This is a genomic window from Streptomyces sp. NPDC037288 (genome assembly GCF_055603265.1).
Window position 1 is genome coordinate 1 of record NZ_JBVJVY010000007.1, and the last position, 55,524, is coordinate 55,524.

Annotated in this window: 55 protein-coding genes and 2 riboswitches; of the genes, 37 read left to right on the forward strand and 18 right to left on the reverse strand. The window is 71.4% G+C overall.

Annotated elements, in window-relative coordinates; genetic code table 11:
• The 3 genes from ACZ7GZ_RS10380 to ACZ7GZ_RS10390 all read left to right on the forward strand — a co-directional run.
• The coding region (locus ACZ7GZ_RS10380; protein ID WP_471022653.1) for a cytochrome c oxidase subunit I at window positions 1-733 on the forward strand (733 nt) is incomplete at its 5' end.
• Complete coding sequence (locus ACZ7GZ_RS10385; RefSeq protein ID WP_031166647.1) at window positions 730-1,128, forward strand: cytochrome c oxidase subunit 4; 399 nt, start codon at window positions 730-732, stop codon at window positions 1,126-1,128. The genes ACZ7GZ_RS10380 and ACZ7GZ_RS10385, both read left to right, overlap by 4 nt.
• Before the next feature lie 133 nt (window positions 1,129-1,261).
• On the forward strand, window positions 1,262-2,521 hold the full coding sequence (locus tag ACZ7GZ_RS10390; RefSeq protein ID WP_471022654.1) for a L,D-transpeptidase: 1,260 nt from the start codon (window positions 1,262-1,264) through the stop codon (window positions 2,519-2,521).
• A gap of 107 nt (window positions 2,522-2,628) precedes the next feature.
• On the opposite strand, the gene ACZ7GZ_RS10395 is transcribed toward ACZ7GZ_RS10390, so the two are convergent.
• On the reverse strand, window positions 2,629-3,030 hold the full coding sequence (locus ACZ7GZ_RS10395) for a response regulator (RefSeq protein WP_471022655.1): 402 nt from the start codon (window positions 3,028-3,030) through the stop codon (window positions 2,629-2,631).
• 166 nt (window positions 3,031-3,196) lie between these two features.
• On the opposite strand from ACZ7GZ_RS10395, the gene ctaE reads away from it, so the two are divergent.
• From ctaE to ACZ7GZ_RS10425, 6 genes are all read left to right on the forward strand, one after another.
• Window positions 3,197-3,817 (forward strand): aa3-type cytochrome oxidase subunit III, encoded by a 621-nt coding sequence (ctaE, locus tag ACZ7GZ_RS10400; RefSeq protein WP_471022657.1) that lies wholly within the window; start codon window positions 3,197-3,199, stop codon window positions 3,815-3,817.
• 62 nt (window positions 3,818-3,879) lie between these two features.
• Window positions 3,880-4,692, forward strand: a complete 813-nt coding sequence (gene qcrC / locus ACZ7GZ_RS10405) for a cytochrome bc1 complex diheme cytochrome c subunit (protein ID WP_471022659.1) — start codon at window positions 3,880-3,882, stop codon at window positions 4,690-4,692.
• Complete coding sequence (gene qcrA, locus ACZ7GZ_RS10410) at window positions 4,689-5,747, forward strand: cytochrome bc1 complex Rieske iron-sulfur subunit (RefSeq protein WP_471022661.1); 1,059 nt, start codon at window positions 4,689-4,691, stop codon at window positions 5,745-5,747. The genes qcrC and qcrA overlap by 4 nt, the downstream gene beginning before the upstream one ends.
• Entirely contained in the window at window positions 5,744-7,381 is a 1,638-nt protein-coding gene (gene qcrB, locus ACZ7GZ_RS10415) for a cytochrome bc1 complex cytochrome b subunit (protein ID WP_471022663.1), read from the forward strand. The genes qcrA and qcrB overlap by 4 nt, the downstream gene beginning before the upstream one ends.
• Window positions 7,382-7,499: 118 nt before the next feature.
• Complete coding sequence (gene trpD / locus ACZ7GZ_RS10420) at window positions 7,500-8,564, forward strand: anthranilate phosphoribosyltransferase (protein WP_471022665.1); 1,065 nt, start codon at window positions 7,500-7,502, stop codon at window positions 8,562-8,564.
• 74 nt (window positions 8,565-8,638) lie between these two features.
• Window positions 8,639-8,755: riboswitch (SAM riboswitch) on the forward strand.
• Between the two features lie 159 nt (window positions 8,756-8,914).
• Entirely contained in the window at window positions 8,915-10,276 is a 1,362-nt protein-coding gene (locus ACZ7GZ_RS10425; RefSeq protein WP_471022667.1) for an aminotransferase class V-fold PLP-dependent enzyme, read from the forward strand.
• Between the two features lie 430 nt (window positions 10,277-10,706).
• Here the strand turns inward: ACZ7GZ_RS10425 and ACZ7GZ_RS10430 are convergent, their stop codons facing one another.
• The 3 genes from ACZ7GZ_RS10430 to ACZ7GZ_RS10440 form a co-directional block, all read right to left on the reverse strand.
• Window positions 10,707-10,886, reverse strand: a complete 180-nt coding sequence (locus tag ACZ7GZ_RS10430) for a hypothetical protein (protein ID WP_471022669.1) — start codon at window positions 10,884-10,886, stop codon at window positions 10,707-10,709.
• A 348-nt stretch (window positions 10,887-11,234) separates the two neighbouring features.
• Complete coding sequence (locus ACZ7GZ_RS10435; RefSeq protein WP_471022670.1) at window positions 11,235-11,516, reverse strand: Lrp/AsnC family transcriptional regulator; 282 nt, start codon at window positions 11,514-11,516, stop codon at window positions 11,235-11,237.
• Window positions 11,513-12,256 (reverse strand): rhomboid family intramembrane serine protease, encoded by a 744-nt coding sequence (locus ACZ7GZ_RS10440; protein ID WP_471022671.1) that lies wholly within the window; start codon window positions 12,254-12,256, stop codon window positions 11,513-11,515. The genes ACZ7GZ_RS10435 and ACZ7GZ_RS10440 overlap by 4 nt, the downstream gene beginning before the upstream one ends.
• A 150-nt stretch (window positions 12,257-12,406) precedes the next feature.
• On the opposite strand from ACZ7GZ_RS10440, the gene ACZ7GZ_RS10445 reads away from it, so the two are divergent.
• From ACZ7GZ_RS10445 to ACZ7GZ_RS10465, 5 genes are all read left to right on the forward strand, one after another.
• Window positions 12,407-12,646 carry a hypothetical protein gene (locus ACZ7GZ_RS10445; protein ID WP_029382693.1) on the forward strand — a complete coding sequence of 80 codons (240 nt, stop codon included), beginning with the start codon at window positions 12,407-12,409 and terminating at the stop codon, window positions 12,644-12,646.
• Between the two features lie 45 nt (window positions 12,647-12,691).
• Complete coding sequence (locus ACZ7GZ_RS10450) at window positions 12,692-14,035, forward strand: NYN domain-containing protein (RefSeq protein WP_471022672.1); 1,344 nt, start codon at window positions 12,692-12,694, stop codon at window positions 14,033-14,035.
• A gap of 220 nt (window positions 14,036-14,255) precedes the next feature.
• On the forward strand, window positions 14,256-15,281 hold the full coding sequence (locus tag ACZ7GZ_RS10455) for a C40 family peptidase (RefSeq protein WP_471022673.1): 1,026 nt from the start codon (window positions 14,256-14,258) through the stop codon (window positions 15,279-15,281).
• Between the two features lie 238 nt (window positions 15,282-15,519).
• Window positions 15,520-16,545, forward strand: a complete 1,026-nt coding sequence (locus tag ACZ7GZ_RS10460) for a C40 family peptidase (protein WP_471022675.1) — start codon at window positions 15,520-15,522, stop codon at window positions 16,543-16,545.
• Between the two features lie 28 nt (window positions 16,546-16,573).
• Entirely contained in the window at window positions 16,574-17,758 is a 1,185-nt protein-coding gene (locus ACZ7GZ_RS10465; RefSeq protein ID WP_471022676.1) for a hypothetical protein, read from the forward strand.
• A 169-nt stretch (window positions 17,759-17,927) separates the two neighbouring features.
• Here the strand turns inward: ACZ7GZ_RS10465 and ACZ7GZ_RS10470 are convergent, their stop codons facing one another.
• Window positions 17,928-19,163, reverse strand: a complete 1,236-nt coding sequence (locus ACZ7GZ_RS10470; protein ID WP_471022679.1) for a glycosyltransferase 87 family protein — start codon at window positions 19,161-19,163, stop codon at window positions 17,928-17,930.
• A 120-nt stretch (window positions 19,164-19,283) separates the two neighbouring features.
• On the opposite strand from ACZ7GZ_RS10470, the gene ACZ7GZ_RS10475 reads away from it, so the two are divergent.
• Complete coding sequence (locus tag ACZ7GZ_RS10475) at window positions 19,284-20,426, forward strand: glycosyltransferase family 4 protein (protein ID WP_471022680.1); 1,143 nt, start codon at window positions 19,284-19,286, stop codon at window positions 20,424-20,426.
• A 67-nt stretch (window positions 20,427-20,493) separates the two neighbouring features.
• Window positions 20,494-22,116 carry a GMC oxidoreductase gene (locus ACZ7GZ_RS10480; RefSeq protein ID WP_471022681.1) on the forward strand — a complete coding sequence of 541 codons (1,623 nt, stop codon included), beginning with the start codon at window positions 20,494-20,496 and terminating at the stop codon, window positions 22,114-22,116.
• A 13-nt stretch (window positions 22,117-22,129) separates the two neighbouring features.
• Here the strand turns inward: ACZ7GZ_RS10480 and ACZ7GZ_RS10485 are convergent, their stop codons facing one another.
• A complete protein-coding gene (locus ACZ7GZ_RS10485; protein ID WP_471022684.1) occupies window positions 22,130-23,926 on the reverse strand; it encodes an AMP-dependent synthetase/ligase in 1,797 nt (598 codons plus the stop codon).
• A 296-nt stretch (window positions 23,927-24,222) separates the two neighbouring features.
• On the opposite strand from ACZ7GZ_RS10485, the gene ACZ7GZ_RS10490 reads away from it, so the two are divergent.
• The 7 genes from ACZ7GZ_RS10490 (at window position 24,223) to ACZ7GZ_RS10520 (ending at window position 30,755) form a co-directional block, all read left to right on the forward strand.
• Window positions 24,223-25,020, forward strand: coding sequence for a metallophosphoesterase family protein (locus tag ACZ7GZ_RS10490; protein ID WP_471022685.1), 798 nt, complete (start codon window positions 24,223-24,225; stop codon window positions 25,018-25,020).
• A gap of 153 nt (window positions 25,021-25,173) precedes the next feature.
• Window positions 25,174-25,617 carry an SRPBCC family protein gene (locus ACZ7GZ_RS10495; protein WP_471022686.1) on the forward strand — a complete coding sequence of 148 codons (444 nt, stop codon included), beginning with the start codon at window positions 25,174-25,176 and terminating at the stop codon, window positions 25,615-25,617.
• A gap of 43 nt (window positions 25,618-25,660) precedes the next feature.
• The gene (locus ACZ7GZ_RS10500) at window positions 25,661-26,836 is read left to right on the forward strand and encodes an ArsA family ATPase (RefSeq protein ID WP_471022688.1); all 1,176 of its coding nucleotides are present in this window, start codon (window positions 25,661-25,663) and stop codon (window positions 26,834-26,836) included.
• Between the two features lie 57 nt (window positions 26,837-26,893).
• Window positions 26,894-27,385 (forward strand): DUF5304 domain-containing protein, encoded by a 492-nt coding sequence (locus tag ACZ7GZ_RS10505; RefSeq protein WP_471022689.1) that lies wholly within the window; start codon window positions 26,894-26,896, stop codon window positions 27,383-27,385.
• Between the two features lie 67 nt (window positions 27,386-27,452).
• Complete coding sequence (locus tag ACZ7GZ_RS10510) at window positions 27,453-28,406, forward strand: ROK family glucokinase (protein ID WP_031166589.1); 954 nt, start codon at window positions 27,453-27,455, stop codon at window positions 28,404-28,406.
• Window positions 28,407-28,532: 126 nt separating this feature from the next.
• Entirely contained in the window at window positions 28,533-29,285 is a 753-nt protein-coding gene (locus ACZ7GZ_RS10515; protein ID WP_471022692.1) for an endonuclease/exonuclease/phosphatase family protein, read from the forward strand.
• 99 nt (window positions 29,286-29,384) lie between these two features.
• Window positions 29,385-30,755 (forward strand): serine hydrolase domain-containing protein, encoded by a 1,371-nt coding sequence (locus tag ACZ7GZ_RS10520; protein WP_471022693.1) that lies wholly within the window; start codon window positions 29,385-29,387, stop codon window positions 30,753-30,755.
• Window positions 30,756-30,784: 29 nt separating this feature from the next.
• Here ACZ7GZ_RS10520 and ACZ7GZ_RS10525 read toward each other — a convergent pair whose 3' ends face one another.
• From ACZ7GZ_RS10525 to ACZ7GZ_RS10535, 3 genes are read right to left on the reverse strand one after another with little or no spacing between them, the layout of a single operon-like run.
• Window positions 30,785-31,462 carry a TetR/AcrR family transcriptional regulator C-terminal domain-containing protein gene (locus ACZ7GZ_RS10525; RefSeq protein ID WP_471022695.1) on the reverse strand — a complete coding sequence of 226 codons (678 nt, stop codon included), beginning with the start codon at window positions 31,460-31,462 and terminating at the stop codon, window positions 30,785-30,787.
• 40 nt (window positions 31,463-31,502) lie between these two features.
• A complete protein-coding gene (locus ACZ7GZ_RS10530; RefSeq protein ID WP_471022696.1) occupies window positions 31,503-32,066 on the reverse strand; it encodes a hypothetical protein in 564 nt (187 codons plus the stop codon).
• Entirely contained in the window at window positions 32,059-32,838 is a 780-nt protein-coding gene (locus ACZ7GZ_RS10535) for an alpha/beta hydrolase (RefSeq protein ID WP_471022699.1), read from the reverse strand. The genes ACZ7GZ_RS10530 and ACZ7GZ_RS10535 overlap by 8 nt, the downstream gene beginning before the upstream one ends.
• A gap of 172 nt (window positions 32,839-33,010) precedes the next feature.
• Here ACZ7GZ_RS10535 and ACZ7GZ_RS10540 point away from each other — a divergent pair, with 172 nt between their 5' ends.
• The 4 genes from ACZ7GZ_RS10540 (at window position 33,011) to ACZ7GZ_RS10555 (ending at window position 36,818) form a co-directional block, all read left to right on the forward strand.
• A complete protein-coding gene (locus ACZ7GZ_RS10540) occupies window positions 33,011-33,751 on the forward strand; it encodes a lysophospholipid acyltransferase family protein (protein WP_471023129.1) in 741 nt (246 codons plus the stop codon).
• A gap of 43 nt (window positions 33,752-33,794) precedes the next feature.
• Window positions 33,795-35,021 carry a MacS family sensor histidine kinase gene (gene macS, locus ACZ7GZ_RS10545; protein WP_471022700.1) on the forward strand — a complete coding sequence of 409 codons (1,227 nt, stop codon included), beginning with the start codon at window positions 33,795-33,797 and terminating at the stop codon, window positions 35,019-35,021.
• Window positions 35,018-35,695, forward strand: coding sequence for a response regulator (locus ACZ7GZ_RS10550; protein WP_471022703.1), 678 nt, complete (start codon window positions 35,018-35,020; stop codon window positions 35,693-35,695). The genes macS and ACZ7GZ_RS10550 overlap by 4 nt, the downstream gene beginning before the upstream one ends.
• Window positions 35,696-35,789: 94 nt before the next feature.
• Window positions 35,790-36,818: a 6-phosphofructokinase gene (locus ACZ7GZ_RS10555; protein WP_471022705.1), complete on the forward strand. Its 1,029-nt coding sequence runs from the start codon at window positions 35,790-35,792 to the stop codon at window positions 36,816-36,818.
• Window positions 36,819-36,866: 48 nt separating this feature from the next.
• Here the strand turns inward: ACZ7GZ_RS10555 and ACZ7GZ_RS10560 are convergent, their stop codons facing one another.
• On the reverse strand, window positions 36,867-38,729 hold the full coding sequence (locus ACZ7GZ_RS10560) for an anthranilate synthase family protein (protein WP_471022707.1): 1,863 nt from the start codon (window positions 38,727-38,729) through the stop codon (window positions 36,867-36,869).
• Window positions 38,730-38,823: 94 nt separating this feature from the next.
• Entirely contained in the window at window positions 38,824-38,880 is a 57-nt protein-coding gene (locus ACZ7GZ_RS10565) for a trp operon leader peptide (RefSeq protein WP_078493144.1), read from the reverse strand.
• 101 nt (window positions 38,881-38,981) lie between these two features.
• Between ACZ7GZ_RS10565 and ACZ7GZ_RS10570 the strand changes: the two genes are divergently transcribed.
• From ACZ7GZ_RS10570 to ACZ7GZ_RS10580, 3 genes are all read left to right on the forward strand, one after another.
• A complete protein-coding gene (locus ACZ7GZ_RS10570) occupies window positions 38,982-40,454 on the forward strand; it encodes a hypothetical protein (RefSeq protein WP_471022709.1) in 1,473 nt (490 codons plus the stop codon).
• Window positions 40,455-40,572: 118 nt separating this feature from the next.
• Complete coding sequence (locus ACZ7GZ_RS10575; RefSeq protein ID WP_471022712.1) at window positions 40,573-41,922, forward strand: class II 3-deoxy-7-phosphoheptulonate synthase; 1,350 nt, start codon at window positions 40,573-40,575, stop codon at window positions 41,920-41,922.
• Between the two features lie 140 nt (window positions 41,923-42,062).
• Complete coding sequence (locus ACZ7GZ_RS10580) at window positions 42,063-42,299, forward strand: (2Fe-2S)-binding protein (protein WP_471022715.1); 237 nt, start codon at window positions 42,063-42,065, stop codon at window positions 42,297-42,299.
• Window positions 42,300-42,302: 3 nt separating this feature from the next.
• Here the strand turns inward: ACZ7GZ_RS10580 and bfr are convergent, their stop codons facing one another.
• A complete protein-coding gene (bfr, locus tag ACZ7GZ_RS10585) occupies window positions 42,303-42,785 on the reverse strand; it encodes a bacterioferritin (protein ID WP_363218959.1) in 483 nt (160 codons plus the stop codon).
• Window positions 42,786-42,959: 174 nt separating this feature from the next.
• Between bfr and ACZ7GZ_RS10590 the strand changes: the two genes are divergently transcribed.
• Complete coding sequence (locus ACZ7GZ_RS10590) at window positions 42,960-43,592, forward strand: sulfite oxidase-like oxidoreductase (RefSeq protein ID WP_471022717.1); 633 nt, start codon at window positions 42,960-42,962, stop codon at window positions 43,590-43,592.
• A gap of 6 nt (window positions 43,593-43,598) precedes the next feature.
• Here ACZ7GZ_RS10590 and ACZ7GZ_RS10595 read toward each other — a convergent pair whose 3' ends face one another.
• The 5 genes from ACZ7GZ_RS10595 to thiO form a co-directional block, all read right to left on the reverse strand.
• The gene (locus ACZ7GZ_RS10595; RefSeq protein WP_471022719.1) at window positions 43,599-44,492 is read right to left on the reverse strand and encodes a deoxyribonuclease IV; all 894 of its coding nucleotides are present in this window, start codon (window positions 44,490-44,492) and stop codon (window positions 43,599-43,601) included.
• A 57-nt stretch (window positions 44,493-44,549) separates the two neighbouring features.
• Window positions 44,550-46,466: a Stk1 family PASTA domain-containing Ser/Thr kinase gene (gene pknB / locus ACZ7GZ_RS10600; protein ID WP_471022721.1), complete on the reverse strand. Its 1,917-nt coding sequence runs from the start codon at window positions 46,464-46,466 to the stop codon at window positions 44,550-44,552.
• Between the two features lie 88 nt (window positions 46,467-46,554).
• A complete protein-coding gene (locus ACZ7GZ_RS10605) occupies window positions 46,555-47,349 on the reverse strand; it encodes a thiazole synthase (protein WP_471022724.1) in 795 nt (264 codons plus the stop codon).
• A gap of 3 nt (window positions 47,350-47,352) precedes the next feature.
• Window positions 47,353-47,571, reverse strand: coding sequence for a sulfur carrier protein ThiS (gene thiS / locus ACZ7GZ_RS10610; protein ID WP_471022726.1), 219 nt, complete (start codon window positions 47,569-47,571; stop codon window positions 47,353-47,355).
• Complete coding sequence (gene thiO / locus ACZ7GZ_RS10615; protein ID WP_471022728.1) at window positions 47,568-48,740, reverse strand: glycine oxidase ThiO; 1,173 nt, start codon at window positions 48,738-48,740, stop codon at window positions 47,568-47,570. Before thiO ends, thiS begins: the two co-directional genes overlap by 4 nt.
• Window positions 48,738-48,849: riboswitch (TPP riboswitch) on the reverse strand. (Overlaps the previous gene by 3 nt.)
• Before the next feature lie 53 nt (window positions 48,850-48,902).
• Here thiO and ACZ7GZ_RS10620 point away from each other — a divergent pair.
• The 6 genes from ACZ7GZ_RS10620 (at window position 48,903) to ACZ7GZ_RS10645 (ending at window position 53,877) form a co-directional block, all read left to right on the forward strand.
• Complete coding sequence (locus ACZ7GZ_RS10620; protein ID WP_471022729.1) at window positions 48,903-49,253, forward strand: avidin-fold protein; 351 nt, start codon at window positions 48,903-48,905, stop codon at window positions 49,251-49,253.
• A 31-nt stretch (window positions 49,254-49,284) separates the two neighbouring features.
• Window positions 49,285-50,517, forward strand: coding sequence for an NAD(P)/FAD-dependent oxidoreductase (locus tag ACZ7GZ_RS10625; RefSeq protein WP_471022730.1), 1,233 nt, complete (start codon window positions 49,285-49,287; stop codon window positions 50,515-50,517).
• Between the two features lie 167 nt (window positions 50,518-50,684).
• Window positions 50,685-51,050 carry an Rv2175c family DNA-binding protein gene (locus ACZ7GZ_RS10630; RefSeq protein ID WP_055707421.1) on the forward strand — a complete coding sequence of 122 codons (366 nt, stop codon included), beginning with the start codon at window positions 50,685-50,687 and terminating at the stop codon, window positions 51,048-51,050.
• A gap of 94 nt (window positions 51,051-51,144) precedes the next feature.
• Window positions 51,145-51,792, forward strand: a complete 648-nt coding sequence (thiE, locus tag ACZ7GZ_RS10635) for a thiamine phosphate synthase (RefSeq protein ID WP_471022733.1) — start codon at window positions 51,145-51,147, stop codon at window positions 51,790-51,792.
• Window positions 51,793-51,961: 169 nt separating this feature from the next.
• Window positions 51,962-52,885 (forward strand): methylenetetrahydrofolate reductase [NAD(P)H], encoded by a 924-nt coding sequence (gene metF / locus ACZ7GZ_RS10640; RefSeq protein ID WP_471022734.1) that lies wholly within the window; start codon window positions 51,962-51,964, stop codon window positions 52,883-52,885.
• Window positions 52,886-52,941: 56 nt separating this feature from the next.
• A complete protein-coding gene (locus tag ACZ7GZ_RS10645) occupies window positions 52,942-53,877 on the forward strand; it encodes an SCO2102 family sporulation regulator (protein WP_471022736.1) in 936 nt (311 codons plus the stop codon).
• Between the two features lie 22 nt (window positions 53,878-53,899).
• On the opposite strand, the gene ACZ7GZ_RS10650 is transcribed toward ACZ7GZ_RS10645, so the two are convergent.
• The gene (locus ACZ7GZ_RS10650; RefSeq protein ID WP_471022737.1) at window positions 53,900-55,447 is read right to left on the reverse strand and encodes a phytoene desaturase family protein; all 1,548 of its coding nucleotides are present in this window, start codon (window positions 55,445-55,447) and stop codon (window positions 53,900-53,902) included.
• Between the last annotated feature and the right edge of the window lie 77 nt (window positions 55,448-55,524).

Sequence of the window (55,524 nt, forward strand, 5' to 3'; positions counted from 1 at the left end):
CTTCCTGATCGCCGTACCGACCGGTGTGAAGTTCTTCAACTGGATCGGCACCATGTGGAAGGGCTCGCTGTCCTTCGAGACACCGATGCTGTGGGCGGTCGGCTTCCTGATCACCTTCACGTTCGGTGGTCTGACCGGCGTCATCCTGGCCTCGCCGCCGATGGACTTCCACGTCTCCGACTCCTACTTCGTGGTGGCCCACTTCCACTACGTCGTCTTCGGCACGGTCGTCTTCGCGATGTTCTCCGGCTTCCACTTCTGGTGGCCGAAGATGACCGGCAAGATGCTGGACGAGCGCCTCGGCAAGATCACCTTCTGGACGCTGTTCATCGGCTTCCACGGCACCTTCCTGGTCCAGCACTGGCTGGGTGCCGAGGGCATGCCGCGCCGGTACGCCGACTACCTGGCGGCCGACGGCTTCACCGCCCTGAACACGATCTCGACGATCAGCTCGTTCCTGCTCGGCCTGTCGATCCTGCCGTTCCTCTACAACGTCTGGAAGACGGCCAAGTACGGCAAGCCGGTGAACGTCGACGACCCGTGGGGCTACGGCCGTTCGCTGGAGTGGGCGACGTCCTGCCCGCCGCCGCGGCACAACTTCGTCACCCTGCCGCGGATCCGCAGCGAATCCCCGGCGTTCGACCTGCACCACCCTGAGATCGCCGCGCTCGAGCAGCTCGAGTACGCCGGTCACGGCACCGCCATCGCGGGCAGCAAGGAGGCCGGCAAGTGAAGATCCAGGGTCGGATGTTCATCTGGCTGAGCGTCTTCATCCTGATCATGGCCATCGTGTATGGCGTGTGGTCGAAGGAGCCGGCCGGTACCACCGCACTCTTCCTGGCCTTCGGCCTGAGCGTCATGATCGGCTTCTACCTGGGCTTCACCGCCCGGCGGGTCGACGCGGGCGCCCAGGACGACAAGGAGGCCGATGTCGCGGACGACGCGGGCGAGCTGGGCTTCTTCAGCCCGCACAGCTGGCAGCCGCTCATGCTGGGCTTCGGCGGTGCGATCGCCTTCCTCAGCATCGCGGTCGGCTGGTGGCTGATCTACTTCTCCGCCCCGTTCATCGTGATCGGTCTGTTCGGCTGGGTGTTCGAGTACTACCACGGTGAGAACCGCACCCAGTAGCACACGAGAGCGCACGCCGGAAGCCCGGACACTCCATCAGGAGGGTCCGGGCTTCCGGCGTCTGCCGTAGTGTCGATGACTCGTACGGATTACCTGCCGCGCCAGCGGAGTCGGCGTCTCATAGCGTGATCATATGAACCACACTCCGCGGACCCGCACCGTCGTCAGCTGCGCCCTGCTGGTGACCGTCCTCGGCGCGGGCTTCGCCGCCTGCGGTTCGGACGGCAACCCCCTGTCGGCCAAGCCGTACGACGCGGCGGACCTGATCTCCTTCAACGGCCCCGCCGACGCGGGCAAGCGGGCCGACCCCGACAAGCCCCTCGAAGTCACCGTGGACGATGAGGGGCGCATCACCGACGTGACCGCCCAGGACTCCACAGGACGCTATGTGACGGGCGAACTCACCGCCGACGGCAGCCGCTGGCACAGCACCTCCCCGCTGGCCGCCAACGCCCACTACACGGTCACGGTGAGCACCGAGGACGACGACGGCGCGCCGGGCCGCAAGGTCTACTCGTTCGACACCACCAAGCCCAGCGGCAAGAAGCGTCTGAACGTCACCTTCGGGCCGGACGCGGGCCAGTACGGCGTGGGACAGCCCATCACCGCCCAACTCGACCAGGAGGTCAGGGACAGGGCGCAGCGGGCCGTCGTGGAACGGGCCCTCAGGGTGGACTCCACGCCGGCCGTGCCGGGCTCCTGGTACTGGGTGAGCAACAAGGAACTCCACTACCGCCCCAAGGAGTACTGGCCCACTCACGCCCTCATCCAGGTGCACAGCAACCTGGACGGCGTCCGGATCAGCGACCGGCTGTGGGGCGGCAGGTCCAAGCCGCTGAGGATCACCACGGGGGAGAGGATCGAGGCCGTCACGGACGCCTCGGCGCACCAGCTGACGTTCTTCGAGAACGGCAAGGTGATCAACCAGGTGCCCGTCACCACCGGCAAGCCCGGCTACGAGACCCGCAACGGAGTCAAGGTCGTCCTGGAGAAGCAGTACTTCGTACGGATGCGCGGGGTCACCGTCGGCATCGCCGAGGGCAGTTCCGACTCGTACGACCTGCCGGTCTACTACGCCACCCGGGTCACCTGGTCGGGCGAGTACGTCCACGCCGCACCCTGGTCCGTGGGCTCACAGGGCTACGCGAACGTCAGCCATGGCTGCACGGGGATGAGCACCGGCAACGCCGAGTGGTTCTTCGACCACATCCACGAGGGCGACGTCATCAGGGTCATCAACTCCAACGGCGACCCGATGGAACCCTTCGGCAACGGCTTCGGCGACTGGAACGTCGACTGGAAGAAGTGGCTCACGGGCAGCGCCCTGACCAACGGCACCCCCGACGGCCCGACCCCGCAGGACGCGGTACGCCTCCGGCCGACGGCGGTGTGAGCGCCACGAAGGGGCGCGGGGCTGTGTCTGATGTGCGGCTGCCGCCGCGTGGACGCGACAGGCCACGACGGACCGGCACTCGGGCACGAACCCCGCGCCCCGAGCTCCTAGGCGCCCACCAACCGCTTCTGCCGCAACAGCGCAGCCAGCGCCGCGGCGAACTCCACCGGGTCCACCGGCAGGGTGACCGCGGCATCAGCACGGCTCCACGTGGCCAGCCACGCATCCTGCGGCCGCCCCATCAGCAACAGCACCGGCGGGCAGTTGAAGACCTCGTCCTTGATCTGCCGGCACACCCCCATGCCCCCCATCGGCACGGCCTCACCGTCCAGCACGCACACATCGATGCCCCCGTGCCCCAGCTCGCGCAGCACCGCCTCGGGCGTCGCGCACTCCACGAACTCGACCAGGGGGACGTCGGGAGCCGGCCTGCGGCCGGAGGCCAGCCGCACGTGTTCGCGGGTGTTGGAGTCGTCGCTGTAGACCAGCACCGTGGCGGTCGGCTGCATTGTTCCTCCGGGACGTCAGCGTCGTACGGACGGGACGGTCAGGGCCGTTCGGGCGGAGCTTACTCCCGTCGAAGTCCCCATGAACACCACGTCAACACCGGTTCGGCGGGCAGCAACACTCCGAACGGCACCCCCCGGAGTGAGGGCGGGATAAGCGACCGACATAATGTCGGTCGTGGCGACAGCAACGACAGTAGAAACCGGGCACGCGCACCCGTCGGTCAACCGGCCGAACCTCACCAGCGTCGGAACCATCATCTGGCTGAGTTCCGAGCTGATGTTCTTCGCGGCCCTCTTCGCGATGTACTTCACCCTCCGGTCGGTGACCGGACCGGACCACTGGAAGGAGATGGCGCACGCGCTGAACGTGCCCTTCTCCGCGACGAACACCACGATCCTGGTGCTCTCCTCCCTCACCTGCCAGCTCGGCGTGTTCGCGGCCGAGCGCGGCGATGTGAAGAAGCTCCGTGGCTGGTTCATCCTCACCTTCATCATGGGTGCGATCTTCATCGGCGGTCAGATCTACGAGTACACGGAGCTGGTGAGGAAGGACGGCATCTCGCTGTCCTCCGACCCGTACGGCTCGGTGTTCTACCTGACCACCGGCTTCCACGGCCTGCACGTGACGGGCGGCCTCATCGCCTTCCTGCTGGTCCTCGGCCGCACGTACATGGCCAAGAGGTTCACCCACGAGCAGGCGACCGCCGCCATTGTCGTGTCCTACTACTGGCACTTCGTCGATGTGGTCTGGATCGGCCTCTTCGCCACGATCTACCTGATCAAGTAGCGGGACCGGCTCCCGCACATCCAGAAGCACCGACGCAGAAGATCCTGACACCGGGGTAATCCGTGAAAAAGCTCTCCGTACGACGACGCCATCCGCTGGCGGCGGTCGTCGTCCTACTCCTCGCGCTGGCGGCCACTGGGGGGCTGTACGCCGCGTTCGCGCCCGCGGGCACGGCGCAGGCCGATGATTCCGCCCAGTCCCTGACCATCAAGGAGGGCAAGAAGCTCTACGAGGTCGGCTGCGCCAGCTGCCACGGCACCGGTGGCCAGGGCTCCTCCGACGGGCCCAGCCTGGTCGGCGTGGGCGCCGCGGCCGTGGACTTCCAGGTCGGCACCGGCCGTATGCCCGCGGCCACCTCGCAGGGCGCCCAGGTCCCGCGCAAGAAGGTCGTCTACAACCAGACGCAGATCGACCAGCTCGCCGCGTACATCGCCTCGCTGGGCGCCGGCCCGAACGTGCCGACCAAGGAGCAGTACGGCCCGGACGGCGCGGACATCGCCAGGGGCGGCGAGCTGTTCCGCACCAACTGCGCGCAGTGCCACAACTTCACCGGCAAGGGCGGCGCCCTGACCAAGGGCAAGTACGCGCCGAGCCTGGAAGGTGTCGCTCCCAAGCACATCTACGAGGCCATGCAGACGGGCCCGCAGAACATGCCGTCCTTCCCCGACACCACGATGTCGGAGAAGAACAAGAAGGACATCATCGCGTACCTGAACGCGGTCAACAGCAGCGAGACGGAGAACCCGGGCGGTCTGGAGCTGGGCGGCCTCGGGCCGGTCAGTGAGGGTCTGTTCGCCTGGATCTTCGGCCTGGGCGCGCTGATCGCGGTCGCCGTCTGGGTCGCCGCTCGGACCGCAAAGGCCAAGAAGTCATGAGTAGCCAAGACATTCCAGAAGAGAACCTGCCCGCTGAGCAGGACCACGCGCACGGCGCGGTAGGGATCGCGGACGAGGAGAACCCGTTCGCGGACCCGGGGCTGCCGCCTCACGAGCACCGGATCCAGGACATCGACGAGCGGGCCGCCAGGCGGTCCGAGCGCATGGTCGCCCTGCTGTTCACGGTGTCGATGCTGGCCACCGTCGGCTTCATCGCCGCGTACTTCGCGATCCCGCACGACAAGGCGATCTTCGTCTTCCCGATCGGGCACATCAACGCGCTGAACTTCGCGCTGGGGCTGACCCTCGGCGCGGCGCTGTTCTGCATCGGTGCGGGCGCGGTCCACTGGGCCCGCACCCTGATGTCCGACGTGGAGGTCGCGGACGACCGTCACCCGATCGAGGCTTCGCCCGAGGTCCGCGCGAAGGTCCACGCGGACTTCCGCCAGGGTGCCAAGGAGTCGGCGCTCGGCCGCCGCAAGCTGATCCGCAACACCATGTTCGGCGCGATGGCCCTGGTGCCGCTCTCCGGCGTCATGCTGCTCGGCGGCCTGGGCCCGAAGCCCGGGACCATGCTCCGGCACACGCTGTGGGCCAAGGGCAAGCGCCTGATCAACATGAACACCGCCCAGCCGCTGCGTCCCGAGGACGTCGCCGTCGGCTCCCTCACCTTCGCCATGCCCGACGGCCTGGTGGAGACCGATGAGGACTTCCAGAACGAGATCGCCAAGTCGGCCCTGATGATCGTCCGGCTGCAGCCGGGCAACATCAAGGACAAGCAAGAGCTCGACTGGTCGCACGAGGGCATCGTCGCCTTCTCCAAGATCTGCACCCACGTCGGCTGCCCGATCTCGCTGTACGAGCAGCAGACGCACCACGTGCTGTGCCCGTGCCACCAGTCCACCTTCGACCTCTCCGACGGCGCCCGAGTGATCTTCGGCCCCGCCGGCCACGCCCTGCCGCAGCTGCGCATCGGTGTGGACAGCGAGGGTTACCTCCAGGCGCTCGGCGACTTCGAGGAGCCCGTCGGTCCTGCATTCTGGGAGCGCGGATGAGTACTGCAGCGAACAAGACGCCCCGCTCTCGCGGGAAGGCACCGGCCGGCGAGCGGGTCGCCGACTGGGCCGACGGCCGGCTCGGGATCTACTCCCTGGCCAAGTCCAACATGCGCAAGATCTTCCCCGACCACTGGTCGTTCATGTTGGGCGAGGTCTGCCTCTACAGCTTCATCATCATCATCCTGACGGGTGTCTATCTGACGCTGTTCTTCCACCCGTCGATGAACGAGGTGGAGTACCACGGCAGCTATGTCCCGCTCCAGGGGCAGCTGATGTCCGAGGCGTTCAACTCGACCCTGCACATCTCCTTCGACGTGCGCGGTGGTCTGCTCGTCCGGCAGATCCACCACTGGGCCGCGCTGATCTTCCTCGCCGGCATGTTCGTGCACATGATGCGCGTGTTCTTCACCGGCGCGTTCCGCAAGCCGCGTGAGATCAACTGGCTGTTCGGCTTCCTGCTGTTCGTCCTCGGCATGTTCACCGGCTTCACCGGTTACTCGCTCCCGGACGACCTGCTCTCCGGCACCGGTGTGCGCTTCACCGAGGGCGCGATCCTGTCGATGCCGATCGTCGGCACGTACATCTCGATGTTCCTCTTCGGCGGAGAGTTCCCCGGCCACGACTTCGTCGCCCGGTTCTACTCGATCCACATCCTGCTGCTGCCGGGCATCATGCTCGGCCTGGTGGTGGCGCACCTGATCCTGGTCTTCTACCACAAGCACACGCAGTTCGCGGGTCCCGGGAAGACCGAGAAGAACGTCGTCGGCATGCCGCTGCTGCCGGTCTACATGGCCAAGGCCGGAGGCTTCTTCTTCCTGGTGTTCGGTGCCATCGCGGCCATCGCGGCGGTCGCCCAGATCAACCCGATCTGGGCCATGGGCCCCTACCGTCCGGACCAGGTGTCCACCGGCGCCCAGCCCGACTGGTACATGGGCTTCGCCGAGGGTCTGGTCCGCTACATGCCGGGCTGGGAGATCAACTTCTGGGGTCACACGCTCGTCCTGGGCGTGTTCATCCCGCTGGTGCTCTTCGGTCTCGTCCTGGCGGCGATCGCGGTCTACCCGTTCATCGAGTCCTGGGTCACCGGCGACAAGAGCGAGCACCACATCCTGGACCGCCCGCGCAACGCCCCGACCCGCACCGCGTTCGGTGTCGCCTGGGTGACGGTCTACATGATCGGCCTGGTCGGCGGTGGCAACGACCTGTGGGCCACCCACTTCCACCTGTCGATCAACGCCGTCACCTGGTTCGTCCGGATCGGCTTCTTCGTCGGACCGGTCGTCGCGTTCATCGTCACCAAGCGGATCTGCCTCGGCCTGCAGCGCCGCGACCGCGACAAGGTGCTGCACGGCCGCGAGACCGGCATCATCAAGCGCCTGCCGCACGGTGAGTTCATCGAGGTGCACGAGTCGCTCAGCCAGGAGCAGCTGCACACCCTCACGGCTCACCACCAGTACGCGCCGGCCGAGATCGGCCCGACGGTCGACGAGAACGGTGTCGAGCGCAAGGTCCCGGTCTCGGAGAAGCTCCGGGCGAAGCTGTCCAACGCCTACTACGGCGAGGACAACCAGATCCCGAAGCCGACCGTCGAGGAGTACAAGGAGATCACGAGCGGCCACGGCCACCACTGATCCCCGCGTCGCCACGCCACACTGAAGGGCCCCGTCCGGGTTTCGGACGGGGCCCTTCGCCGTGCCCGCGGCTGGATAGGGTGGGATCACACTGTTCTCACGACACCAGGAGCGGCTGATGAGCGCTGTGACCCCCGCTGGAGGCGACACCGCGGCGGGCCGTTCCTGGCCCGAGGTGCTGAACGCCCTGCTGGAGGGCCGCGACCAGAGCGCGGACGCCACGGCATGGGCCATGGACCGGATCATGCGCGGAGAGGCGACGGACGCGCAGATCGCGGGATTCGCCGTGGCGCTGCGCGCCAAGGGCGAGACGGTGGAGGAGATCAGCGGGCTCGTGCGCGCGATGTACGAGCACGCGAACGTGATCGAGGTGCCGGGGCCGGCCGTCGACATCGTCGGTACGGGCGGTGACGGTGCCAAGACGGTGAACATCTCCACGATGTCGTCGATCGTCGTCGCCGGCACCGGGGCGAAGGTCGTCAAGCACGGCAACCGGGCCGCGTCCTCGGCGTCGGGTGCGTCGGACGTGCTGGAGAAGCTGGGCGTCAATCTGAACCTCCCGCTGGAGCGGGTCCCGCAGGTCGCCGAAGAGGCCGGGATCACCTTCTGCTTCGCGGTGAAGTTCCACCCGGCGCTGCGCCACGTGGCCGCGGCACGCGGCCAGTTGGGCATCCGCACGACCTTCAACGTGCTCGGCCCGCTGACCAACCCCGCGAAGGTGCGGTCCCAGGCCGTCGGCGTGGCGGATCCGCGGATGGCGCCCATCGTGGCCGGTGTCCTCGCCGAGCGCGGCAACTCCTCCCTGGTCTTCCGCGGTGACGACGGCCTGGACGAGCTGACCACGACCGCCACCTCACGGGTGTGGGTGGTCCGGGACGGCAAGGTCGCCGAGGAGTCCTTCGACCCGAGGGACGTCGGCCTCGACCTCGTCCCCGTGGAGGCCCTGCGCGGCGCGGACGCGTCGTACAACGCGGAGGTCGCCCGCCGCCTGCTCGACGGTGAGACGGGGGCCGTACGGGACGCGGTGCTGCTGAACTCGGCGGCGGCGCTCGTCGCGCTGCGTCCGACGGACGCGCCGCTGGCCGAGCAGCTGCGGGCCGGGATGGACCGGGCGGCGCAGTCCATCGACTCCGGGGCGGCGAAGCGGACACTGGACCGCTGGGTGGCGGCCAGCAACGCCTGAGACGCGCGGGGGGCGGTCCCGCGATGCGGACACGGGTTGCGGGACCGCGATCACTTCACGTACGTTCCAGACCAGGTCATGAGTGACAGTCATGAGGCCCCGGCCGACTGTCCGGCAACCCTCCGTCCGTGGCGGGGTGCCCCGGGTGAAGACCAGGCCGTAGGCAGCGAGGTCTACGGCAAGCGCGGACCCCTCGCACGCTTTTGAGAAGTGTGGGGCCAGGGGTCCTGGTCGTTCGAGGGAGTCTTCCGTGAGCAAGCGAATGCGATAGGGCCGCTGAGCCCCGCCTCCGCACACCCTTTTCTCTTCTTCCTGCGCCTTCGGGCGTATGTTCCTCACGGGAGTTCCCCATGTCCGTCTTCACCGCTGCCGCCGACCAGTCCGTTTGTGCGCCTTTGTCCGTCCTGGGCAGGGATGTCACCGTCCCGCTCGTCACCGGCGGCGAGGTCACCTACGCGGCCCTCGACTACGCGGCCAGCGCCCCCGCCCTCCAGCGTGTCTGGGACGACGTCGCGGCCTACGCCCCCTACTACGGCAGCGTCCACCGTGGCGCCGGTTACCTCTCCCAGCTCTCCACCGACCTGTTCGAGGCCGCCCGCAGGACGGTCGCGGAGTTCCTGGACTGCCGGACCGACGACCAGCTGATCTTCACCCGGTCCACCACCGACTCCCTGAACCTGCTGGCCCGCGCCCTCCCCGCCGGCTGCCAGGTCTTCGTCTTCGAGACCGAGCACCACGCCTCCCTGCTGCCCTGGCAGGACGCGAAGGTCACCTGCCTCGACGCCCCGCGCACCCCGCAGCAGGCCGTCGAGACCCTGGAGCGCGCCCTCGCCGACCGCGACCCCCACGGCCCGGCCCTGGTCTGCGTCACCGGCGCCTCCAACGTCACCGGCGAACTGTGGCCGGTACGCGAACTGGCGGCGGCGGCGCACGCGCACGGCGCCCGCATCGTCCTGGACGCCGCCCAACTGGCCCCCCACCACCCCGTGTCCGTGTGCGACCTGGACGTCGACTGGGTCGCCTTCTCGGGTCACAAGCTGTACGCCCCCTTCGGCTCCGGTGTCCTGGCCGGCCGCGCCGACTGGCTGCGCGCGGCCGAGCCGTACCTCGCGGGCGGCGGCGCCAGCCGCAAGGTGACCCGGCGTCAGGACGGCGGTGTGGACGTGGAGTGGCACGAGAGCGCCGCGCGGCATGAAGCGGGGTCACCCAACGTGATCGGCGCCTACTCCATCGCATCGGCCTGCAAGGCGCTCACCGAGGCCGGCTGGGACACCCTGGTCGCCCGCGAACAGCAGCTGATCGCCGAGGTCCGCGCGGGCCTCGCCGAGGTCCCGCAGGTGAAGGTGCTGTCCCTCTTCGGCGACGACGCCCCGCGGGTCGGCGTCATCTCCTTCGTCGTCGAGGGCTGGAACAGCTCCCACTTCGCCGCGGCGCTCTCCGCCGAGTACGGCATCGGCGTCCGCGACGGCCTCTTCTGCGCCCACCCGCTGGTGCGCACCCTCCTCGGCAGCGACCCCCAGACCCAGGGCGAATGCGGCGCCCCCGAGGCCGCCCCGGGCGAGAAGTCCCTCAACGCCATCCGCGTCAGCTTCGGCGCGGGCACCCCCGACGAACACGTCGAGCGTTTCGTCACCGCGGTCAGGGAACTGGTGGCCGAGGGCGCGAAGTGGACGTACAGGACGGAGGACGGCCGCTGCGTCCCGGCGGTCTGAGCCGGCCCGAGCGGCAGCGCCCCAGGGGGCCGCGCCCGCATCGACACGCGCCTCCGCCGCGCGGGCCCGCGACGGCGGCCAGTGTCGGCCCGTCTGCGCGAGGCGCCGCTGAGCAGCCGGTGCGGCTGGCTTCACGCGAGTCCTTGCGTCACGGCACCTGCCCCTGCTGGATCGCCATGCGGCTCCCTGCGCGGGCCCGCGCATAGCGCCCAGCGTCGGCCTGCCTGCGCGAGGCGCCGCCGAGCAGCCGGTGCGGCTGGCTTCATGCGAGTCCTTGCGTCACGGCACCTGCCCCTGCTGGATCGCCATGCGGCTCCCTGCGCGGGCCCGCGCACGGCGGCCAGCGTCGGCCCGTCTGCGCGAGGCGCCGCTGAGTCGCCGGTGCGGCGGAGGTGGGCGCGGAGGCCGGCTTCACCGCGGAGTGCCTGCGTCACAGCACCCGCCCCGGGTGGGACGGGTGCGGCGGGCCGTGCGGACGGGGAGCGCGTTCCCCGCCGTCGACGGAGCCGGCTCGTCCGCCGTCCTGCGCCGCAAGTACGACGTCGGCGGCCTCGGTGCTCCGGACGGCCGCCCCTGCCGCGCGGTGTCCCGGGACGGTTCCGTCGCCCACGTCGGCACTTGCGACGACGTGCGACGACGTGCGACGACGTCCCGCACACGATCTGCCGCGACTCCCCGCGCGGGAACGTCCTGCTCGGCGGCGAGGTGCTCGTTTCCCTCGGCAGCGCGGACGCGGGCGGACCGCGCCGCTGGGGCGCCGACCGTCCCCGGTCGGATCCGCCAGCACTTCCGTCGTAGCGGGAGGCGGGCACCACCCTGTTCACCGACTCGGCCACGCCGCGCCGGGGTTTCCGGGTCTCGGGCCCGTCCCGGACCAGGTGCTCGCCCTGTGACGTCGGCCCTGGGCCACGGCGCCGGGGGTGACCGGCGCGTCGCGGTCACCGACTGAGCGGCGCTCCTAGTTGTCCAGACCGATCGAGAACGCGGCCTCCAGGTCGTGCTGGGAGTACGTGCGGAACGCGACGTGCGTGTCGGTGGCCTCCACGCCGGGGATCTTGCTGATCCGGCCGGGGATGATCTCGGCCAGGTCCTCGTGCCGGCCGACCCGGACCATGGCGATCAGGTCGTAGGTGCCGGTGACCGAGAAGACCTCGCTGACGCTCTCCAGCGCGGCGATCTGTTCCGCGATTTCGGGGATCCGGTCCACGCTGGTCTTGATGAGGACGATCGCGGTGATCACGGCTGGTTCTCTCCCTCGGGTGCCGGAGCTGGGGCGGACCTCACTCTAGCTGTACGGCCGTAGCGCACCCATGCGTAGCCGAAGCCCAGACCGAAGCCGACCAGGTGGGCCAGATACGCCACCCCGGGGCCGTTGGAGGCCTGCCGTGCCGCCGCCCACTGCAGCGCCGCCCAGAAGGGCAGCACGACCCACGCCGGGAACCGCAGCGGCAGGAAGAACAGGAAGGGCAGAAGACTGGTCACGCGGGCGCGTGGGAACAGGTAGAGGAACGCTCCGAGGACCGCCGAGATCGCCCCGGACGCGCCGACCAGCGACTGCCCGGAGGCGGCGTTGGCGGCCGCGTAGCCCAGCAGGGCCAGGTAGCCGCAGCCGACGTAGAAGAGGGTGAACTCGACCTGGCCCATCCGTTCCTCGGTCATCACGCCGAAGACGAAGAGGAAGAGCATGTTGCCGAGCAGATGCACCCAGCTGCCGTGCACGAACAGGGCCGTGGCAGGAGTGAGGGCCGCGCGTGCCGGCCTGGCGAACAGCTCGGCCGGCACCACGCCCCAGCGCCGGAAGTACGCCCGCTGTGCGGCGAGCAGCGCGTCCCCGGAGCCGTATCCCGGGGCGAGCCCCGAGGCCGGACCCAGGACGAAGAGCAGACAGCACAGGCCGATGAGGGCGTATGTCATGGGTGCCGGTGCGCTCCGGACCGCTCTGAGGGCCCTGCCGGCCGCCGTGCTCCACTCGCTGATCATGAACACAGAGCATGACGTAACGGGACGCAAGCCGACAGACCGCCTCGCCGCCGTGGATGGACGGGCGGCGAGTCCCCGGCAGGCCGTAGGGTTACGGCCACACGCGTCGGCCGGCGGCGCGGCGAGACGAGAAGGAAGCGGACAGCCACGATGACGGTTCCCCTGCCGACCGCGACGACCCGATGGCGCTGCGCCCTGTGCGGCAACCTCACCCGGTTCGACGTGACGCGTTCCTCGAAGGTCGTCGAGTACGTCCACCTCGACCTGGCGGGCGAGCCGACGGTGGAGGAGCGCGAGGTGGTCAGTGAGACCATCGAGTCGGTGCGCTGCCGCTGGTGCAACGCGGTGGACCAGGTGGAACTCGTGGACAGGCCGGGTGCCGGCTCCTGAGCGGAGCGGCCCCGGAGAAGTAGCAGACATAGTGGGGTGTGACGGATGGTGGAGACCACAGGCGGGGGGCCGGGCGACGGCACCGCTGAGGTGCTTGACCGTCCGCTGCCCGACGGCGTGCGCCGTCGGGTCGTGCAGATCGTCTCGGACGGCTTCGGCGGGCTGACCGTGGTGGAACTGCCCGCCCAGTTGAGACAGTACGCCCGGTTCGCCCCCAATCGCCGCGCGAAGTTCGCCGGGAACGCGATGGCGGCGGCGCTGGAGACCGATCCGCTCTTCCGGCAGCGGATCGGGGAGAAGTTCAGAGAGGCTCAGCCGGAACTCGCCGGTGCTCTCGACTCCGGCTCCCCGCCCCCGGCCGCGGACCCGCTCGACGTGGCGGCCGCGGCCTATGTACTGCGCCCGTCCGGCTGGGTGAAGCTGGTCACCGCGGCCGGCGAGGAGGCCCAGCGCGCCGACGCCGAGCGGGCGGACGAGGAGAGCCGGGCCGAACTGGAGCGGCTGCGCGGCGAGCTCGCCCAGGCCCGTGACCACACCCGCGCCGAGACCGAACGGCTGCGCACGGAGCTGGAGTCGGCCAAGAAGGAAGCCGAATCACTTCACCGTAAGCTGCGTGCCGCCCTCAGCGATGTGAAGCGGGGCGAGGCCGCGCTGCGCAAGGCGCAGGGCGAGATCGACGCCGTGCGCGCGGAGGCGCACCGGCAGGTGTCGACCGCCGAGAGCGAGTCCCGCCGGCTCAAGGCCCGCCTGGGTGAGGCGGAGGCCGCGCTGGAGGCCACCCGCCGTGCGGCCCGCGAGGGCCGCAGCGTGGAGGACATGCGGGTGCGGCTGCTGCTGGACACCCTGCTGGAGGCCACCCAGGGGCTGCGCCGTGAACTCGCCCTGCCTCCGGTGTCCGTGCGGCCCGCCGAGACGGTCGACGCGGTCGAACCGGGACGAATGACCCCGAAGGACATCGCGGCGCGCGCCCTGTCCGAGCACGATCCGGCCATCCTCGACCAGTTGCTCGCACTGCCGCAGGCGCATCTGGTGGTCGACGGCTACAACGTCACCAAGACCGGCTATCCGCAGATGCCGCTGGAGAAGCAGCGGCTCAGGCTGCTCGGCCAGCTGTCGGCGCTCGCCGCCCAGACCGGCGCCGAGGTGACGTGTGTCTTCGACGGCGCCGAGCTGGCGGCCCCGGTGCTGCTCGCGCCGCCGCGCGGGGTCAGGGTGCTGTTCTCCAAGCCGGGGGTCACGGCCGACGAACTGATCCGCCAGCTCGTGCGCGCGGAGCCGCCGGGCCGTCCGGTCATCGTCGCCTCCACCGACCGGGAGGTGGCCGACGGGGTCGCCAAGGCGGGTGCCCGACCGGTCGCGTCCGCGGTGCTTCTCAAGCGACTGTCCTGAAGGTCCAACGGGCATACGTAATGCCCGAATTGGCCGTATCGTCACGCGACGTTGTGTCAACCGCACATCACCCCATGTGAGTTCTGTGCAAAGAATGCATTGCGTGATGGGATTTTCTGGTGAGAGGATTTGAACTGATCACAACTGGGTCACTAGGGTCTGGGCTCGAACCTCCGAACGGGTGATCACTCACTCACTCACAAGAAGGAGTTCGTCCTCCGTGGCGTCCCACCGTCGACCCAAGCAGCAGAGTCGCGCCCGCGTGACCGTGCTGACCACCGCAGCCGCCGCAGCCGTCGTCCTGAGCGCGAATGCCGCCAATGCCGCGCCGAAGCTCAGCAAGGACCAGGTGAAGGCCAAGGTCGACAAGCTGTACGAGGAGGCCGAGCAGGCCACCGAGAAGTACAACGGGGCGAAGGAGAAGCAGCAGAAGCTGCAGAAGGAAATATCCACGATCCAGGACAATGTCGCCCGGGGCCAGCAGGACCTCAACAAGCTCCGCGACGGCCTGGGTTCGCTGGCCACCTCGCAGTACCGCTCGGGCGGCATCGACCCCTCGGTCCAGCTCTTCCTGTCGTCCAACCCGGACGACTTCCTCGACAAGGCCTCCACCCTCGACCAGCTGAGCGCCCAGCAGGTCGACGCACTGAAGAAGATTCAGGACAAACAGCGCGAACTCGCCCAGGAGCGGGCCGAGGCCACCGAGAAGCTCAAGGACCTCTCCTCCACGCGCACCGAGCTGGAGAACAAGAAGAAGGAAGTCCAGGGCAAGCTCGCCGACGCGCAGAAGCTCCTCAACACCCTGACGGCCAAGGAGAAGGCGGACCTGGCCGCGCAGCAGCAGCGCGCCGACCGCTCCTCCAGCGAGCGGGCGAACCTGGGTGACACCCCGCCGGCCTCCGGCCGCGCCGGGGCGGCCTTCTCCGCCGCCCAGAGCCAGATCGGCAAGCCCTACGTCTACGGCGCCACCGGACCGTCCTCCTTCGACTGCTCGGGCCTGACCTCCTGGGCCTATGCCCAGGCCGGCGTCTCCATCCCGCGCACCTCCGAGGCGCAGGCGAACATCGGCCCCCACCTCTCCATGAGCCAGCTTCAGGTCGGCGACCTGGTGTTCTTCTACGGCGACCTGCACCACGTCGGCCTCTACGCCGGCAACGGCCAGGTGCTGCACGCCCCGCACACCGGTGCCGTGGTCCGCTACGAGGCGATGGCCGACATGCCGTTCCAGTTCGGCGTCCGGGTCTGAGACAACCGCGACACCCGCACACGGTGACGTCCGAACGGGCGAATCCCACGGACCGAGGCTGACTCCACGCCCCGCCCATGACCTGCGTCAGGGGCGGGGCGGTGCCGTTTTGTGCCGCCACCGGCTTGGCTCGGCGCCCTTCCCTGCGGCTACTGTCTGCCGCGTTTCCCCGGCGCCGGGGCCTCCCCGTCCCCAGGCGCCGGGGGAGCGGTATCCGTCCGCCAGCAGAAGGACTGCCGTGGGGTCTCATCGCCGCCTTGCCTCGTCCGGATTCGACCGGGGCGCCACCGCCCTGTGCGTGCTGTCGGCCGCGGCCGCCGCACTCGGCGCCGTACCGGCGCACGCCGCGCCGCGCGGCGACACCCGTGCCGAGGTGGACCGTCTCTACCAGGAGGCCGAGCGGGCGACCCAGGCCTACGACAAGGCCCAGGAGCAGGAGGGCACGCTGCGCCGCGAGGTGCGCGAGTCCCAGGACCGCGTCGCGCGGCTGCAGCAGCGCATCAACGGCCTGCGCGAGCAGCTCGGTTCGCTGGCGGGCGCCCAGTACCGCGCGGGTGCCCTCGACCCGGCCGTCGCGCTGCTGTTCTCCGACGACCCCGACGACTATCTCGACAAGGCGTCCACCCTCGACCGCATCGGCGCCCAGCAGGCCGGCAGGTTGCGGGAGTTGCGCACCGCGCTGCGGGACCTCACCCAGGAGCGCGCCGAGGCGGCCGGCAGGCTCGGCACGCTGGAGAAGAGCCGCAGAGCGGTGGCCGCGCACAAGCGGACCGTGGAGACCAAGCTCGCCAAGGCCCGGCAGGTGCTCAACTCGATGCCCGCCGCCGACCGGGCCGCCTACGACCGGGCGTCGCGCTCCGACGGCCCCGACCGCCTCGACCTGCACCTGCCCGACCTGACCGGTGCCGTCCTCCCCGACGCCCGAGCCGCAGCCGCGGTGGCCGCCGCCCGCTCCGCTCTCGGCCGCCCGTATGTGTGGGGCGCCAACGGCCCGGGGGGCTTCGACTGTTCGGGCCTGATGCAGTGGTCGTACGCGCACGCCGGGATCCAGCTGCCGCGCACCTCGCAGGAGCAGCGCTTCGCCGGCCGGCAGATCCCGCTGTCCGAGGCCCGCCCCGGCGACCTGGTGGTCTACCGCTCCGACGCCAGCCACGTCGGGATGTACGTCGGCAACGGCCAGGTCATCCACGCGCCCTATCCGGGAGCGGCGGTGCGCTACGACCCGGTCGGGATGATGCCGATCTCGTCGGTGACCCGGCCCTGACCGCGCCGCTCGCCGTTACGATCGGGAAATGGCTGGTCGCAGACGGGGGTGGAGCATCGGGGCCGTGTGCCTCGGTCTGCTGCTGTCCCCGACCGGGTGTGGCGGCACGGGGACCGACGCGGCCCGTACCGAGGTGCAGCACCTGCTCGACCGGCGCTCGGCCGCCCTCCTCGGCCACGACGAGACGGCGTACGACGCGACGGGCGTCCGGAGCGGGTACACCCGGCTGCGCGCCCTCCCGCTGGCCTCCTGGAGCTACCAGGTCACTGCTGTGCGCCGCACCCCCTCCGGTGCCACCGCCGACGCCGACCTGGACTACCGCGTCGCCGGGTACGACAAGGCCCCGGTCGACGTCCGCCGCACCCTCACCCTCGGCCGCACCGCCGACGGCAAGTGGTACGTCACCTCCGACAGGCCCGCGACGGGCACCGGGCAGCAGCTCTGGGACCAGGGTCCGGTGACCGCCGTGAAGGGCGCGCACAGCCTGGTGCTGGGCACCGGCCTGACGGCCGCCGGGCTGAGCGGTTACGCGACCCTCGCCGACCGTGCGGTCCCGGCCGTCTCCCGGGCCTGGGGCACCGGCTGGAGCCGCCATGTCGTCGTCCTCGTCCCGCGGTCCCTGAAGGACATGGGGGGACTGCTCGGCTCGCCCGCCGCCAACTACCGGGGCATCGCGGCCGTCACCACCGGTGAGGCGGGAGGGTCCGGCCGGGCGCCCGCGGACCGGGTGGTCGTCAACCCGGAGGCGTACGCCGTCCTCGGCGACACCGGCAAGCAGGTGGTGCTCACCCACGAGACCACCCACGTGGCCACCCGCGCGCAGACCACCGCCGCCACCCCGCTGTGGCTCTCCGAGGGCTACGCGGACTGGATCGGCTATCTCGGCACCGGCCGCACCCCCACCGAGGCCGCGCCGGAACTGACCCGCGCCGTCCAGGACGGTCACGCGCCCATGGAACTGCCCTCCGACAAGGACTTCGGCTTCACCAGCGAACCGGCCGAGCTGGCGCAGGCCTACGAGAGCGGCTGGCTGGCCTGCCGGATGATCGCGGCCCACTGGGGCGCGGCCCGGCTCGGCGCCTTCTACCGCGCCGTGGGCGCCCACGGCAAGCGGGCCGGTGCCGTCGAGGACGCCCTGAAGAAGGTGCTCGGCACCACGCCGGGGGCGTTCACCGAGCGGTGGCGCGCCTACGTCAGGGCGCAGCTCGGCTGAGCGCCCCGACCGCGTCCGAAGGAGGCCCACCCTGCGCCGCAGGAAAGCCAGGAGGGTGTGGAAGCGGACGTGGTCGGTGACCGAGGGCGGCGGGGGAGCGCAAGGCGCTGCTGCGGCGGGCCGGGGGAGCGGGAGGGCACCGAGGTCTCCCCGGTGCGCGCCGGCCGAGTCAGGAGGAGACCGGGGTCCGCCGGGGCCGGACGGGCCGGGGCGGCACGGGCGTGGCGGGGGCCGGGGGCACCGTCGAGCGCCACAGCCGGCGAACCGCCGAGAGCGAGGCCACGACCAGCAGGCCGTTGCGCACCGCCATCAGCAGGACGCCGTAGCGGTCGCTCACCACCACGTGCGAGAAGCCGAGCGGGAACTCCAGAACCGTCACGAAGGACGCGGCCACCACCATCAGGGCGGGCGCCCCCATCCGGCTCGCCCGGTACGACACACAGACCGCGGCCAGGCCGATCAGCCACACCAGGTACTGCGGGCTGATCACCCGGCTGGTGACCGTGAACAGCAGGACGGCGCTGAAGGCCGCGTCCGCGAGCGTGTGCGGCGCCGTCAGGTCCGCACGCAGCCGCCACAGCAGCAGCCAGCCGAACGCGGCCCCGGTCAACGCCAGCGCCGCCGCGCTGACCTGCTCCACGTACGGGCCGACGAACTCGACCGAGCCGTAGTTCAGCAGCACCTCGCCCGGCCAGCCGAAGTACCGGGCCACATGGAAGACCAGGCCGCCCAGCGACTCCACCTCGGTGCCCCGCTCCCGCTGGAACGTCAGGAAGGCGAAGGCGCCCGGCACGGACACCGCGAACAGCGCCGTCAGGCCGGTCCCCGTCACCGCCGCCGACGCCCACGCCCGCCGCCGCACGGCCCCGACCAGCAGCAGCGCGGGCCACACCTTCAGCAGCGCCCCGAACGCGGCCAGCGCGCCCATCACCCGTGGCCGCCGGGCCCCGGCGGCCAGCGCCGCCACGGCCACCGCGGTCACCATCACGTCGTAGCGTGCGTACACCGTCGGGCCGAGCAGCGGCGCGCCGGCCGCCCACACCCAGGCGCCGCGCGGCGACCGGCCGGGGCGCCGGCCCGGACCCAGCAGCAGCGCGAGCACGACCGCGTCGGCGAGGAACGCCAGCACGAAGAAGGCGTGCGCGTAGGACAGGAAGGGCAGGACGGCCGGGGAGAGGACCGCCAGGGCGGCGGCCGGCGGGTACTGCCAGGTCACATCGTCCAGCGGAAACGTTCCTTGACGCAGTACCTCGTACCAGCCGCGGTAGATCACCGACACGTCCGAGGTGACGTCCGGGCCCGGGAAGGCGTACACGCCGAAGACGAACAGCAGCAGTACCACCCGGGTGACGCCCCAGGTCGCGAGCAGCCATACCAGGGACCGCGCGGTGCCCTTCGTCTCCACGTGCTCCCCTGCCGTTCGACTTCCGCTTCGATGGACGCGTCGCGGACCATGATGTCCTGCCCGGCTGTGCGCCTGCCACAGACTCGGCCGCGCCCGGACCATTGGGTAGGGTCGGCGGCGATGCACAAGACCCTCATCGTCACCAACGACTTCCCGCCCCGGCCGGGCGGCATCCAGGCCTTCCTGCACAACATGGCCCTCCGCCTGGACCCCGGCCGGCTGGTCGTCTACGCCTCCACCTGGAAGCGCGGCCGGGAGGGCGTCGAGGCCACCGCCGCCTTCGACGCCGAGCAGCCCTTCACCGTCGTACGCGACCGTACGACCATGCTGCTGCCGACGCCGCAGGCGACCCGGCGGGCGGTGCGGCTGCTGCGCGAGCACGGCTGCACCTCGGTGTGGTTCGGCGCGGCGGCCCCGCTCGGCCTCATGGCCCCGGCCCTGCGCAAGGCCGGCGCCGGGCGGCTGGTGGCCACCACCCACGGCCACGAGGCCGGCTGGGCCCAGCTGCCCGCCGCCCGGCAGCTGCTGCGCCGGATCGGCGACTCGACGGACACGCTCACCTATCTCGGCGAGTACACCCGCTCCCGCATCGCCACCGCGCTCACCCCGCAGGCCGCGAGCCGCATGGTCCAGCTGCCGCCCGGCGTCGACGAGAAGACCTTCCACCCCGACTCCGGCGGCGACGAGATCCGCGCCCGCCTGGGACTCACCGACCGCCCGGTCGTGGTCTGCGTCTCCCGTCTGGTCCCGCGCAAGGGGCAGGACACCCTCATCCAGGCCATGCCCCGCATCCTCGCCGCCGAGCCGGACACCGTCCTGCTGATCGTGGGCGGCGGGCCGTACGAGCGCGATCTGCGGCGGATGGCGGCCGAGACCGGTGTGGGCGGCTCCGTGTGCTTCACCGGCGCCGTCCCCTGGTCCGAACTCCCCGCCCACTACGGTGCCGGCGACGTCTTCGCCATGCCCTGCCGTACCCGCCGGGGCGGTCTGGACGTGGAGGGCCTGGGCATCGTCTACCTGGAGGCCTCGGCGACCGGTCTGCCGGTGGTGGCGGGGGATTCGGGCGGGGCGCCGGACGCGGTCCTGGACGGCGAGACCGGCTGGGTCGTCAGGGGCGGCTCCCCCGAGGAGGCCGCCGACCGCATCGTGCCCCTGCTGGCCGATCCCGGCCTGCGCCGCCGCATGGGCGAGCGAGGCCGCCAGTGGGTCGAGGAGAAGTGGCGCTGGGACCTGCTCGCCGAGCGGCTCAAGAACTTGCTGTAGGGCAAACGCTCGTCCCCTTGGCGGAACCGGAAAATCCGCCCATGCTGCGCGCATGACACCAAACCTGATGAGACGTCAGCTGACGCGACGTCACATACTCGGTATGGCAGCGCTGCAGACAGCGGCTGCCCTCGGTTTCACCCGTATAGGACTCCAGTCAGCCAAGGCCACCGAGCCCGACACGGTCGAAAACGCGCTGGCGATAGTCGTCGGCTCCGGCTACGGCGCCGCCGTGGCCGCCCTCCGCCTCGGCCAGGCAGGCCTGCGCACCCTCGTCCTCGAAATGGGCCGCCTGTGGAACACCACCGGCAGCGACGGCAGGATCTTCTGCTCCACGACCGCCCCCGACCAGCGCTCCATGTGGTTCCGCACCCGCACCGAGGCCCCGCTCGCCACCTTCCTGTGGCTGGACGTGGTCAACAAGGACATCGGCCCCTACCCCGGCGCCCTGGACCGCGTGCACTACGACAACATGTCCGTCTACGTCGGCCGCGGCGTGGGCGGCGGCTCCCTCGTCAACGGCGGGATGGCGGTCACGCCCCTGAAGTCCTACTTCACCGAGCAGTTCCCGACCGTGGACGCCGACGAGATGTACGGCACCTACTACCCGCGCGCCCGCGCCATGCTCGGCGTCAACACGATCGATCCGGCGTGGTTCGAGTCCACCGAGTGGTACCGGTTCACCCGCACCTCCCGGAAGGCCGCCGGCAACGCGGGCCTGAAGACCACCTTCGTGCCGAACGTCTACGACTTCGGCTACATGCAGCAGGAAGCCGCCGGTACGGCCACGCGGTCCGCCCTCGCCGGCGAGGTCATCTACGGCAACAACCACGGCAAGCGCAGCCTCGACAAGACCTACCTGGCCGCCGCCCTCGGGACCGGCAACGTCACCCTCCACACCCTGGAGAAGGTGACGTCGGTCAGCCGGGCGGGCGACGGGTCGTACGTCCTGACCGCCGACCGGATCGACACCACCGGCGCGGTCGTCGAGACCAGGCAGTACAGCTGCACGTATCTCTTCCTCGGCGGCGGCAGCCTCGGCACCACCGAACTCCTCGTCCGGGCCCGGGACACCGGCACCCTGCCCGACCTGAACCCCGCGGTGGGCGCGGGCTGGGGCACCAACGGCAACACCATGCTCGGCCGGGCCAACCACGTCTGGGACACCGTCGGCGCCAACGAGGCCACCATGCCGGTGATGGGCATCGACGACTGGGCCAACACCGACAACCCGGTCTTCGCCGAGATCGCCCCGCTGCCCATGGGCTTCGAGCACTGGATCAGCCTCTACCTGGCGATCACCAAGAACCCGGAACGGGCCTCCTTCACCTACGACTCCGCCTCGGGCGCGGTGAAGCTCGGCTGGAGCGCCGCCCAGAGCGCGGTGTCGGTGAGCATGGCCAAGAAGCTGTTCGACCGGATCAACCTGGCCAACGCGACCATCTACCGCTACGACCTGTTCGGCTCCACGAGCAAGGTCTTCGCGGACGACTTCACGTACCACCCCCTCGGCGGCTGCGTCCTCGGGAAGGCGACCGACGACTACGGCCGGGTGAGGGGGTATCGACGCCTCTATGTCACCGACGGTTCGCTCGTGCCCGGCAACATCGGCGTGAACCCCTTCGTCACCATCACCGCGCTCGCCGAACGCACGATGGCGCGGGTCCTCGCCGAGGACACCGCGCCATGAGGCGACTGCCGGACTACTTCTGGTAGATGGCCTCGACCTCGTCCGCGTAGTCCTTCGCCACCACGTTCCGCTTGAGCTTCAGCGACGGGGTGAGGTGGCCCGACTCCTCCGTGAACTGGGAGGACAGAATGCGGAACTTCCGCACCGATTCCGCCTTCGACACCGCGGCGTTGCCGTCGTCGACCGCCGTCTGGATCGCCGCCTGCAGATCCGGGTCGTCCTTCAGCGACGCCGCGGTGGCACCCGCCGGCTTGCCGTGCTCGGCCGCCCAACGGCCGAGGAACTCCTCGTCGATGGTGACCAGCGCGCCCACGAACGGCCGCCCGTCGCCCACCACCATGCACTCCGCGACCAGCGCGTGCGCCCGGATCCGGTCCTCGATCACCGCCGGGGCCACGTTCTTGCCGCCCGCGGTGACGATGATCTCCTTCTTCCGGCCGGTGATCCTGAGGTAGCCGTCCTCGTCCAGGGTGCCGATGTCACCGGTGTGGAACCAGCCGTCGGCCAGCGCCTCCGCGGTCGCGCCCGGGTTGTTCCAGTACTCCTTGAACAGGTGCTCGCCGTGCAGCAGCACCTCGCCGTCGTCCGCTATCCGCACCACCGAGCCCGGCAGCGGCTGGCCGACCGTGCCGATCTTCTGCCGGTCCCACGGGTTGAACGCGGTCGCCGCGCAGGACTCGGTGAGGCCGTAGCCCTCCAGCACCGTGAAGCCGATGCCCCGGAAGAAGTGACCGAGCCGCTCGCCCAGCGGGGCACCGCCGGAGATGGCGTACTCGCCCCGGCCGCCGAGGACCGCGCGCAGCTTGCTGTAGACCAGCCTGTCGAAGACCTTGTGCTTGACCTTCAGACCGAACGCCGGGCCGGAGGCGCTGTCCAGCGCCTTGCTGTAGGCGATCGCGGTGTCCGCCGCCTTGTCGAAGACCGCGCCCTTGCCGTCCGCCTGCGCCTTGGCGCGCGCCGAGTTGTACACCTTCTCGAAGACGCGCGGCACACCGAGGACCAGCGTCGGCCGGAAGGCGGCGAGCTCGTCGGTGAGGTGCTTGATGTCCGGGACGCAGCCCAGCTTGATCGGCGCCATCATCGGGGCGATCTGCACGAGCCGGCCGAAGACGTGCGCGAGCGGCAGGAAGAGCAGGACCGAACACTCGCCGGTACGGAACAGGGGGCGCAGCCGCTCCACGATGTTGCCGCACTCGGCGAAGAAGCTGCGGTGGGTGAGCACACAGCCCTTGGGCCGGCCCGTCGTCCCGCTCGTGTAGACGATCGTCGCCGCATCGTCGGCCTTGGCGAGCGAGCCGCGCTCCTCGACCGTCTCGTCCGACACGTCCTGCCCGAGCCGGCCCAGCTCCTCCAGGCCCCCGGCCTCGATCTGCCAGACGTGCTTCAGCGCGGGCAGCGACTCACGCACCGACTCCACGGCCGCCGCGTGGCTGTCCAGTTCCACCACGCACGCGGTCGCGCCCGAGTCCGACAGGATCCACTGCACCTGCTCCGGCGAGCTGGTCTCGTACACCGGCACCGTGATCGCGCCCGCGCTCCAGATCGCGAAGTCCAGGAGCGTCCACTCGTAACGGGTGCGCGACATCAGGCCCACCCGGTCGCCCGGCTGCACCCCGGCGGCGATGAGGCCCTTGGCGGCGGTGTGCACCTCGGCCAGGAACTCCCGGGCCGTCACGTCCTGCCAGGCGCCGGCCACCTTGCGGGCGATGACGGCGACGTCCGGATGCTGCGCGGCGTTTCTGCGGACGATGTCGGTCAGATTGCCGTCCGCAGGGACCTCGTACAAAGCCGGAAGGCTGAACTCGCGCAAGACTGCTGCTCCTCATAGGGCGCCGGCGCCACGACACTGTGTGATGCGACGGTGCGGTCCACGGCTCGGGCAAGTGCTCGGGAATTCAGCTGTTGAAATCCAGAGCACGACTGGACTGCCCGGACGTTACCCGTCGGTATGGCGTTCCCGACAGGGGGTTCCGGCGAGATGTTCGCTGCGTCACACATGTTGGCTTTCCTTCGCGCACAGTAGTCCACGGCTGAACCGACCGGCGAGTAACCGCAGGCGGGACCGACACTGTTCACGCACATCCCACGGGCCTACGCTTGATCACCATGGCATCCACACCCTCCGGCAACCGAAGGACACGCGTCCACGTGGTCAGTGACGTGCACGGCAACGCCCGTGACCTGGCCCTGGCGGGCGAGGGTGCCGACGCCCTGATCTGCCTGGGTGACCTTGTGCTCTTCCTCGACTACGCCGACCACTCGCGCGGCATCTTCCCCGACCTGTTCGGCAAGGAGAACGCCGACCGGATCGTCGAGCTGCGCACCGCCCGCCGCTTCGAGGAGGCCCGTGAGTTCGGCGCCCGGCTGTGGGCCGGCATCGGCGCCGACCGGGCCACGGCCATCGAGAGGGCGGTGCGCAAACAGTACGCCGAGATGTTCGCCGCGTTCCCCACCCCGACGTACGCCACCTACGGCAACGTCGACATGCCGCCCCTGTGGCGGGAGTACGCCCGGCCCGGCACCACCGTCCTCGACGGCCAGCGGGTCGAGATCGGCGGCTGGACCTTCGGCTTCGTCGGAGGCGGCCTGCGGACCCCCATGCGGACGCCGTACGAGATCAGCGACGAGGAGTACGCCGCGAAGATCGAGGCGGTCGGCGAGGTCGACGTGCTGTGCACCCACATCCCGCCGGAGGTGCCCGAGCTGGTCTACGACACCGTCGCCCGCCGCTTCGAACGCGGCAGCCGCGCCCTGCTGGCCGCGATCCGCCGCACGAGACCCCGCTACTCGCTCTTCGGCCACGTCCATCAGCCGCTCGCGCGCCGGATGCGGATCGGCGCGACGGAGTGCGTGAACGTGGGCCACTTCGCCGGAACGGGCCGCCCCTGGGCGCTCGAATGGTGATCGACGAGCCATCGAGGGGCGTCGGCAGGCCATGGCGGGCGATCGGCGGGACATGGGGTGAAGGCGGCAGGTCGGCGGCGCGGTAGCCTTCACGCTGCACACACGTGCGCACGACGACCTCTGTACCGGCCCGCATCTGGAGGAGCCACGGCGATGGCGGAACACACCAGCTCGAGCATCACGATCGAGGCGGCACCGGCCGACGTCATGGGGGTGATCGCCGACTTCGCCCGCTACCCGGACTGGACGGGTGAGGTGAAGGAGGCGGAGGTCCTCAAGACCGACGACCAGGGCCGCGCCGAGCAGGTACGCCTCGTCATGGACGCGGGGGCGATCAAGGACGACCAGACGCTGGCCTACACCTGGACTGGCGACAACGAGGTCTCCTGGACCCTGGTCAAGTCCCAGATGCTGCGCTCCCTGGACGGCTCGTACGTCCTCCAGCCCAGCGGCCCCGGCGCCACCGAGGTCACCTACCTCCTGACCGTCGACGTCAAGATCCCCATGCTCGGCATGATCAAGCGCAAGGCGGAGAAGGTCATCATCGACCGCGCGCTCGCGGGTCTGAAGAAGAGGGTGGAGTCGGGGGAGAAGTAGTCACCCCGTTCGGACCCCGCGCGCGGCGGTACCGTTCAGCCTCATGCGCACCATCCTGATCACGGGTCCCGGCGGCAGCGGCCGTACCACGGTCGCCGCCGCCACCGCGTTCGCCGCCGCCCGTGAGGGCACCCGCACCCTCCTCCTCAGTGCCGACAACGCCGACACCCTGGGCGCAGCACTGGGCTCCGCGACAGGACCGGCCCCCCGCCAGGCCGCCCCGAACCTCACCACCTGGCGCCCGGACGCCGCCGAACGCTTCCGCCAGGACCTCACCGCCTTCCAGACCCGCGCCGCGAACGTCCTCGACCTGCTCGGCGCCGCCCGGCTGGACGCCGAGGAGGTCACCCCGCTGCCCGGCGCCGAGGAGCTGTCCTTCCTGCGTGCGCTCCGGGACGCCGCCCTCTCCGAGCGCTACGACCTCCTCGTCGTCGACCTCCCGCCCCTCCCGCAGGCCCTCGCCCTGCTCGCCCTCCCCGAGGAACTGCGCCGCTACCTGCGCCGCCTGCTCCCGCCCGAGCGGCAGGCGGCCCGTGCCCTGCGCCCGGTCCTCGGCCGGCTGGCCGGTGTCCCCATGCCCGCCGACTGGCTGTACGAGACGGCGGCCCGCTGGGACGTCGAACTGGCCGCCGTCGAGGCCGTCCTCACCGACCGGAACACCGCCGTGCGCCTGGTCGCCGAACCCGGCCCGGCCGGCGCCGACGCCGTACGCGCCGCCCGCCTGGGCCTTGCCCTGCGCGCCCTGCGCACGGAGGCCCTGATCGCCAACCGCGTCCTTCCCGAGGCCACCGGCGACAGCTGGTTCTCCTCCCTCCTGGCCCAGCAGCGCAAGACGCTCGCCGAGTGGCAGGAGGAGCCGTACGACGTCCACCCCGTCCCCCACCTCGGCCGCGACCCGCGCGGCACCGACGACCTCTCGGCCCTCGCCCTGCCCGCCGTCAACCCGTCGCCCGCCCCGGCCGAGTGGCCCGTCGCCGACCGGATCGCCGAGGACGGGGTGCTGGTCTGGCACATCCCGCTGCCCGGCGCCATACGCGACGAGCTGGACCTGATCCGGCGCGGCGACGAACTCGTCATCACCGCGGGCCCCTTCCGCCGGCTCGTCCCGCTGCCCTCCGCGCTGCGCCGCTGCACCGTCGCAGGTGCCGCCCTGCGCGAGGGCGCACTGCGCATCCGCTTCGCCCCGGACCCCGATCTGTGGCCCGCCGGCGGACGGTGAACCGGGCACGCCCGTTCGGGTAACGTCGTAAAGGCGAACCGTAGTCAGGAGTCCGCCATGAGCGAAGAGCGTCCCGCATCCGACTCGTCCGAGGAGCAGGGCCGGGCGGCCGACGCCGACGCCTGGGCCACGGCCTGCGCCGAGGACCTCGCCGCCGAGAAGGCCCGCCGCCGCGCCGGCTACGGCCCGGAGCCGGGCTCGGCCGCCGAGGAACTGAAGAAACTCGTGGACACGGTGGCCGACAAGCTGTCCGGCCTCTCGTCACCGCTCCTCGGCAGCCTTGCCGGACCGGCCGCGCAGCAGGTGGTGCGCCAGGTCGTCCAGCAGGCCAAGGCCGCCGTCGAGCCCGTCATAGACCGCAACCCGGACGTCTTCGACCACCTGGCCGCGGCCGGCGGCGAACTGCTCGCCGCCTACCGCTCCGCCGTCCAGGCCCAGGAGCGCCGCTGGACCGACCGCACGGCCGACGACCTCACCCGTGAGGGGCCGGACGGCCGGCGCGACCGGGGCGAGGGCACCGGCCCAGGGGAACGCATCGACCTGGACTGAAACCCTTCCACGGCAGGGCCTCGGGTACGGTTGGCCGTAGCGGGGCTCGACCGAAACTGAGGGATTCATGGGACTCACCATCGGCGTCGACATCGGCGGCACCAAGATCGCGGCCGGCGTGGTCGACGAGGAAGGCAACATCCTCTCGACCTTCAAGGTGCCGACCCCCACCACGCCCGAGGCCATCGTGGACGCCATCGCCTCGGCGGTGGAGGGCGCGCGCGCCGGGCACGAGATCGTCGGCGTGGGCATCGGTGCGGCCGGTTACGTGAACCGGCAGCGCTCGACGGTGTACTTCGCGCCGAACATCGACTGGCGCCAGGAGCCGCTGAAGGAGAAGGTCGAGGCCCGCGTGGGCCTTCCGGTCGTGGTCGAGAACGACGCCAACGCCGCCGCCTGGGGCGAGTACAAGTTCGGCGCCGGCAAGGGCCACCGCAACGTCATCTGCATCACGCTCGGCACCGGCCTCGGCGGCGGGATCATCATCGGCAACAAGCTGCGCCGCGGCCACTTCGGCGTGGCCGCGGAGTTCGGGCACATCCGGATGGTCCCGGACGGCCTGCTGTGCGGCTGCGGCTCGCAGGGCTGCTGGGAGCAGTACGCCTCCGGCCGCGCCCTGGTCCGCTACGCCAAGCAGCGCGCCAACGCCACCCCCGAACACGCCGAGATCCTGCTCGGCCTCGGTGACGGCACCCCCGACGGCATCGAGGGCAAGCACATCTCCATGGCCGCCCGCCAGGGCGACCCGGTCGCCGTCGACTCCTACCGCGAGCTGGCCCGCTGGGCCGGCGCCGGCCTGGCCGACCTGGCCTCCCTGTTCGACCCGTCCGCGTTCATCGTCGGCGGCGGCCTCTCCGACGAGGGCGAGCTGGTCCTCGACCCGATCCGCAAGTCCTACAAGCGCTGGCTGGTGGGCGGCAACTGGCGCCCGGTGGCCGACGTGATCGCGGCCCAGCTCGGCAACAAGGCGGGCCTGGTGGGCGCGGCGGACCTGGCCAGGGAACCCGACCCGATCATGTGAGCAACACCAGCTGCACAGGGGCGCGGGGAACTGCGCGACAGGCCACCACACACGGGCAGTCGCACACGGACCCCGCGCCCCGTGCCGTGGGGCGCCCAGACGCCGCCGCCGTCGTAGATTGACGGCATGGCAACCCCTCTGCTCCCCAACTCCCGCACCGAATCCGGCGGTTCACCCGTCATCCGCGTCCTGAGCTACAACATCCGCTCGATGCGCGACGACACCCGCGCCCTCGCGAGAGTGATCACCGCCTGCGCCCCGGACCTCGTCCTGATCCAGGAAGCCCCCCGCTTCTTCCGCTGGCACAAGAAGCTCGCCCGCCTCGCCGCGGCCACCGGCCAGGTCATCCTCACCGGCGGAGCCACCGCGGCCGGCCCGGCGATCCTCTGCTCACTCAGGGCCACCGTGGAGCGGGCGGAGGACATCCTGCTGCCCCTGACCCCCGGACTGCACCGGCGCGGCCTCGCCATGGCGGTGATCCGCTTCGGCGGGGCCCGGCTGGGCGTGATCAGCTGTCATCTGAGCCTGGACGACAAGGAGCGGTACGAGCAGGCCGCCCTGGTCCTCGAGCATCTCGCCGACCTGGGCGTGGAACACGCCGTCGTCGGCGGTGACCTCAACGAAGGCCCCGGCGGCCCCGCCTTCCGGCTGGTCTCCGCGAGCCTGCGGGACTGCCGGGCCGTGGCGCCCTGGGGCGGCGAGGAGACCTGGCCGCACAGCGAACCGCCTGAGCGTATCGACGCCGTCTTCGTCACGAAGGGCATCGAGGTGCTCGGCTGCGGGGTCCCGCTGGACCAGCCGGGTGTCACCGGGGCCGATCTGAAGGCGGCCACGGACCACTTCCCGGTGCTGGCGGCCCTTCGTGTACCGGTGACGTGAGCTTCGACTGAACTAAGTGCAAGAAAGCCTTGTGCGGCCCGGCCCGGCCCGCCTACAGTCACTCCTGTACTTAGTTCAAGTAGCCAGGAGGGGGACCCGATGTCCGGCGAGCAAGAGCAGTTGGCCGCGTTCGTGGAGACGGCGGCGAAGGAGTACGGCGTGCCGGGGGCCGCCGTCGCCGTACTGACGGGCGGCGAGGAAATCCATGTCACGCACGGCGTGACGAACGTGGAGCACCCCCTGCCGGTCGACGAGCACACCCTCTTCCACCTCGCCTCGGTGAGCAAGAGCTTCACGGCGACCGCGCTGATGCGCCTGGTCGAGCAGGGCAGGGTGGACCTCGACGCACCCGTCCGCCGGTACGTCCCCGACCTGCGCCTCGCCGACGAGGACACCGCCGCCCGGATCACCGTGCTGAACCTGCTCAACCACACGGCGGGCCTGGACTGGAACCTGGTCGACGCCGACGAGGGCGACGGCTCGCTCGCCGCGTTCGTCGGGCAGCTGGACCGGCTGCCGCTGATCGCGCCGCCCGGCGCCCGTGCCTCCTACAGCCAGGCCGGGTACAACCTGCTCGGCCGAGTGGTCGAGAACGTCACCGGCCTCACGTTCGAGAAGGCGCTGGCCGAACTGGTCCTGCAGCCGCTGGGCCTCACCGACACCGTCTTCGACCTGGACGACGTCGTGGTCCGGCGCTTCGCCGTGGGCCACAAGCGCGCCGAGGACGGCACCCTCACCCTCGCCCGCCCCTGGAAGTCCCGGCGGGCCGGACTGCGCGGCGACAACCCCGGCGGCGGCGTCGTCTCCTCGATGAGCGACCTGCTGCGCTGGGCACGGTTCCAGCTGGGCGACGGAGAGGGGCTGCTGACCGCCGGGACGCTGCGCCGCATGCGGGAACCGACCGTCGCACTGCGGGGCAGCACGCTCGGCGACGCCTTCGGCATCTGCTGGTTCCTGCGGGATGTGGAGGGCGTGGGCACGGTCGGCCACGGAGGCTCGGGCAACGGGCAGTTCGCCGAACTGCTCCTGGTCCCGGAACGGGACTTCGCCGTCGTCTCGCTGTCCAACGCCGCCCCGGACGGCTACCAGTTCAACCAGTCGGTGCTGAAGCGGGCGCTGGAGCTCTTCCTCGGTGTGGCCGAGCGGGAGCCCGAGCCGCTGCCGTACGACGAGGAGCGGGCACGGGAGGCCGCCGGGCGGTACGAGATCGACGCCATGAACCTCGACATCGCGGCGGACGGCGACCGGCTCACGCTCGCGGTCGGCATCAAGCCGGAGATCCGTGCGGCGTCGGATGCGGAGATGCCGCCGGACTATCCGGCGGCGGAGATCGGTTTCCTGCCGGGGGACGGCGACGAGTACCTCGTGGTGGAGGGCGGTCTGAAGGGCCAGCGGGGCTTCTTCTCCCGCGGCACCGACGGCACGGTGACCGGGGTGGACTTGGCGGGGCGCCTCTTCACCCGGTCCTGACCCGCCCTGGGGGGCCAGGGCGGTGCCGGTCAGCTTTCGGTGCCGCCCGGCCGCAGTCCCTCCAGCAGTGCCCGCAGCCCGGCCGCGTACGTACCGTCGGGCGCATCGCCGTATCCCGTAGCCGCAGCCGTGTCCAGCCGGGCCCGCAACCGCGGAAACGGCCGCGCCACCTGCGCCGCCCTGGCCAGCGTCTCCTCGAACCGCTCCGCGGCGTCCCCGCCGGCCCTGCGCACCTTGCGCGTCAGTGACGTCACCGCCGACGCGCCCAGCGCATTGCCGAGGACGTACGTCACCACCGCCCCCGCCGCCCGGTCCGCCTCCTCCGCCGGGAACCCGGCGGTCTCGAAGACGCCGAGGAGATGGTCGTCGTAACGGGCCTTGCCGGTGCCGTAGAGCAGATGGGAGCCGATCGCCTGCACCAGCCACGGATGCCGCAGGAGCATCGCGTGCAGCCGGTCGGCCATCGCCGTGGCGACGTCCCGCCAGTCCGCCGCGCCGAGCGCCGGCAGCTCGACCTCGTGCCACACCCGGTCGGCGGCGAGCAGCACGAGGTCGTCCTTGTTCTTCACATGCCAGTAGACGGCGGTCGCCGCGGCCCCCAGCCGCTTGCCCAGACTGCGCATGTTCAGGCCCTCGAGGCCCTCGTCGTCCAGAAGCTCCACGGCGGTCCGGACGATCTGTTCCGGGGTGAGCGTGTCGCGCGGCATGGGCTCACGATAAGTGAGTCACCAGGGACTTGTACAAAGTTCAGACCACCGCGCCGCGCCCGGGGTCGTCGTCCTCCTCGTCGTCCGTGCGCATGCGCATCACCAGCGTCGCGAAGCCGCCGAGGAAGCCGCCGATGCCGAGGGTCGTCAGCCACCAGGTCATCTGCCAGCCGAACAGCACCGCCAGCAGAAGCAGGACCGGCCCGCCGACGACACCCAGCCAGGCGAACTTCGCCGTGGTGTCGGCGGCCGGCAGTGGCGGCGGCTCCGGCGGGACGAAGTGGCCCTCGTCGTCCTCGTCGAAGTCGTCCTCGGAGGGTTCCGGGGGCGTGTAGTCGCGCGGGCCGACGCCGGGCGCGAAGGAGACCGAGCTGCCCAGCGGCCGGACCGTCGCCTTGTCGGGGTCGCTGCCCGGGTCCTTGTCCGGCTCCGGGAGCGCCAGGTCCTCCACCGCCTTGAAGGGCCTGGCGCCCGGCGGATCCGGCGGCTCCTCGCCGTACCCGTCGACGATGGCACGCCAGGCGGCGTCCTCGTCGAAGGGCACCTTCTGCTCGTCCGGCTCGCGGCCCTCGCGGTCCTCGCGGTCGGACTCGTGCTCAGCCAACTCTGGCCGTCCCTTCCTCGCCGAGACTGGGTGCGAGCCGGCCGATGAAGGCGAGGCTCTCCTCGAAGACCCGGTCCGCATCCTCGTCCAACGTCGCCACGTGGTAGCTGTGTTCCAGCACGGTCTCCGTCACGTCCGTGGACGACACCCGGCTCAGCACCCGGGCCGAGTCGGCCGCCGGGACGACATGGTCCTGGGCGCTGCGCAGCAGCAGCAACGGCTGGGTGACCTGGGGCAGCTCGCCGTCCAGCCGGCGCAGGAACACCCGCAGCGAGTGCGCCGCGTGCAGCGGCACCCGGTCGTAGCCCAGCTCGGCCGCGCCCGCCTTCGCGATGTCGCTGGCGATGCCCTTCGTCGTCCGCACGAGATGCCGCGCCACCGGAAGGGCGTATGCCGACAGGCCGTGCACCTTGTTCGCCGGGTTGACGAGTACGACGCCCCGCACCCGCTCGCCGTGCCGGGCCGCGAGTCTGAGCGCCAGGGCGCCGCCCATCGACAGGCCCGCGACGAACACCCGGGAGCAGCGCTCGGCGAGGACGCGCAGCTCGCGGTCCACCTCCGCGTACCAGTCCTGCCAGCCGGTGACCTGCATGTCCTCCCAGCGGGTGCCATGGCCGGGCAGCAGCGGCAGCGACACGGTCAGGCCGTGCGCCGCGTGGTGCTCCGCCCAGGGGCGCAGCGACTGGGGCGAGCCGGTGAAGCCGTGGCAGAGGAGGACCCCCACCTCCCCGCCCACGTGGCGGTACGGCTCGGCTCCGGGGAGGACCGGCACCTTCGACGCTCCTGTTCCTGGAGGGCCCCCACCGGTGACCGGCAGAGGTGTGGGACAACGCGCGGATGTGGTTCACCGTACGCGACCGCACTGACACCGACCAGGGTCGTCGGGTCCATTGACGGTCCTCCGGGTTAAGGTCTGTTCGACGGAAACGGGAGGCACACGGGTGTTGTACGGGACGATGAAGGTCGCCATCGGAGGGCCGCTGAAGGTCGCCTTCAGGCCCTGGGTGGAAGGCCTGGAGAACGTACCGGCCGAGGGCGCCGCCATCCTGGCGAGCAATCACCTGTCCTTCTCGGACTCGTTCTTCCTGCCCGCGGTCCTCGACCGCAAGGTCACCTTCATCGCGAAGGCCGAGTACTTCACCACCCCGGGCGTCAAGGGCAGGCTGACGGCGGCCTTCTTCAAGGGCGTCGGGCAGCTCCCGGTGGACCGCTCCGGGGCGCGCGGCGCCGGCGAGGCCGCGATCAAGAGCGGCATAGAGGTACTGGAACGCGGCGAGTTGTTCGGTATCTACCCGGAGGGCACCCGCTCGCCCGACGGCCGGCTCTACCGGGGCAAGCCCGGCGGCCTCGCGCGGGTGGCGCTCGCCACCGGCGCGCCGGTCATCCCGGTGGCGATGATCGACACCGAGAAGATCCAGCCGCCCGGCAAGGTGGTGCCCAAGCTGATGCGGCCCGGCATCCGCATCGGCAAGCCGCTGGACTTCAGCCGCTACCACGGCATGGAGCACGACCGCTTCGTCCTGCGCGCCCTGACCGACGAGGTCATGTACGAGATCATGAAGCTCTCCGGCCAGGAGTACGTCGACATGTACGCCACGGCGGCCAAGCGGCAGATCGCGGAGGCGGCGAAGGCGGCCAAGGAAGCGGAGAAGGCCAGGGAGGCCGGCAAGAAGGCCGAAGGGTAAGCGGGGAGCAGGGGAGCCGGGGACAACGGGGGGCCGGGGGGACATGCCCAAGCGCGAGCGCGTCATGAGGATGTCGGTCGAGCTGCCGCTGTGGCGCGCACTCAGCGGCTACCGCGTGCTGACCATGCTGTACGCCATCGGCCTGTGCGCCACCGCGTACTCCCGTTTCGTCCGCCCCTGGGTCGCCGTCGCCTACTTCGCCGTCCTGTTCGTGTGGACCCTCGCCACCCTGCCGAAAGTGCGGAACGCGGCGAGCTGCACCAAGCGCTTCCTGGCCGCCGACCTGACCGTCGCCCTGACCGGCATCCTGCTCACCCCACTCGCCGACAACCACCAGAGGATCGCGGGCGGCGGCCCCACCCTGCCGTCGATATGGACCGCCGGCTCGGTGCTGGCCTTCGCCATCAAGGGCGGCTGGCGCTGGGCGGCCGCCGCCTCGACGGCCGTGGCCGCCGTCAACCTGGTCGAGCGGGGCAGCCCCGCCCGGGACACCGTGCACAACGTGATCCTGGTCTGGGTGGCCTCGATCGCCATCGGCTACGTCGTGGAGGTGGCCCGCGCCTCCGAGCGCACCCTGGCCCGCGCGCTGGAGATCGAGGCCGCGACCCGGGAGCGGGAGCGGCTGGCCCGGGACATCCACGACGGTGTGCTCCAGGTGCTGGCGATGGTGCAGCGGCGCGGCGCGGTGATCGGCGGCGAGGCGGCCGAGCTGGGGCGGCTCGCGGGCGAGCAGGAGGTGGCGCTGCGCACGCTGGTCTCCGGCGGTCTGGTGCCGGTCTCCCGGGTGTCGGAGGACGCCTCCGCCGGAGCCGTCGTACGCGCGGTGGAAGAGCCCGACGACGACGGCCCGCTCGATCTGCGCTCGCTGCTGGCGCCGTACGCGGGTGCCCGGGTGAGCCTGGCCGAGCCCGGCGCGCCGGTCGAGCTGCCCCGGCCGGCCGCGCGGCAGCTGGCCGCCGCGGTGGGCGCCGCCCTGGACAACGTACGCAAGCACGCCGGAGCCGGGGCCCGGGCCTGGATCCTGGTCGAGGACGAGCCGGACGAGATCGTCGTGACCGTCCGGGACGACGGCCCCGGCATCCCCGAGGGCCGGCTCGCCCAGGCCGAGGGAGAGGGCCGGCTCGGCGTGGCCCAGTCGATCCGCGGACGGCTGCGCGACCTGGGCGGCAGCGCCGAACTCGTCTCCGTCCCCGGCCAGGGCACGGAAGTGGAACTGAAAGTACCGAAGGGCGCCGGACGGGCGCGGGGGAAGAAGGCGGAGCGGCGATGAGCGAGCAGCAGGACCCGATCAAGGTCATGGTGGTGGACGACCACCCCATGTGGCGTGACGCGGTCGCCCGGGACCTCGCCGAGTCCGGCTTCGAGGTGGTCGCCACCGCGGGCGACGGCGAGCAGGCGGTCCGCCGCGCCAGGGCCGCCGCCCCCGACGTCCTCGTGCTGGACCTCAACCTGCCCGCCAAGCCCGGCGTCCAGGTGTGCAGGGAACTGGTCGGCCACAACCCGGCGTTGCGCGTCCTGGTCCTCTCGGCGAGCGGTGAGCACGCCGACGTCCTGGAGGCCGTGAAGTCCGGCGCGACCGGCTATCTGCTGAAGTCGGCCTCCACCGGGGAACTGCTGGACGCCGTGCGCCGTACCGCCGTCGGCGACCCCGTGTTCACGCCGGGCCTGGCCGGACTGGTCCTCGGCGAGTACCGCCGGCTGGCCGCCGAGCCCGTGCCCGCCCCCGACACCGACGAGCCCGGAGCGCCCCGGCTGACGGACCGGGAGACGGAGGTGCTGCGGCTGGTCGCCAAGGGCCTGAGCTACAAGCAGATCGCCGAACGCCTCGTCATCTCCCACCGCACGGTCCAGAACCACGTGCAGAACACCCTCGGCAAGCTCCAGCTGCACAACAGGGTCGAGTTGGTGCGGTACGCCATAGAGCGCGGCCTGGACGACGAGTAGCGCCCCGGAATCACCCTTCTCGCCTCTCCCGTTGTGACGCGGATCACCACTAGCGTGACTCTGTGTCAGGAAACCGTGGCGAAGGGACATTTCCATGCGGGTCGGAGTACTGACCGGAGGCGGCGACTGCCCCGGGCTCAACGCCGTCATCCGGGCCATCGTCCGCAAGGGCGTGCAGGAGTACGGCTATGACTTCGTCGGCTTCCGGGACGGCTGGCGCGGACCTCTGGAAGGCGACAGCGTGCGCCTCGACATCCCCGCGGTGCGCGGCATCCTGCCCCGCGGCGGCACCGTCCTCGGCTCCTCGCGCACCAACCCCCTCAAGGCGGAGAACGGCATCCGCCGCATCAAGGACAACCTGGCCAAGCAGGAGATCGACGCCCTGATCACGATCGGCGGCGAGGACACCCTGGGGGTCGCCGCGCGCCTGTCCGACGAGTACGGCGTGCCGTGTGTCGGCGTACCCAAGACGATCGACAACGACCTGTCCGCCACCGACTACACCTTCGGCTTCGACACCGCGGTCGGCATCGCCACGGAGGCCATCGACCGGCTGCACACCACCGCCGAGTCCCACATGCGCGTGCTGGTCTGCGAGGTGATGGGCCGTCACGCCGGCTGGATCGCCCTCCACTCCGGCCTGGCCGGCGGTGCCAACGTCATCCTCATCCCCGAGCAGCGCTTCGACCTCGACCAGGTGTGCGCCTGGATCACCTCCCGGTTCAAGGCGTCGTACGCACCGATCGTGGTCATCGCGGAAGGCGCGATGCCGAAGGACGGGGACGCGGTCCTGAAGGACGAGTCGCTCGACTCCTTCGGGCACGTCCGCCTGTCCGGCGTCGGCGAGTGGCTGGCGAAGGAGATCGAGAAGCGCACCGGCAAGGAGGCCCGCACCACCGTCCTCGGTCACATCCAGCGCGGCGGCACGCCCAGTGCCTTCGACCGCTGGCTGGCCACCCGCTTCGGTCTGCACGCCATCGACTGCGTCCGCGACGGCGACTTCGGCACCATGGTCGCCCTGCGCGCCACCGACATCGTCCGCGTCCCCCTCGCCGAGGCCACCGCCAAGCTGAAGACGGTGGACCCGACGCTGTACGAGGAGGTCGGGGTGTTCTTCGGCTGACGGCGCGTTGCCGGATCCGGGGACCGCACGGTCCCCGGATCCGTTCGCTCATCCGGCCCGGCCGACCGCGCGCAACCGGCCGACCAGCTCCCGCACCACCGCGGCCCCGTTCAGGCTGAGGACCGACTCGGGGTGGAACTGCACACCCGCGAAGCCCCGACCGCGCAGCGCGTGCACCTCGCCGTTCGCCGCGCGGCTCACCTCGATGCCGTGTGCGGCCAGTTCCCGGGCCGCCCCGTCGTCGCAGCGGGCGACGAAGCTGTTGTAGAAGCCGACGGTCTCGGCCCGCCCGAACAGGTCGACGGTGGTCTGCGCGCCCTGGTACGGCACCTCCTTGCGGACGATGCGCAGCCCCAGCTCTGCCGCGATCAGCTCATGGCCCAGGCAGACGCCCAGCACCCCGTGCCGGTGTTCCCGGATCACCGTCGCGGTCAGTTCGCGCAGGAACCGCATCTTCGGGTCGGCGAGGTCCGCCGGGTCGCCCGGACCGGGGCCGAGCACCACCGGCCCCTCGTGCGCGAGCACCGCCGCCCGCAGCCCCGGTTCGTCGTACCGCCGGACGGTGACGTCCAGCCCGCTCGACCGCAGCACGTGTGCCAGCATCGCCGTGAAGGTGTCCTCGCCGTCGACGACGAGGGCATGGCCGGTGAGCTCCTGTGCCGGTTCCTGCATCCGCAGCCAGAAGGGAGCGAGCGCGGCCCGCCGCCCGTCCAGCGCCGCCCGCACCCGGGGGTCGTCGGCCAGCCGGGGTTGCTCCCGCTCCGCGCGCGGCCGGGACGGCCGTACCCCGAGGGCCGCCAGCACACCCGCCGCCTTCGCGTGCGTCTCCGCGACCTCGCCCGCCGGGTCCGAGCCGCGCACCAGCGTGGCGCCGACCGGCACGCGCAGACGTCCCTCGGCGGAGATGTCGGCGGTGCGGATCAGGATGGGGGAGTCCAGGGTCTGCGCACCGCCGGAGTCCCGGCCGAGCAGGGCCAGCGCTCCCGCGTAGTAGCCCCGGCCGCCGACCTCGTGCCGCTCGATGACCCGGCACGCGTTCTGCACCGGAGACCCGGTCACCGTCGCCGCGAACATGGTCTCCCTCAGTACGTCCCGCACGTCCAGGGAGGACTTCCCGCGCAGCTCGTACTCGGTGTGGGCGAGATGGGCCATCTCCTTCAGCCGCGGCCCGACGACGACCCCGCCCATGTCGCCGACGGTGCACATCATCTTCAGTTCCTCGTCGACGACCATCGACAGCTCCTCGATCTCCTTGCCGTCGGCGAGGAAGGAGAGCAGGTGCTCCGGCGTCGGTCCCCCGGCGGGATAGCGGTACGTCCCGCTGATCGGGTTCATGACGACGGTTCCCCCCGACATCCGGACGTGCACCTCGGGGCTGGCCCCGACCAGCGTCCGGTCCCCGGTGTGCACGACGAAGGTCCAGTAGGCGCCGCGCTCGCCCTCCAGCAGCCGGCGGAACAGCGCGAGGGCGTCGGCCCGGCCGAACCCCGGGATCCCGCCCTCGTACGTGCGCCGGATCACGAAGTTGGCGCCCTCGCCCCGGCCGATCTCCTCGTCCAGCACCCGGGCGACGATCTCGCCGTACGCCTCGTCGCCGACGTCGAAGCCACCGCCCTCGACGCGCACCTCGTGCGCCGGGAGCCGGGACAGCGCCAGGTCGAGCGGGATCTCGTACGACTCCTCGGGGGTCAGTACCAGCAGGGGGGTGCCGTCGTCGCGGACGTCGAAGCCGCGCTCGCGGATCTGCCGGAACGGGACCAGGGCGAGGCCCTCGCCGGGCAGGTCGGCGAGCCGGTCGTGGCGGGTCACCGGGCCGAGCAGGACCTCCACCGGGTGTTCGTCGCGGCCGGGGGTGCGGCGGCGGAGCAGGGCGAAGGGGCGGTCGTCGTGCAGGAGCTGTGCCAGGTCCATGGTTCCTCTTCCGTCGATGTCGGTGAGGAACGGACCCCGGACACACCGAAGGCCGCCCCTCGGGCGGCCTTCGCGAAGTCTGGTGTACGCGCGATCAGTGGGCCGCCGGATGAGCGGTCCACCACCAGGTGCGGGTCGAATGCGCGAACATGCCCGGCACCTTACCCCATGCCGCGGGGGATCGTCCGGGGGCCGGAGAGGGCTACGATCTTCGAACTTGACATGTCCCATTCGCATTTACGGAAGGTACGCATGGGATTCATACGGGGTTCCAGGCTCCTCGCCTGGATGGCGGCCACGGCGGCGTTGCTGACCGGCCTCACGGCCCAGCCCGCCTCGGCGGCGGATTCGCCGACGATGACGAAGCTCTCGCTCGGCGCCGACCAGTTCAAGCTGACCGACACCAGCTATGCGTCGGCCGCGAACAATCTCTACAACAACCGCCTCACCAGCCACGCCAACCTCACGGACGTCGTCACCACCGACTACACGAAGAACTCCTCCGGTGCGACGGACAGCTGGCTGAACCTGCGCTCGATGCGCTCCTGTGCCGGCACCGAGACCAAGGCGCTGCCCCCGGTGGGCACCAAGACGGCCTGGTGCTGGTCGAACGCCCACGGCGACGACACCACCCCGCACTGGTGGCCGCAGGGCCTGAGCAGCACGGGCACCGCCGACGGCGGTGACGGCGCCATCCAGGGCAAGCACGTCGTGGCGGTCTCCTGGCACTACCGGACCCTCAGCAACGAGGACTCCGCGGGCTGCACGACCAACAACCTGCTCAAGATGACCTTCCTCGACCGGGACACCGGCAAGTACCGCCACGTCCTGCTCGCCGAGCCCACCGACTCGGGCGACAACTTCAAGTTCGTGACCGGCCACGGCGGCGGCATCGTCTGGTACGCGAACTACATCTACGTCACGGACACCGCGAACGGCATCCGGGTCTTCGACATCAACAAGCTCGCCAAGGTCGACACCTACGGCTCCGGCGTGGGCACCTACGGGATCGACGGCGCCGGCCGGTCCAGCGCCTGCGGCTACCCGTACGTCCTGCCGGAGGTCCACTACTACAAGCAGGCGGGCACGCCGTCCGACTGCTCGGGCAACACCATCGACCCCGAGCAGCTGTGCTTCTCCTGGCTCTCCCTGGACAAGACCGGCGGCGGCCCGTTCAAGCTGGTCGCCGGTGAGTGGCAGGGCTACGTCGACGGCGCCCGCGTGGTGCGCTACCAGCTGAACCCGGCCAGCTCCTCCACCTACCCCGGCCTGCTCAACATGTCCGGCGGCAGAACCGTGATCCAGGACGCCTACGCCGCCTCCCGCTACCGGGGCCTGCAGGGCGGTATGACCTGGACCGACAGCCAGGGTGTGCTGAACTTCGGCTTCCACAAGGGATGCGGCACCGCGCCCGGTGTGTACTCGCACACCTGGGTGGGTGACACCCGTGCCACGACGTCCTGCGCGGCCGGCGGGAACTGGGCGGCGGGCCCGCCCCAGGCCCTGAGCTACTGGCCGAAGCTCGACGCCGACCAGGTCGACGAGGTGTGGGGGCTGACCGAGGGCTTCTGTGCGGGCAGCGACCTGCGAACGGCGCACTCCGAGTTCAAGGCCGCCACGGACGACAACGACGTGTGCTGGAACTACAAGGGGGCGGACAACCTCTCCCTGCGCGCCGTCTTCGCCGTCGGTTTCACCGACCCGGCGGTGCAGAACCTGCACTGACGGCCGGCGCTGACGCCCCGGACGGGTCCGCCGTGCGCAGGCCGCGCGGCGGACCCGTGCGTCTCACCTATTGAGCCCGCGGCATGTATGCGTGCGGTGACCCCGTAATGTGGAGAACGTGACCGTGAACGCAACCAGCCCGAGCGCTGGCAACACCTGGCGAAACCTGCCCGCGGCGCAGCAGCCCGAGTACCCCGACCCCGAGGCTCTGCGCGCAGTGATCGCGGACCTCGAGTCGTATCCGCCGCTCGTCTTCGCGGGCGAGTGTGACCAGCTGCGCGCCCGGATGGCGGCCGTCGCCAAGGGAGAGGCGTTCCTCCTCCAGGGCGGCGACTGCGCCGAGGCCTTCGACGCGGTGTCCGCCGACCACATCCGCAACAAGCTCAAGACGCTGCTCCAGATGGGCGCCGTCCTCACCTACGCGGCCTCCGTGCCCGTGGTGAAGGTCGGCCGTATCGCCGGGCAGTACTCCAAGCCCCGCTCCAAGCCGACCGAGACCCGCGACGGCGTGACGCTGCCGACCTACCGCGGCGACTCCGTCAACGGCTTCGACTTCACCGAGGCCGCCCGCGTCCCGGACCCCGAGCGCCTGAAGCGGATGTACCACGCCTCCGCCTCCACGCTGAACCTGGTGCGCGCCTTCACCACCGGCGGTTACGCGGACCTGCACCAGGTGCACGCCTGGAACCAGGACTTCGTGAAGACCTCCCCGTCGGGCCAGCGCTACGAGCAGCTCGCGCGGGAGATCGACAACGCGCTGAACTTCATGCGGGCCTGCGGCGCCGAGCCGGAGGAGTTCAAGACCGTCGAGTTCTTCTCCTCGCACGAGGCGCTGCTGCTGGACTACGAGTCCGCCCTGACCCGGGTCGACTCGCGCACCGGCAAGCTGTACGACGTCTCCGGGCACATGGTGTGGATCGGTGAGCGCACCCGGCAGCTGGACGGCGCGCACATCGAGTTCGCCTCGCAGATCCGCAACCCGATCGGCATCAAACTCGGCCCGACCACGACGGCCGAGGAGGCGCTGCGCTACATCGACCGCCTCGACCCCGAGCGGGAGCCGGGCCGGCTGACCTTCATCGTCCGGATGGGCGCCGACAAGATCCGCGACAGGCTTCCCGAGCTGGTGGAGAAGGTCACGGCGTCCGGCGCGACGGTGGCCTGGGTGACCGACCCGATGCACGGCAACACCTTCGAGGCGGCCTCCGGGCACAAGACCCGCCGCTTCGACGACGTGCTCGACGAGGTCAAGGGCTTCTTCGAGGTCCACAAGGCGCTCGGCACCCACCCGGGCGGCATCCACGTGGAGCTCACCGGCGACGACGTCACCGAGTGCGTGGGCGGCGGCGACGAGATCTTCGTCGACGACCTGCACCAGCGCTACGAGACGGCCTGCGACCCGCGGCTGAACCGCAGCCAGTCGCTGGACCTGGCGTTCCTGGTCGCGGAGATGTACCGGGACCAGTAGGCATCCGAAGGGGCGCGGATCACACGGGATCCGCGCCCCTTCCTCTTTTACGGGCGCCGAGGGGTGGGTAAGGTTAGGTTTGCCTCACCGAAAAACGGGATGGCAGTACACAGAGCGATCCCGTCGGGAGGTGAATCCGCGTGTACGTCTGCAGCTGCTTCGGCGTCACCGAGGCCCAGGTCAAGCAGCACGCGCAGGACGGTGCCTGTACCCCCCGCCAGATAGCCTCCGCCTGCAAGGCGGGCACGGACTGCGGCTCGTGCGTCCGCCGGATCCAGGCCCTCCTCGGCCGGGGTGCCTGCCCGCGGCGCGAGCTGGCCGACCAGGGCAAGCCGGTGCTGACGGAGATCTCCGCGGACATGCCCGAGGCCGCCTAGGGTTCAGCTGCTCTCCGGCTGTTCGATCAGCTGGGAGAGATAGAGCGCCTCGCCGAGCTTCTCCAGCAGTTCCAGCTGGGTGTCGAGATAGTCGATGTGGTGCTCCTCGTCGGCGAGGATGTCCTCGAAGATGTTGGCGGACGTGATGTCCCCCTTCTCGCGCATCACCTTGATGCCCCGCCGGAGCCGGTCGATCGCCTCGACCTCGATCTGCCGGTCGGCCTCGAACATCTCCCTCACCGTCTGCCCGACGCGGACGTGGAAGAGCCGCTGGTAGTTGGGCAGCCCCTCCAGGAACAGGATCCGGTCGGTGAGCACCTCGGCGTGCTTCATCTCGTCGAACGACTCGTGCCGCGTGTACTTGGCGAGCTTGTACCAGCCGAAGTTCTCCTGCATCTTCGCGTGCAGGAAGTACTGGTTGATCGCGGTCAGCTCGCCGGTGAGCTGCTCGTTGAGGAACTCGATGACCTCGGGGTCGCCCTGCATCGCAGCGGCTCCTTCCACACGGGTTACGGGAGAGGGTGCGGCGGCATGATCGCACCGGCAACGAAGATCGTCCAGTAAGTGCGTACTTAGTAAGTACGTCCTGAGTTGCTGCTGCTTGTCCGGTTTCCGGGAGGGTGGTCAAGGGCACTGCCCGAGGTCTGTCAGGATGGATACATGGGTCATCCGGTGGAGCGCGAGTCTGGAGCAGCGGCAGGGTCCGAGCTTCCGCCGGGTCAGCGGCTCCAGCGCGGCTGGCCGGTCACGCACTACGGGCCCGTCCCGAAGTTCCGGCCCGAGCGCTGGGAGTTCCGGGTCTTCGGCGCCACCGCCGACGGTGACAAGCACATCTGGAACCACGAGGAGTTCACGGCCCTGCCGTACACCACCGTGGTGGCCGATCTGCACTGCGTGACGAAGTTCAGCATGACCGGCGCGGAGTGGGGCGGCATCCCCGCCCGCACCATCCTGGAGCTGGCCCCGCCCGCGCCCGACGTCACCCACGTGATGGTGTGGGCGGAGTACGGCTTCAGCTCGAACCTCCGCCTGTCGGACTTCACCTCCGACCGCACCATCTTCGCCACCCACAAGGACGGCGAGCTGCTCACCGCCGAACACGGCTTCCCGGTCCGGCTGATCGTGCCCCACCTGTACGCCTGGAAGGGCCCCAAGTGGGTCCGTGGCGTGGAGTACATGACCGCCGACCGCCGCGGCTTCTGGGAGGAACGCGGCTACCACAACATCGGCGACCCCTGGAAGGAACAGCGCTACTCCTACCAGGAGCAACCGGGCGAGGGCCCGGAACTCTGACCGGTCTCAGCCGTCCCTGAGCTTCTTCAGCCGCTCCACGTCCGCCGCGTGCCCGTCCTTGCCGCCCGGCGTCTCGATGATCAGCGGGACGCCCGCGGTCGCCGGGTGGGTCATCAGGGCGCGGAAGGGGTCCTCGCCGATGTGACCGGCACCGATGTTCTCGTGCCGGTCCTTGTGCGCGCCGACCACGTCCTTGGAGTCGTTCGCGTGGATCAGCTTCAGCCGGCCCGCGCCGACGGTGCCGACCAGCAGGTCGAGCGTCTGGTGCATGCCGCTCGGGCCGGTCAGGTCGTGCCCGGCGGCGAAGATGTGGCAGGTGTCCAGGCACACGCCCAGCTTCGGATGGGCGTCCAGCGCCTCGAAGTACGGGCCGAAGTCCCAGGTGCGGGAGCACAGCGAGGCGCCCTGCCCGGCGGTCGACTCCAGCAGCAGGAACGGATCGTCGTCGTGGGTCAGCTCGTCCAGCAGCGGCAGCATGTGCTCGCGCACCTGCTTCAGCGCCACGTCCCGGGCCCGCCCGCCGGTCGCGCTCCCGGTGTGCACGACCACACCCAGCGCGCCGATCTCCCGCCCGCGCCGCAGCGAGTGCCTGAGCGACTCCACCGACCGCTCCACGGTCGCCTCGGTGTGCGAGCCGAAGTTGATCAGGTACGGGGCGTGCACGTACGCCGGGACCGACCGCTCGGCGCACTCCTGCCGGAACGCCTCGTCCTGCCGCGGGTTCCCGGCGGGCGTGGCCCAGCCGCGTGGATTGGCCACGAACACCTGCACGGTCTCCGCCCGCAGCTCACGGGCGTACGACAGCCCCACGGAGTGCAGGCCACCGGCCACGGGGACATGACCGCCGACGGGGTTGCGCGCAAGGGGCGGGGGGACGGACGCGGGCTGAACGGGACTCACCCGTTCAGGGTGTCATGCCCGCCCCGGCCGCCGGACCGCGGTCCCCGGTGACCCCCGTCACCGGATGGTGATCGTGATGGTCGACCCCTTGGGCGCCGTGGCGCCGCCCTCCACCGACTGCTTCTTCACGGTGTCGCCGAACAGGCCGAGCAGCCCGCGGTCCTCGTCCACCTTGAAGCCGGCACCCTCCAGCGCCTTGTGGGCGTCGTCCACGCTGTCGCCGGTCACGTCCGGCACCTCGACCATCTGCGGGCCCTTGGACAGGGTCAGTGTCACCGTGTCGCCCTCGGCGGCCCGGCTGCCGTCACCCGGGCTCTGCCGGGCCACCTTGCCCTTGTCGACGTCGGAGTTGACCTGCGCCGGGGCGATCACCACCTTCAGCCCGGCGCCCGTCAGCTCCTGCTTGGCCTCGTCCACGTCGTCACCGGTGACGTCCGGCACGTCGATCGGGCTGCCCTTGCTGACGGTCAGCGCGATCGCCGAGCCGGCGTGCCGCTTGGTGCCCGCCTGCGGGGTCGTGGCGATCACGGAGCCCTTGGCGACGTCCTCGCTGAACTCCCGGGTCACCATGCCCGGCTCCAGCCCGTCCGCCTTCAGCCGCGTCCGCGCCTCGGCCAGCGGGCGGCCCGCGACATCCGGCACGTTCACCGTCTCGGGGCCGAGCGAGATCGTCAGCGTCACCGCGTCGTGGTCGCGGATCCGGGCGCCGGGCGCCGGGTCGGTGCCTATGACCGTGCCGCGCTGGACGGTGTCGTCGTACGCGCGCTTGACCTGCCCGACCTCGAGCCCGGCCGCCTCCAGCCGGTTTCGCGCCTGCGCCTCGGTCTTCGACAGCAGCGGTGGGACCTTCGTGAACTGGCCGGAGTTGATGTACCAGACCCCGGCGCCCACGCCGAACACCACCAGCACGGCGGCGACGATCGTCAGTACCAGACGCCGCGGTCGCCGGGGCGGCACAGGTGGCGCCTGCAGCCGGCTGGTGTGCTGGACGGCTCTCCCGGCCGGCCCGTCCTCGTTGACGGGCGACGGCCGCGGCACGGTCAGCGAGCGCGGGATCACGCTCGTACGGTCCTCGGCGTTGTCGTGCTCCGCGGTGAGCGCCTGCGGCGGCACCGCGTCCAGCTGTCCGTCGCTCAGCCCCCGGCGCGCCTCGCGCAGCTGGGCGAGCAGCGCCACGGCGTCGTACGGCCGGATGTCCGGGGTGCGCGCGGTCGCCGACGCGACCAGCTCGTCCAGCTCGTACGGCAGACCCGGCACCAGCGCCGAGGGCGGCGGCACGTCCTCGTGGATGTGCTGGTAGAGCACCTGCGCGGGGGAGTCCCCGGAGTGCGGCTTTCCGCCGGTCAGCATCTCGTAGAGCACGACACCGCAGGCGTAGACGTCGACCCGGGGATCGGCGGTGCCCTGCTCGATCTGCTCGGGTGCGAGATACGACACGGTCCCGAGGACGGCACCGGTCGTGCTGGTCACCGTGTCCACGGACCGCACCAGCCCGAAGTCGGCGACCTTGACCCGGCCGTCGTCCCCTATCAGCACGTTCTCGGGCTTCATGTCCCGGTGCACGAACCCGGCCCGGTGCGCGGCACCCAGCGCGGCCAGCACCGGCTCCAGGATGTCCAGCGCCGCCCGCGGCTGCAGCGCACCCCGCTCGCGCAGCACGTCCCGCAGGGTGCAGCCGGCGACGTACTCCATCGCCAGGTACACGTACGACCCGTCGGTCCCCTGGTCGAAGACCTGCACCACGTTCGGGTGCGCCAGCCGCGCGACGGACTTCGCCTCCCGGATGAACCGCTCCACGAACGATCCGTCGGACGCGAGCGTCGGGTGCATCACCTTCAGCGCGAGAACGCGGTCCAGGCGGGTGTCCAGGGCCCGGTAGACCGTGGCCATCCCGCCGACCGCGATCCGTGCGTCGACGCGGTAACGGCCGTCGAGCACCTGCCCGACGAGGGGGTCCTGAAGGGTCGTATCCACGCAGGGGAGTCTACGAGGGCCGACCGACGGTGCCGCACGCTGTGCTGTTCCGGGGATGGAATGCAGCACAGCTGTGACTCCCCCGCGATCAGAAGGCCGGGCGTTCGGGATCCAGGTGGGCGCGCCCCTCCGCCGGGGAGGAGGCCTCCGCGAAGTGCCTGCGCGGGATCCGCCCGGCCAGCCGGGCCAGCCGGCCCCCCTCCACCGCGTGCCGCATCGCGGCGGCCATGAGCTCCGGCTCCTGCGCCCGCGTCACCGCGGAGGCGAGCATCACCCCGGCGCACCCCAGCTCCATGGCCAGCGCGGCATCCGATGCCGTCCCGGCGCCCGCGTCCAGAATCACCGGCACACGCGCGTGCTCGACGATCAGCTGGAAGTTGTGGGGGTTGCGGATCCCGAGCCCGGACCCGATCGGCGACCCCAGCGGCATCACCGCCGCACACCCGACGTCCTCCAGCTTCCGTGCCAGCACGGGATCGTCGTTCGTGTACGGCAACACCGTGAACCCGTCGTCGACCAGCGTCTCGGCCGCCTCCAGCAGCTCCACCGGATCCGGCAGCAGCGTCCGCTCGTCGGCGATGACCTCCAGCTTGACCAGGTCCGTGCCCAGCGCCTCCCGGGCCAGCCGCGCGGTCAGCACGGCCTCGCCCGCGGTGAAGCAGCCCGCCGTGTTCGGCAGCACCCGGATGCCCAGTTTCTCCAGGACCGACAGCACCGAGCCGTGCACGGACGGGTCCACCCGCCGCATGGCGACCGTCGTCAGCTCCGTACCGGAGGCGACCAGCGCCCGCTCCAGCACCTCCAGGCTGGGCGCACCGCCCGTCCCCATGATCAGCCGCGACGAGAACGCCGTCCCCCCGAGGACCAGAGAATCGTCGGCCATGGCTCAGCCTCCCTGGACCGCGGTGAGGACTTCGACCCGGTCGCCCTCGGCCAGCGCCGTGGCCGCCCACTGCGCGCGCGGGACGACGGTCTCGTTGACGGCGGCGGCCACCCCGGAGGGCGCCGGGACCAGCGACCGTACGACGGTGTCGAGAGCGGTACCCGGGACGACCTCCCGGCGCTCCCCGTTGACGGAGATGGAAAGGGTGACGGAGATGCTCATGCGGGCTGCTCCATGAGGACGGCGGCGCCGAAGCGCTGCGGCGTGAACGGACGGGCCGCTTCCGGTAGTTGGCCTTCGGTCAGCAGCTGCGCCAGCACCTCGCCGGTGACCGGCGTGAGCAGCACCCCGTTGCGGTAGTGCCCGGTGGCCAGCAGCAGCCCGTCGAGCCCGGACGGGCCGAGCAGCGGCGCGTTGTCGGGGGAGCCGGGGCGCAGCCCGGCCCGGGTCTCGGTGAGCGGCAGTTCGGTGATGCCCGGCACCAGCTCATGGGCGTCGCGCAGCAGTTCGTACACCCCGCCCGCGGTGACCGTCGTGTCCCAGCCCAGCTCCTCGCTGGTGGCGCCGACGACCAGTTCGCCGTTCTCGCGGGGCACCAGATAGACATGGCTGCCGCGGACGACGGCCCGTACGGTGCGGCTGAGGAACGGCGCGTACCGGCGCGGCACCGCCAGCCGCAGCACCTGGCCCTTCACCGGCCGCACCGGCGGCAGCAGCGCCTGAGGCACACCCGCGAGCCGTCCGCTCATGCTGCCGGCCGCGAGGACGACCTGGCCGGCGCGCAGCTCGGTGCCGTCCGCCGTGGTCACCCCGGCGGCCCGGTCCCGCACCACGTCCAGCCGCTCGGCCCACGCCCGGTGGAAGACCACCCCGGTCCGCTCGCACGCCGCCACCAGGGCCGCGGCCAGCCGGCGCGGGTCGATCTGGTGGTCGCCGTCGACCCGCAGCCCGCCGCGCACCCCGGGCGCCAGCATCGGCTCCAGACGCCGGCACTCCCGCCCGGACAGCCACTCCGAGTCCAGGCCCGAGCGCTGCTGCAGGGCGTGCAGCTCACGCAGGTGGGCCCGGTCGTCGGCGTCGAGCGCGACCGCGAGGGTGCCGCAGCGGCGGTAGCCGAGGTCGTGGCCGGTCAGCTCGGTCAGCTCGGCCGCGAAGTCCGGGTAGCGGCGGGCCGATTCCAGGTTCAGGGCGAGCAACCTCTCCTCGCCGTAGTGCAGTTCGGTGACCGCGGCCAGCATCCCGGCCGCGACACGCGCGGCCCCGCCGCCGGGCTCGGGGTCCACCACGGCCGTGGCGAGCCCGCGCTGCGCCGCGCGCCAGGCCGTGACCAGGCCGATGATGCCGCCCCCGATGACGAGGACGTCGGACGTATCGGACGTACGTGACGACATGGGCGTCCAGCCCCTCCCTTCGCCGGCATGACCCGGATCAGGTTCGTACGGTCGGAGGCCGCCAGCCTCCCTCTCAGCCCGGTGCGTCCGGGCTCCCGCGAGTGCTTGTACGGTGGCCACCCTAGCCCGCCGCGCTCGTCACCCGTAAGGGAGCCTCTGACCGTGCCCCAGTCGCTCGACGGATTGATCCTCGCCCCCGTGGCGGACCAGGCCCCAGGTCAGGTGGGCACCCACACCCGGTTCGCCTACCACGAGAAGGACGGCGAGATCTGGGCCGAGTACGCGGGCGGCGATGTCGTACGCGGCCATCTGGTCGGCACCCGGGAGGGCGACCGGCTGGACTTCCGCTATGTGCAGCTCAGGACCGACGGGACGACCGCCTCCGGGCACTGTGTGTCCACGGTCGTCGAGCTGCCGGACGGGCGGGTGCGGCTGGAGGAGACCTGGCAGTGGGAGTCCCGGCCGGGCTCCGGCACGAGTGTTGTGGAACAGGTCACCGAGCACGCCCGCTGACTGACCCTCCGTGACTGTCTATGGTGATCGGGTGAGCGAGCAGACAGCACAAGAGGGCACGTCACAGGGGCGGCGCGTGGTCGTCGTCGGCGCCGGCATGGCCGGGGTGCAGACCGCGGTCGCCCTGCGCGAACAGGGCTTCAAGGGCACCGTCACCCTCATCGGCGCCGAACCCCACCAGCCGTACGACCGGCCGCCGCTGTCCAAGGCCGTACTGCTCGGCAAGGCCGAGGACTCCGCCTTCGACGTGGACTTCGAGTCGCTCGGTGTCGAGCTGCGGCTCGGCTGCGAGGTACTGGGCGTGCGCCCCGCCGCGCACGAGCTGGACACCGAGGCGGGCCCGGTGCCGTACGACGTCCTGGTCCTCGCCGCCGGTGCCGAACCGATCACCCTGCCCGGCACCGAGGGCGTCCCCGGCGTGCACCTGCTGCGCACCCTGGACGACGCCGAACGGCTGCGGCCGGTGCTCGCCCGGCAGCACGAGATCGTGGTCGTCGGCGCCGGCTGGATCGGCGCCGAGTTCGCCACGGCCGCCCGCGAGGCCGGCTGCGCGGTGACCGTCGTGGAGGCCGCCGACCGCCCGCTCGCCGGCGTCCTGCCCGCCGAGGTCGCCGCCCCGATGGCCGCCTGGTACGCCGATGCCGGCGCCGACCTTCGCACGCACGCGCGCGTGGAGCACGTCGAGCCCGGCGCGGTCGTCCTCGCCGACGGCACCCGGCTGCCCGCGGGCGCCGTCGTCGTCGGCATCGGCGCCCGCCCCGCCACCGCCTGGCTGGCCGGCTCCGGCATCGAGCTGGGCCCGCACGGGGACGTCCTCGCCGACGACCGGCTGCGCACCTCCGTCGAGGACGTGTACGCCGTCGGCGACTGCGCCTCCTTTCCCTCCGCCCGCTACGGCGAACGGCTGCTCGTCCATCACTGGGACAACGCACTGCAGGGCCCGCGCACGGTCGCCGCGAACATCCTCGGCGAGACCCCGGCCGTCTACGACCCGGTCCCGTACTTCTGGTCCGAGCAGTTCGGCCGCTTCGTGCAGTACGCCGGCCACCACGCCGGCGCCGACCGCACGGTCTGGCGCGGCGACCCGGAGGGCCCGGCCTGGTCGGTGTGCTGGCTGCGCGAGGACCGCCTGGTGGCCCTGCTGGCGGTGGGCCGTCCGCGTGACCTGGCCCAGGGGCGGCGCCTGATCGAGGCGGCCCGCCGCATGGACGCCGGGGCTTTGGCGGACCCGGGCAGACCGCTGAAGGATGCCACCGCCGACTAGGGGACGCCCTCGGGGGCGGCGCCCCGCGAGGGGCCCGGGGCCGTGTCGATCGCGGCTCCGCCGCGCGGGCGACCGGCCACAACGAACCCGCAACCGGACGGCGACCCGTCGCGGCACCCGGCGGAGCGCATCGCAGCCGACCCGGCGGAGCGCCTACCCTTGGTGCCGTGACCGAGATTGACGCAAAGATCGATGCTCTCGTCCCCGCCTGGCTCACCCTCCCCGACATCGCCGAACAGCTCGGCGTCGAGGTGACGCGCGTGCGGCAGCTGGTCAAGGAGGGCCAGCTCATCGCCGTACGCCGAGGTGAGAACCGCGCGCTGCACGTCCCCGCCGCCTTCATCGACGGGGACAAGGTCGTCAAGGGCCTGTCCGGCACCCTGACGCTCCTGCGGGACGACGGCTTCACGGTCGAAGAGATGATCGAGTGGCTCTTCACCCCCGACCCGACCCTGCCCGGCACCCCCGCGCAGGCCCTGAGCGAGAATCGCGGCACGGAGGTGAAGCGCCGGGCCCAGGCGCTCGCCGTCTGAGCCGACCCGCAGCACGCGCGGTGGCGTGCGGGACCGTCGTGACCCGTACGCCACCCGCGCCAGCCGCCCGCACACCCTTCAGGGGGGACCACGCATGTCCGACACCGCACGCGCCGCGCTCGCCGACGCCCGTCTGTACCTCTGCACGGACGCGCGCACGCGCCAGGGGGACCTGCCCGAGTTCCTGGACGCGGTCCTGGCCGGCGGTGTCGACATCGTCCAGCTGCGCGACAAGGGCCTGGAGGCCGCCGAGGAACTGGAACACCTGCGGGTCCTCGCGGACGCCTGCGCCCGGCACGGCAAGCTCCTCGCGGTGAACGACCGCGCGGACGTCGCCCACGCGGCCCGCGCCGATGTGCTGCACCTCGGCCAGGGCGACCTGCCGGTCTCCGCGGCCCGCGCCATCCTCGGTGAGGAGGTGCTGATCGGCCGCTCCACGCACGCCGAGTCCGAGGCCGCCGCGGCCGCCGCGCAGGACGGCGTGGACTACTTCTGCACCGGCCCCTGCTGGCCCACCCCCACCAAGCCCGGCCGCCACGCCCCGGGCCTCGATCTGGTCCGGTACACCGCCGGCCTGGGCACCGACCGACCCTGGTTCGCGATCGGCGGCATCGATCTGTCCAACCTCGACCAGGTGCTGGACGCGGGCGCCCGCCGGGTGGTCGTCGTCCGCGCGATCACCGGGGCCGACGACCCGGGAGCCGCCGCCGCGGAGTTCGCGAAGCGGCTGCGGCAGGCCTAGCGGCGCCTGCCGCCGGCTTCGCGTGCGCCTTCCCGCCCACGGTCCTGTTGACATTCCTGTCCACGTCCCTGTCCACATTTCTGTCCAAGGGGTGGACAGGAGAACGACAATTCGGGCAAATTTCCGGCATTCGGTTGGGGGACCGCCCACCCCTGGCTAACCTGCCCGTATGGCCCTCGGAACCGCATCCACCAGGACTGATCGCGCACGCACCGTGCGCGAGATCCTCGCCACCGGCAAGACGACGTACTCGTTCGAGTTCTCGGCACCGAAGACCCCCAAGGGCGAGCGGAACCTGTGGAGCGCGCTCCGGCGGGTCGAGGCGGTCGCGCCCGACTTCGTCTCCGTGACCTACGGTGCCGGCGGTTCCACCCGCGCCGGCACGGTCAAGGAGACCCAGCAGATCGTCGCCGACACCACGCTCACGCCGGTCGCCCACCTCACCGCGGTCGACCACTCCATCGCCGAGCTGCGCAACATCATCGGCCAGTACGCGGACGCGGGGATCCGCAACATGCTCGCCGTGCGCGGCGACCCGCCCGGCGACCCGATGGGCCGGTGGGTCCCGCACCCGCGGGGTCTGACCTATGCCGCCGACCTCGTCCGGCTCATCAAGGAGTCGGGCGACTTCTGCGTGGGCGTCGCCGCGTTCCCGGAGATGCACCCCCGCTCCACGGACTGGGACACCGACGTCGCCCACTTCGTGGACAAGTGCCGTGCGGGCGCCGACTACGCCATCACACAGATGTTCTTCCGGCCGGAGTCGTATCTGAGGCTGCGCGACCGTGTGGTGGCCGCGGGCTGTGGCACCCCGGTGATCCCCGAGGTCCTGCCGGTCACCAGCGTGAAGATGCTGGAACGGTTGCCCAGACTCAGCAACGCCGTCTTCCCGGACGCCCTGAAAGAGCGGATCCTCACAGCGAAGGACGATCCGGCGGCGGTACGCTCCATCGGTATCGACTTCGCCACGGAGTTCTGCGCTCGGCTGCTCGCCGAGGGAGTGCCCGGACTGCACTTCATCACGCTCAACAACTCCACGGCGACGCTGGAAATCTACGAGAACCTGGGCCTGCACCACCCCCCGCAGGCCTAGACCGGCCGCACCGCGATACGACACACTGCGTAGCGGTCACTGGGAGAGGGGCGTACATGGGCTGGACGGTCCTCTACATCGCGTTCGGCATCGTCGCACTGTGGTTGCTGGGCGAGGTGCTGCTGCAGTACAAGGCACGCCTGCGCTGGCGGCTGCTCGCGTTCGCCGGCTTCCTCGGTGTCGTGGTCGGTGTGCTGATGCCGTCCGTGATCGTGATCGGCGTCGGCGCGATGGCCTTCGCGGTCGGCCAGACCTTTGTCACGCTCTCGTTCCGCCGCGGCTTCGCCGCGGGCTGGGCGGTCAAGCGCCCTGACGCCGACACCGGCGGCACCAGCAAGCGCCGCCGCGGCAAGGCGGACCGGCACCACCCGGAGCCGGAGGCCGACGACCTGGAGACCGGCGGCCCCGAAGACGACCGGGACCCCGGTCAGGCCGTCCACCCGCAGGGCCACGGCGACTACGACGACTACGACCGCGACGACGTCTTCACCCCGGCGGCCCGCCCCGGGGACCCCTCCGCCGCCGAGACCACCGCCGTCTACGAGCCCCAGCCCCTGCCCGAGGACACCGGCTCCTACGGTGTCTACGGCGACACCGCCTACGCGGGCGCCACCCAGGCCCAGGCCCAGGGCTCCGAGCAGCAGAGCTACGCCTACGACTACTCGGGCTACGGCCAGCAGGGCTACGGCTACGACACCGGTGGCCAGCAGGCCTACGCCAACTACTCCGACCCGTACATCGGCAGCCAGCCCTACGGCGGCGCCGCGTACGACACCGGCTACTCCGGGCAGTACGGCCAGCAGGGCTACACCCAGGACCCCTACGCCGACGGCGGCTACGGCGAGGCACCGGCGGGCGGGGTGTGGGTGCCGCAGCAGCGCACCGACGAGACCTACGGCGGCGAGCTCCCACAGGAGCAGCCCTACCCGTACCAGGGCCACCCGCAGCAGCCGCAGCCCGGCGCCGGGTACGACGAGCAGTACCGTTTCTGAAGCCCGAGCACCCCGAGCCCGCTCACTGCGAGCCGCGGAACTCCGGCCCCTCCACGATCAGCCCCGCCACCAGCGCGCCCGACATGCCCGCGTGCGGCAGCCCACCGCCGGGGTGCGACCAGCCGCCGACAGTGAAGAGGCCGGCCAGCCCGGTGCTGTTGCCCGGGTGCAGCAGGCGTCCGGCGCCGGCCGCGAGCGCCGGGGCCGGGATCGCGCCGCCCGCCGCGCCCGTGGCCTCCTCGACGGCCGCAGGGGTGCACATCTCCTGCCAGAGGATGCGGTCCCGCAGTCCGGGTACGGCCCGCTCGGCCACCTCGATCATGGCCTTCGCGTGGTGGTCGAAGACCGCCCGCTCGGTCCAGCTCTCCTCCTGGGGCTGGGCAGGGACCACCGTGGACAGGACGACCGACTCGTGGGCGGCGTCCGGCACCAGCGCGGGGTCGTCGGGCCGCAGCACGGTGACGGTCGGGCGCGCCGCCATCCCGCTCGAGCCGCCGAACAGCAGCTCCCGCTCGGTCTCCGGGTCTTCCGCGTGCACCACGGTCCGGTGGGGCACACCGTGCGGCCGCTCGCCGCGCAGCGCCAGCAGCACCGTGAGCCGGCTCGGCATCCCGCGCTGTGGCGCGACCTCGCCGTCACCGCGCGGGGCCGTGCCCGTGACGAGCCGATCGAGGACGTCCGGGGCGACACCGGCGACCACGAAGTCCGCCTCGGCCACTGTCCTTTCCCCAGTGCCGAAAGCCTGGGAGGTGCCCCCGCTCAACTCCACGCCCGCCGCACGGCCGTCCTTCTCCAGGATCCGCACGACCTGCGCGCCGAAGACGAACTCGACCCGCCGCCGCACGCACCGCTCGTACACCGCGCGCGCCAACTCCCGGATGCCGCCGCGCACATACCAGGTGCCGAAGGCGTGCTCCATGTAGGGCAGCACGGCCGCGCTCGCCGGAGCGGTCCGCGGATCGAGGCCGTAGGCGAGTGCGGAACTCTCCAGCAGAGCCGCCAGGCGCTCGTCACGCAGTTCGAGGGAGCCGATCTCGGACGGCGTGCGCGCGTACCGCGTGCGCAGCAGGCGCCGGTGCGGGACGGCCGGATACGGCTCCTTCTCGGCCAGCACCTGCCAGTTGGGCCACAGCGGCTCCTCCAGCAGCGGCCTGCGCGTGCGGTCCCAGGCCTCCCGGGCCCGCACCAGGAACGCGCCCCAGCGCTCGCCCGCCCCCGCACCCAGCGCCTCGTCCAGGGCCGCGACCACGCCCGCGCGCGAGGCGTTCGGCAGTGACACCGCGGTGCCGTCCGCGAAGACGTGCCGCGCGGACGGATCGACCTGGACCAGCTCGACGAGGTCCTCCAGCGGCTCCTTGCCGGTCTTGACGAACAGATCGCGGTACACGGCCGGCAGCGTCAGCAGTCCCGGGCCGGTGTCGAAGGCGAACCCGTCCCGCTCGAACCGGCGGACCGCGCCGCCGTACGTCTCCGTCCGCTCGTACACCGCCACCCGGTGGCCCGCGACGGCCAGCCGGGCAGCGGCCGCCATCGCGCCCATCCCGGCGCCGATCACCGCAATCCGTGCCATGCCTGCGACTTTAGCGACCGCCGCTGACAATCCGGTCCGCGGGCCTGAGGTCGTGTGCGGGCCCCTGAGTATCCGTA

Excerpts from the sequence above, each read along its gene's own strand:
- ACZ7GZ_RS10390 (WP_471022654.1), top strand. The coding sequence starts at position 1,262 with ATGAACCACACTCCGCGGACCCGCACCGTCGTCAGCTGCGCCCTGCTG.
- ACZ7GZ_RS10395 (WP_471022655.1), bottom strand. The coding sequence starts at position 3,030 with ATGCAGCCGACCGCCACGGTGCTGGTCTACAGCGACGACTCCAACACC.
- ctaE (WP_471022657.1), top strand. The coding sequence starts at position 3,197 with ATGTCGGTCGTGGCGACAGCAACGACAGTAGAAACCGGGCACGCGCAC.
- qcrA (WP_471022661.1), top strand. The coding sequence starts at position 4,689 with ATGAGTAGCCAAGACATTCCAGAAGAGAACCTGCCCGCTGAGCAGGAC.
- qcrB (WP_471022663.1), top strand. The coding sequence starts at position 5,744 with ATGAGTACTGCAGCGAACAAGACGCCCCGCTCTCGCGGGAAGGCACCG.
- trpD (WP_471022665.1), top strand. The coding sequence starts at position 7,500 with ATGAGCGCTGTGACCCCCGCTGGAGGCGACACCGCGGCGGGCCGTTCC.
- ACZ7GZ_RS10425 (WP_471022667.1), top strand. The coding sequence starts at position 8,915 with ATGTCCGTCTTCACCGCTGCCGCCGACCAGTCCGTTTGTGCGCCTTTG.
- ACZ7GZ_RS10440 (WP_471022671.1), bottom strand. The coding sequence starts at position 12,256 with ATGATCAGCGAGTGGAGCACGGCGGCCGGCAGGGCCCTCAGAGCGGTC.
- ACZ7GZ_RS10445 (WP_029382693.1), top strand. The coding sequence starts at position 12,407 with ATGACGGTTCCCCTGCCGACCGCGACGACCCGATGGCGCTGCGCCCTG.
- ACZ7GZ_RS10450 (WP_471022672.1), top strand. The coding sequence starts at position 12,692 with ATGGTGGAGACCACAGGCGGGGGGCCGGGCGACGGCACCGCTGAGGTG.
- ACZ7GZ_RS10465 (WP_471022676.1), top strand. The coding sequence starts at position 16,574 with ATGGCTGGTCGCAGACGGGGGTGGAGCATCGGGGCCGTGTGCCTCGGT.
- ACZ7GZ_RS10475 (WP_471022680.1), top strand. The coding sequence starts at position 19,284 with ATGCACAAGACCCTCATCGTCACCAACGACTTCCCGCCCCGGCCGGGC.
- ACZ7GZ_RS10480 (WP_471022681.1), top strand. The coding sequence starts at position 20,494 with ATGAGACGTCAGCTGACGCGACGTCACATACTCGGTATGGCAGCGCTG.
- ACZ7GZ_RS10490 (WP_471022685.1), top strand. The coding sequence starts at position 24,223 with ATGGCATCCACACCCTCCGGCAACCGAAGGACACGCGTCCACGTGGTC.
- ACZ7GZ_RS10495 (WP_471022686.1), top strand. The coding sequence starts at position 25,174 with ATGGCGGAACACACCAGCTCGAGCATCACGATCGAGGCGGCACCGGCC.
- ACZ7GZ_RS10500 (WP_471022688.1), top strand. The coding sequence starts at position 25,661 with ATGCGCACCATCCTGATCACGGGTCCCGGCGGCAGCGGCCGTACCACG.
- ACZ7GZ_RS10505 (WP_471022689.1), top strand. The coding sequence starts at position 26,894 with ATGAGCGAAGAGCGTCCCGCATCCGACTCGTCCGAGGAGCAGGGCCGG.
- ACZ7GZ_RS10510 (WP_031166589.1), top strand. The coding sequence starts at position 27,453 with ATGGGACTCACCATCGGCGTCGACATCGGCGGCACCAAGATCGCGGCC.
- ACZ7GZ_RS10515 (WP_471022692.1), top strand. The coding sequence starts at position 28,533 with ATGGCAACCCCTCTGCTCCCCAACTCCCGCACCGAATCCGGCGGTTCA.
- ACZ7GZ_RS10520 (WP_471022693.1), top strand. The coding sequence starts at position 29,385 with ATGTCCGGCGAGCAAGAGCAGTTGGCCGCGTTCGTGGAGACGGCGGCG.
- ACZ7GZ_RS10525 (WP_471022695.1), bottom strand. The coding sequence starts at position 31,462 with ATGCCGCGCGACACGCTCACCCCGGAACAGATCGTCCGGACCGCCGTG.
- macS (WP_471022700.1), top strand. The coding sequence starts at position 33,795 with ATGCCCAAGCGCGAGCGCGTCATGAGGATGTCGGTCGAGCTGCCGCTG.
- ACZ7GZ_RS10550 (WP_471022703.1), top strand. The coding sequence starts at position 35,018 with ATGAGCGAGCAGCAGGACCCGATCAAGGTCATGGTGGTGGACGACCAC.
- ACZ7GZ_RS10555 (WP_471022705.1), top strand. The coding sequence starts at position 35,790 with ATGCGGGTCGGAGTACTGACCGGAGGCGGCGACTGCCCCGGGCTCAAC.
- ACZ7GZ_RS10560 (WP_471022707.1), bottom strand. The coding sequence starts at position 38,729 with ATGGACCTGGCACAGCTCCTGCACGACGACCGCCCCTTCGCCCTGCTC.
- ACZ7GZ_RS10570 (WP_471022709.1), top strand. The coding sequence starts at position 38,982 with ATGGGATTCATACGGGGTTCCAGGCTCCTCGCCTGGATGGCGGCCACG.
- bfr (WP_363218959.1), bottom strand. The coding sequence starts at position 42,785 with ATGCAGGGCGACCCCGAGGTCATCGAGTTCCTCAACGAGCAGCTCACC.
- ACZ7GZ_RS10590 (WP_471022717.1), top strand. The coding sequence starts at position 42,960 with ATGGGTCATCCGGTGGAGCGCGAGTCTGGAGCAGCGGCAGGGTCCGAG.
- ACZ7GZ_RS10605 (WP_471022724.1), bottom strand. The coding sequence starts at position 47,349 with ATGGCCGACGATTCTCTGGTCCTCGGGGGGACGGCGTTCTCGTCGCGG.
- thiS (WP_471022726.1), bottom strand. The coding sequence starts at position 47,571 with ATGAGCATCTCCGTCACCCTTTCCATCTCCGTCAACGGGGAGCGCCGG.
- thiO (WP_471022728.1), bottom strand. The coding sequence starts at position 48,740 with ATGTCGTCACGTACGTCCGATACGTCCGACGTCCTCGTCATCGGGGGC.
- thiE (WP_471022733.1), top strand. The coding sequence starts at position 51,145 with ATGTCCGACACCGCACGCGCCGCGCTCGCCGACGCCCGTCTGTACCTC.
- metF (WP_471022734.1), top strand. The coding sequence starts at position 51,962 with ATGGCCCTCGGAACCGCATCCACCAGGACTGATCGCGCACGCACCGTG.
- ACZ7GZ_RS10645 (WP_471022736.1), top strand. The coding sequence starts at position 52,942 with ATGGGCTGGACGGTCCTCTACATCGCGTTCGGCATCGTCGCACTGTGG.
- ACZ7GZ_RS10650 (WP_471022737.1), bottom strand. The coding sequence starts at position 55,447 with ATGGCACGGATTGCGGTGATCGGCGCCGGGATGGGCGCGATGGCGGCC.